Genomic DNA, 57,671 nt, shown 5'->3' with positions numbered 1-57,671 from the left:
CCGGTCAGCCGGTCAGCTTGGCGCGGACCGCGCCCGCGGTGGCCGCCGGACGGGCGGTGGCCCGCACCGACCGCCGCACCAGCCGGGCCTCGCGCCGGACCTCCCGCGCCGCGTGCCGCCCGCGCCACGCCAGGGACGGGTGGCCGGCGGTGTCCGCGGACGCGATCAGCAGTCCGCCCAGCATCGAGGCGTTCTTCAGGAAGTGGATGCGCTGCTGGGCGCGCTCGTCGGCGTCCTCGATCTCCCAGAACCGGTGGGCCGCGAGGGTCGTGGGCACCAGGGTGGCTGCCAGGGCGAGCGCGGCCACCCGCGGGACGCGGCCGGTGGCGAGCAGCAGGCCCGCCGCGACCTGCGCCGCCCCGTTGAGCCGCACGACGTCCTCGGTGCGGTCGGGAAGCGCCGCCACGCGTTCGGTGACGGGCCGTACGACGGACTCGGCGACCGGCGCGAGCTGCCCGGGCGCTCGCAGGGAGTGCAGGCCGCCCGAGACGAACATCGAGGCCAGCAAGGGGCGACCCAGCAGACGCAGCAGACTCATGGTCCTCTCCAGACAACGGTTGACCGGACACGGGACAGCGGCCACCGGGTTCCCCGCCGGAGGGCGGCTCATGCGGAGGGCGCCACGCCCCGGCCGGTGACCGGGCCGGACCCGCCCGCCGCGTCCTGACAACGCCGGGGTGCCGTGGTCAGGACCCGGTGGGTGCCGTCGCCGGGACTCGGCGAGAGCCGCCCCCAGGAGCTCGGCGGGTGTCGTCAGGACATGGCGTGCGCCGGGCGGGTCTCCCGGCCGCCGGGGTGGCGGTGGCGCCAGGTCCAGAAGACCGCGCACGACACCAGCGCCCACCCGGCCAGCACGAGGAACGGGAACGCGTGCTGGTGCCCGGCGAAGTACACCGCCGTGTGCTGGGCGTTCACCGAGGCGCCGGGCGGCAGCCAGCGGCCGATCAGGCCCAGGGGCGAGGGGAGCAGCGGCCACGACACCGCACCGCCCGACGAGGGATTGCCCAGCAGGACCATCAGCCCCCAGGTCGGCAGCATCGCCCAGCGGCCCACCAGCGTGTTGAACATGGTGAAGACCATCCCGCTGGTGAACAGCGTGAACGCCAGGATCAGCCACGACTCGACGAACGGCAGGTCCAGCGCGCCCAGCAGCCAGTCCACGGTCGCGGCGATGGCGAACCCGCCCAGCAGCGCGTACAGGGCGGTGAAGGCGATGCGCTCGAACGGGGTGAGGGCCCGCGCGTGCACGCTCAGCTGGATCGCGCCGACGAAGCCGATGATCACGGCGGCGAGCGAGATGTAGAAGATCGCCAGCCCTCGCGGGTCGCCCTCCTGGAGGGGGTTGATGTCCCGGACGGTGACGGAGATCCCGGTCTGCCGGCCCACGGCGGGGGCCGTCTCGGCCAGCACCTCGGCCACCGAGGCCCCGGACGCCGCGGAGAGGTCGAGCGTCACCCGGTCGTCCTCCCGCACGTCGAGGATCGCGAAGACCCGCTGCTCCTCCACCGCCGTCCTGGCCTCGGCCGCCGTGGCGTAGACATGCACCTTCACCGCCGCGTTCAGCGACTCCTCCAGCCCGTCGAGGAACCGCCGGCCCACGGCGGCCTGCCCGTAGTCGCGGGTGACCGCGGTGGGGATGGAGCGCGGCGTCGGATCGGCCATGGAGTAGGTGTAGGAGCCGGCGAACAGGGCCGCGGCAGCCGTCAGGATCAGCACGAGCACCGCCGCGGGCAGCAGCGGCGACTCCTTGAGCCGGGCCCGGCGCTGCGCGGGCGTCGGTGACGTACCGTGACCGGGATGTGGCGTATCGGACATACCGGTCACGTTAGCCGTGCGGCTCCCGCGGGTCACTCGGTCGCGGCCCGACCGCTCCTCATCGCCTCGACCAGGCGCACCAGCGCCTTGAGGACCCACTCCCGGTCCTCCCCGAGGCTCGCCAGCAGGGCGACCTCGGCGGCGAGCTGGCGGGGGAAGAGGTCGTCGACGGCTCGGGCGCCGGCCTCCGTGATGGTGACCAGGGCGGCGCGGCGGTCGGCCGGGTGCGGGGTGCGGGTGACGAAGCCGCGGCGCTCCAGCTTGGCGAGGGTCTTGCTGACGCCCGCGCGGGACAGGCCCAGGTCGGCGGCGAGGCGGCGGGCGATCAGCGGGTCGGTGGCGTGGCGGAGCGGGACGAGCATGTCGACCTCGGGCGCCGTGAGGGGGGCGCCCTCGTAGAGGGGCTCGACGGCTCGGTCGAGCAGACCGGTGGCGCGTTTGAGGAGCGCCACCATTTCCATCGGGGAGGTGTCCAGGTCCGGGTTGCCCCGGGCCCACTGTGTGCGGACTTCGGCGGGGGAGGGAGGCATGCGGCTCGGCCTTCCAGAAATTGTTAACAGGTGAACTATCGGATACCTTTATGGGCATGGTATCGCCGTCCTCGACCCGACATCCCGCCTCGCACCGTTCCGCGGAGGCCCACCCGACCGCCCCCGCCCCGCTGCCCCGGCGGGCCGCCGTCGCCCTGGTCGCCGTGCTGGGCGCCCTCACCGCGGTCGCCCCGCTCGCGACCGACATGTACGTCCCCGGCTTCCCCGCCATGGGGGAGGCACTCGGTACGAGCTCGTCGGCGGTGCAGCTGACGATGACCGCCTTCCTGGCCGGCCTGGTCGTCGGCCAGTTGCTGATCGGCCCGCTGAGCGACGGGCTGGGGCGGCGCCGGCTGCTGCTGTCCGGAGCCGCCGGGTTCGTCCTCTTCTCCGTCGTCTGCGCCGTCGCGCCGGACGTCACCGTGCTCACCGGTGCCCGCTTCCTCCAGGGTGTGGCCGGAGCGGCCGGGATGGTACTGGCCCGGGCCGTGCTCACCGACCGTTTCCACGGGGCCGAACTCCCGCGCTACTTCGCCGTCCTCTCCCAGGTCATGGGCGTCGCCCCGGTCGCCGCACCGGTCCTCGGCGGGGTGGTCCTCGGCCTCTCCACCTGGCGCGCCGTGTTCGCCGTGCTGGCCGTGCTGGGCGCCCTGCTGCTGTTCGCCGTGGTGCGCGCCGTCCCCGAGTCCCTGCCGCCGGAGCGGCGCCACGGCGGCGGCTTCACGAGCACCTTCCGCGCCATGGGCGCGCTGCTCGGCCGCCGCGCCTTCATGGGCTACGTCCTCGTCATCGCCTTCGTGTCGGCGGCGCTGTTCGCCTACATCAGCGGCTCCAGCTTCGTCTTCGAGAGCCTCCACGGGGTCTCCGCGACGACGTACTCCCTGATCTTCGCCACCAACGCGGTGGGCATGCTGCTCAGCGGTGCCGTCTTCTCCCGCCTGGCGGGAAGGCTGCGGCTCAACACCCTCCTCTCGGCCGGTGTCGGTGTCTGCCTGCTGGGCGCGCTGGCCCAGGTCCTGCTGGTCGTGACCGTCGGAGAGACCCTCGCCGGCACGTGGACCACCCTGTTCGTGACCGCCGTCGGCATCGGCCTGGTCTTCCCGGCCGGCATGAGCATCGGCCAGGCGGTGGGCCGGTCGGCCCCGGGGGCGGCTTCCGCGCTCCTGGGCGGGCTCCAGTTCCTCTTCGGAGCGCTGGCCTCCCCCCTGGTCGGTCTGTTCGGGGAGCACAGCTCCCTCCCGATGGCTCTGGTCATGCTGGTCGCCGTGGCCGCCGCCGCGGCCGCCCTGGCCGGTCTCGCCCGGCCCTGGGAGGGGCACGGCGAACCGGACGACTCGGCGATCCGGGCCGCCGGCGGCCCCGGCCGGAACGCGGGCTGACCGACGCGCGCGGATCCCGGCGCGAGGGCGGCGGGCAGAGGCCTCCGTCCGGCCGCACGGCAGGGGAGCGGTACTCGTCGGCAGGCCCGTCGGCGAGTGCCGCTCCCCTTCGGTCATCCACTCGCCAGAGCCGGAGCCGGGTCGTGCGCCTGTGGGCGCCTGCGGGCGCCTGTACGTACTGGTCGGGGACGGGCATCCGTTCCTCCGGCGAAGCCGACCGGGACGGACGGCACGGACGGGGGTCGGCGAGGGGACGAACGGTGTGGACGAGGAGCCCGAGAGGGAGCCGGAGAGGGAGGAGCCGGCTCCGGAGCCGACCAGCCGCTGCGGATGTCGGGATGCCGCTGCGGGTGCCGCGTGTGGCTGTGGATGCTTCGGCGCGGCCGAGGCGCCGTGAAGCCTCAGCGGCTCCGGATGGCGGTGGTGGCGAAGAACCCGGTGGCGGCGGCGGTGATGAGGGCGCAGACGGAGAACAGAAGCGTGCGTCGCATGGAGAAACCTTTCCTGACGATGACGGATGGGTCCTGCACAACGTCGGCCGGGCCGAAGTCGGTGCGCCGGCGGGCCGACGCCACCCGGACGGACGCGACCGTGCGGGTACGGGCACGAGTGCACGTGTGTTCGTCGGGCGACCGTACGCCGTTGATCGCGTACGGGTGAATACGGGCCGATCGCCACGACCCGGCGACGCGCTCCCGGCACGCTGCTGACCGGCGGCGGGGGAACGCGCGAGGCGGACGGAGGGCGCCGTGACGGTCATGAGGAGCACGTGTGACTGACGGACGGGCCGGCGGCACTCCGGCCGGCCCGGCGGTCCCCGGTCCCCGCCCCGGCGCGGACGGCGAGGTCGGGGACGGCGAGGTCGGGAACGACGAGGGACGCGGCGGGCGGGCGAAGCCCCCACGGCACGTCGCCTGCGTGATGGACGGCAACGGCCGCTGGGCGGCACAGCGATCGCTGCCCCGGACGTCGGGCCACCGCGCGGCGGAGACGACGGTGATCGACGTCATCGAGGCGGCGCGCACGGCCGGCGTGGAGTGGCTGACCCTGTACGCCTTCTCCACCGAGAACTGGCGCCGCCCCGGCCACGAGGTCGACTATCTGATGCGGCTGGTGCGCCGCGTGGTGCGCAAACACGCGCCGCTGCTCCACGCGCGGGGAATCCGCTGCCGCTTCCTGGGCGTCGCCGACCCCCGTATCCCGGCGCCGCTGGCCCGGGACTTCGCGGACCTGGCGACCCTGACCGGCGGGAACCGGGGGATGACCCTGACCGTCGCGTTCGATCACGGCGGACGCAGTGACATCGTCGAGGCGGCACGTGCGCTCATCCGGCGCGGCGTGCCGGCCGACGACGTGACCGAGGACAGCTTCGCCGCCCATCTCCCCCTCCCCGACACACCGGACGTCGACCTCGTCATCCGGACCTCCGGTGAACAGCGCATCTCCAACTTCATGCTGTGGCACGTCGCCTATGCCGAATGGATCTTCCCGGAGGTCCTCTGGCCCGACTTCCGGGCGCCGGACTTCCTGGAGTGCCTGCGGACCTACCAGCGGCGCCGGCGCCGTTTCGGCGGCGTGGCGCCGCATGTGAACCAGGAACCCCGACCGTGAACGGAGAGGCCATGACCGACCGCACGACGACCGGCGACCCCCACGACGGCGCCACCCCCCGCAGCGAGTCCCACAGCAGCGAGTCCCCCAGCAGTGAGTCCCGCGGCAGTGAGTCCCACGACGAGGGCTCCCGCGGCGCCGGCTTACCGCTGTTCGGCCCGGGTTCGCAGTTCCACGAGTTCTTCGACGACCCGCGCTGGGCGCTGGCGGTGGTCCGGGCGACGGTGCTGGAGGCCGCCCACCCGCAGGTCGGCGCGGCCCTGATGGACAGTTCGACGTTCGTCACGCATCCGTGGCGGCGGCTGCGCAACACACTGCTCAGCCTCCAGCGCATGTTCGGCGCCGAGGAGGACGTCCGGCAGCGGGAGGCGGCCCGGCTCAACCGGCTGCACGCCCGGCTGAACGGCGTCGACGAGCGGAACCGGCCCTACGACGCCCTGGACCCCGGGGCCCGCGCCTGGGTGGTGGCCACGCTCTTCGAAAGCACCGTCACCATGTGCCGGTTGAGCGGCCAGCCCCTCGAACAGGCCACCATGGAACGGCTCTACACCGAGTTCCGGGCGTTCCACGCGGCCCTCGGCGACGAGTCCGGCCAACTGCCCGCCACCCTGCGCGAGTTCTGGCCGTACTACGACCGTGTCGTCGAGGAGGAGCTGGAGAACACGGAGGCCCTGCGCATCATCCTCTACCGGCTCTTCGACCACCTCCCGGCGCCGCCCCTGCTGGGCAAGCTGCCCACGCTCTGGGCGGCCGGCCGCGCGCTCGCCGGCCCCGTCGTCGGCGCCATCACCGTGGCGTCCCTCCCGGAGTCCTTCCGCCGCCGGGCGGGGCTGCCCGAGATCCCCGGCGCCCAGACCCTGACCCAGGGCGCCTACCTGACGGTCGGCCTGGCGCGCTTCCTCCCCGACGGCTGGCTCCACGCCCGAGCCGTGTCCGACCTGCTCTCGCTCTCACCCGACAGCGACGATCCCCGGGCCAGGACCCTGGCGGCACTGGGCGAGCGGATGAAACGGGCCGGCGCCCTGCTCAGGCTGATCACGCCCCTCGCCGATCCCGCCGATCCCGCCGATCCCGCCGATCCGGCCGAGGACGGCGGACCCGCGCGGCGCACCGCCGAGGAGTTCTTCGACGAGGTGCTCGACCAGACCGGGGACGGCTACCTGGACTGGCCCGACCTGGCGGCCATGGCCCGCGAGATCTCCGGCCGCCTCGACCTGGACGAACCGGAGGAGACCAGGCTCTACGACGCGTACGCCGACTGGTGGCGGGAGCTCCAGGCGGCCCTCGACGGCGACGGCGACGGCCGCGTCGGCCGGCACGAGTACGCGGCCGCCGTTCCGTCCCTCGCCGGTCCCGCCCTGATCAGGGTCGCCGAGGTCCTCTTCGACGTGACGGACGCGGACGGCGACCGGTCCATCGACGCCGACGAGTACCGCGCCCTGTTCCGTTCCGCGTTCCGGCGCGAGATGGCCGACGCCGACGGCACGTACTCGCGGGGCGCGTTCGTCCAGGACTTCCTCTCCTTCATGTCCGGCCGCCGGCGCTCGACCGACTACGACCCGCTGCTGGCCGAGGCCTGAACCCCGGTGCGGCCGGCCGGGTGCCCGGCCGCACCGGACAGGACGCCGCCCTCCCGCGCGACGACGCGGAGGGCGGCTCCACAGTCGGCCCGGTGACCGGTCCGGCGCCCTCCGTTCCGTCGTGACGGCTTCCGGCGGACCGTAACTCCCTCTGCGTACGGCGCATTTCACTCCCGACCGGCCGACGAGTGTGACCGCTCCCATTGCGGTGACCGGCCGGGTACGGCGACCCTCTCCTCGCACGATTTTCCGAATAACTGTTATCCAGGGCTCTCTTCGGGATCTCCCCCTGTGACGGACAGCACCGTTCGGCGTCGACGACAGGGAAGCTGCAATGAGTACACGGCACGAGGTGGGGACGGCGGCACTGGTGACCGCTGCCCGAGCGGGCGACACACAGGCCCAGGACGCCCTGGTCGGGATCCATCTGCCGCTGGTCTACAACGTCGTGGGCCGGGCCCTGAACGGGTCGGTGGACGTGGACGACGTGGTGCAGGACACCATGCTGCGGGCCCTCGGCTCACTGCACGACCTCCGCGACCCGGCCAGCTTCCGGTCCTGGCTGGTGGCCATCACCATGAACCAGGTCCGGCTGTACTGGCGGGACCGGCAGTCCGCCCCGGGCCCCGTCGAGCAGGCCTTCGACGTCGCCGATCCGGGCGCGGACTTCGTGGACCTGACCATGGTGCAGCTCCAGTTGTCGGGCCAGCGCCAGGAGACCGCGAGGGCGACGCGCTGGCTGGAGCCCGACGACCGGGGGCTGCTGTCCCTGTGGTGGCTGGAGTGCGCGGGCGAGCTGAGCCGGGCGGAGGTCGCCGCGGCCCTGGGGCTGTCCCCGCAGCACACGGCGGTCCGCGTGCAGCGGATGAAGGCCCAGTTGGAGGCGGCACGCGTGGTCGTGCGGGCAGTCGACGCGCAGCCGCCGTGCGAGGAACTGCGCGGTGTGCTCGCCGACTGGGACGGAGTTCCCTCCTCGCTGTGGCGCAAGCGAACGGCCCGGCACGCTCGGGGCTGTGTCCGCTGCTCCGGCCTGTGGAGCGGCTTGATGCCCGTGGAGGGGTTGCTGGCCGGCCTGGCGCTGGTGGCGGTCTCGCCCGCGCTGCTGGCGAGGTTCGGCTCCGGCTCGGGCTCCGGCTCCGTCGCGCTCGCCGCGACGGGCTCGGCGTCCCGGCTCGGTGACGACGGGTCCGGCGCCGACGACGAGGCCGGTGCCGACGGTGCGGACGACGCCGACGAGGCGGTGCGGCTGGGCGGTCACCGCGCCCCGGGCCGGCAGGGTCCGTCCCGGGGTGCGGCCCGCCGTCGGCGGCGCACCAGACGGCGGGTGATCGGCGCGGCCGTCGTGGCGGTATGTGTGGCCGGCGGCGGTCTGTACCACGTCGTCACCCGGCCGGAATCCGGGTCCGGGGGAACGACCGCGGCCCAGGTCACCGACGATTCCCGGGTCACGGGAGGCCCGGCCCCCGACGCCGCCCTGGAGAGTTCCCCGTCCGCTTCCCCGTCCGCGTCGTCGTCCCCGTCCCCGACGTCGTCGCCGTCGGCATCGGCGTCGCGGAGCGCGAGTGCCTCCCCGAGCCCTCGCCCGTCCACCCGTACGACGGCTGCGAAGGAAGCGGCGACTACGCAGGCGCCGGCGTCGAGCGCACCGGAGGCGGAGACGGCCGCCTCCGGCACCGCGGCCCAGGTGATCGCCCTGGTCAACAAGGAACGGGCGGACGCCGGTTGCGATCCCGTCAGCGAGAACTCCAAGCTGCGCGCGGCCGCTCAGGGCCACTCCGACGACATGGCCGCCCGCGACTTCTTCGACCACACCAACCCCGACGGGGACGGTCCCGGCGAGCGGATCACGGCCGCGGGCTACCGATGGTCCACGTACGGGGAGAACATAGCCATGGGCCAGCAGACCGCCGAAGCGGTGATGACCTCCTGGATGAACAGCGAGGGCCACCGCGCGAACATCCTCAACTGCGCCTTCGAGGAGATAGGCGTGGGCATCCACGAGGACGGCGGCGGCCCGTGGTGGACCCAGGCCTTCGGCACCCGGCTCTGACGGCGAGCGGGCTGCCGCGCGCCCGGCCGGGAAGACTTCGGTCAACCATGTTGACTCCGGTGCCTGGTGACTGCACATTACTTATCGGTAGAACCATGCGGTAACCGAACATCGAGCACTTCAGGCACTTCAGGCACTTCTGGTACCTCACATGTGACACGTGCGACATGTGCGACACGCCCCTTCCCGTACTCCTCTCACGGCCGCGCACGCGTGGGATCCCGCGCATGCGCGGCCGTCGGCACCCTCCTCCGCTCCGAGCCGCCGAACCTCGTGACCAGTACGCCCGCAGGCGTCCCCATGGCCGGCCGTGTGCCAGCCCGCCCGGCGTCCGCACTCCCGAGAATCGAGAGCACATGCCGAAGCATGCTCCCCGTCATGTCATGATCGCGTCAGCAGTCGCCGCCGGTGCGCTGGCCCTCGCCCTCACCGGCGCCCAGGCGCACGCCGTCACGCCCCTGGACTACGTCGCCCTTGGCGACAGCTACAGCGCCGGTTCGGGTGTCCTCCCCATCGACACCTCCAACCTGCTCTGTCTGCGCTCCACGGCGAACTACCCCCACGTGATCGCCTCCCGAACGGGCGCCCACCTCAAGGACGTGACCTGCGGCGCCGCCGAGACCAAGCACTTCACCCAGGCCCAGTACCCGGGCGTCGCCCCCCAGGTGAACGCCCTCGACGCGGGCACCGACCTGGTGACGCTGACGATCGGGGGCAACGACAACGGCACCTTCATCAACGCCGTGACGGCCTGCGCCACCGCGGGCGTCCTCAGCGGAGGCAAGGGCAGCCCCTGCAAGGACGCCAACGGCACGGCCTTCGACGACCAGATCGACACGAACACCTATCCCGCGCTCAAGGCCGCCCTCGGCAGCGTGCGCGCCAAGGCGCCGAACGCGCGCGTCGCGGTCCTGGGCTACCCGTGGATCATGCCGGCCACCGCCGACCCCTCGTGCTTCGCCAAGCTGCCGGTCGCCTCCGGCGACGTGCCCTATCTGCGCGCGCTCCAGGCCCACCTCAACGCGGTCGTCCAGCGGGCCGCCGAGGAGGCGGGCGCCGTCTACGTGGACTTCGCCCGGTCCTCCGACGGCCACGACGCCTGCGCGGCGGCCGGCACCCGGTGGATCGAACCCCTGCTCTTCGGCACCAGCGTCGTTCCCGTCCACCCCAACGCCCTCGGGGAGAAGCGCATGGCCGAGGAGGCGATGGCCGTCCTCGGCCTCGGCTGACCGGCGGCCACCCGGCGGTCCGGCCCCGTCGTACGTCCCGGGCGCCCCGCGACGGAGCCCGGGAGGGCGCCCGGGACGGAGCCCGCGACGGAGCCCGCGACGGCCGGTCCGCCCGGCGCGCCGAGGTCAGTACACGACCTCCGGCTTCTCGTAAGGCGTCCACCAGCTGGTCAGCCCCCACACGCCCAGGGCGAGCACCGCGACGGCGGCCACGGCCGCCGCCCACGGGCGCTCGCACCACCGCAGGGTCAGCAGCCAGGTGACGAGCGGCAGCAGGGCCCCGCCCAGGGCGATCAGGGGGAGGTCGACGTAGAGGACGCTCAGGTCACGGTGCATGTCCTCGAACCCGCCCTCGATGTTGACCCGCGCCTTCGGCGCCCAGGCCAGCACCGAGACCGCGGCGCCCAGCGCCCCCAGCAGGACGGCGGCACATCCCTTGCTCTCTTCCCTCATGATCGTGTCTGACGCGCCGCCCCCCACCACGGTTCCCGACCGCCCCCTGTTCCTCGGCGGCCGATCAGTCCTCGCCCAGATACGCCTTGCGCACGCTGTCGTCGTGCAGCAGGTCCGCACCGGTGCCCGACAGGACGATCCGGCCGGTCTCCATGACATGCCCCTGATCGGCCAGGGCGAGGGCGGCCCGGGCGTTCTGCTCGACGAGGAGGATCGTCGTCCCGGCCGCCTTCAGCTCCGCGACCGTGGCCATGATCTTCTTCATCATCAGCGGGGACAGGCCCATCGACGGCTCGTCGAGCATCAGCAGCCGTGGCCGGCACATCAGTGCCCGCCCCATGGCGAGCATCTGCTGCTCACCGCCGGAGAGCGTGCCCGCCGGCTGGTCCCGGCGCTCGCGCAGCCGCTCGAAGAGGGTGTGGACCCGTTCCAGGTCGTCCGCGACGGCGGGGTCGTTCTTGCGCAGGTAGGCGCCGAGCAGCAGGTTCTCCTCCACCGTCAGCCGGGGGAAGATGTGCCGCCCCTCGGGGGAGTGCGCCAGCCCGAGCGCCACGACGCGGTGCGCGGGCATGCCGGTCAGGTCCCGGCCGGCGAACCGCACCCGCCCCGCCGAGGGCGTCAGCAGCCCGCTGAGGGTGTGCAACGTGGTGGTCTTCCCGGCGCCGTTGACGCCGATCAGCGTCACCACCTGGCCCTCCTCCACGGTGAAGGAGACGCCCTTGACGGCCTCCACCTTCCCGTAGGCGACCCGCAGGTCCTCCACTTCCAGCAGGGCGCTCATACGGTCCTCTCCCGGTCGGTGCCGACGGGGTCGGCGTCGTCGTCGGGCGCGCCGAGATAGGCCTCCACGACGCGTGCGTCGGCCTGTACGTCCGCGGGGGCGCCCTCGATGAGCTTGGCGCCCTGCACCAGGACCGCCACCCGGTCGCACAGGTTCATGATGAAGCGCATGTCGTGCTCGATGACCAGGACCGCGATGCCCAGGTCCCGGACGGCGTGCACCAGCGCCTCGGTCTCCCGGGTCTCCCGGGGGTTCATGCCCGCGGTGGGCTCGTCCAGCAGCAGCAGTTTCGGTTCGCTCGCCAGCGCCCGGGCGATCTCCAGACGCCGCTGGGCGCCGTAGGGCAGGTTACGGGCGAGCAGCGGGGCCTCGTCGGGCAGGCCGACGAACTCCAGCAGCTCCCGGGCGCGTTCGCGGGACTCCCGCTCCTCGCGCCGGTAGCGCGGGCCCCGGCCCAGGGCGGCCAGGAAGCCGGCCCGGGTGCGGGTGTGGCGGCCGACGATCACGTTCTCCAGCGCCGACATGTTCGCGAACAGCCGGATGTTCTGGAAGGTGCGGGCCACCCCGGCCCGGGTCACCCCGGCCGGCCTCGGCGGCAGGACGGCGCCGTCGAGCCGTACCTCGCCCTCGGTGGGGACGTACAGGCCGGTCAGGCAGTTGAAGAAGGTGGTCTTGCCGGCGCCGTTGGGGCCGATCAGGCCGACGATCTCGTGCGGCCCGACGGTCAGTCCCACGCCGTCGACGGCGGTCAGGCCGCCGAACCGCATGGTGACCCCGCGGGCGTCCAGGACGGGTACGGGTGTGGCGGTCATACGGCGTTCGCCTCCGCTGCGGCCGACCGCGCCTCGGCGCGCGCCGCCTGTTCGTGGTGGAACTCCAGTTGGTGCCTGCGGTCGGGGACCAGCCCCTCGGGCCGGAACCGCATCATGAGGACCAGCGCCAGGCCGAACAGCATCATCTGGTACTTGCTGAAGAACTCGAACTTCGCCGGGATCAGATAGAGCAGGGCCGCGCCGACCAGCGGACCGGAGACCGTGCCCATGCCGCCGAGGACCACCGCGGCCAGCAGGAAGGCCGAGTTGGGCGGGGCGGTGTCGGCGAACTTGTAGTTGTCCGGTACGGCGTTGGTCTGAAGGTGTGCCATCACCGTGCCGGCCAGTCCGGCCAGCGAGGCGCCGAGACCGAAGGCGAGCAGCTTGTACCGGAAGCCCTCGATGCCCATCGCGGTGGCGGCCTTCTCGTCCTCGCGCAGCGCGATCCAGGCCCGCCCGATCCGGGAGTCGCCCATCCGCGCGTAGACGAACACCACCAGCGCGACCACCGCCAGCAGCAGCACGTAGTAGTTGGCGAACCGGCCGAACGGGACGCCGAGGACGGTGTGCGGCTCCCCCAGGTCGAAGCCGAACAGCCGCAGGTTCGGCACCGAGTTGATGCCGTTGGGGCCGTTGGTGACCAGCGGTCCGGACGTGCCGTCGAGGTTGTTGACGGTGATGCGGAAGATCTCGCCGAAGCCGAGGGTGACGATGGCGAGGTAGTCGCCGTGCAGCCGCAGCGTCGGCGCGCCGATGACCAGGCCCGCCACCAGCGAGACGGCCATGCCGAGCAGCGCCGTCGCCCAGAACGGCCACGGCCCGACGTCGAGCGTGGAGAACGTCGACCCGGAGACCAGGGCGGCGGTGTAGGCGCCGGTGCCGAGGAATGCCACGTACCCCAGGTCGAGCAGCCCCACCAGACCGACGACGATGTTCAGACCGAGCGCCACGGTCGCGAAGACGAGGATGTTGTCGGCGATCGCCGTGTACTGGTCGCCGGTCTGGGTGAAGGGGAAGACCAGCGCGGCGGCGAACGCGGCCACCGCGACGGCGGTGCGGTGGCGGGCGTTCATCGCCGTGATCCGGCGGGTCAGCCCGGCCGCGGCCAGGGCGCGGGCGCCGAACCCGGCGGCCGGCAGGAACGCCAGGAAGTCCTGCGCCGACTCGGTCGTGATGCCGTACGCCAGCACGGACATCGCGGCCAGGAACACCACGGTGATGACGGCGACCTCGAGCGGGCGGGCCAGCGGGCGGTCCGGACGCGCCTCCGGGGCGGTGTCGTCGGGCAGGGCGTGCGCGCCGGCCGCGAGGAGCAGCACAGCGACGCCGGCCAGCCAGCCGCCCGGTTCCAGGTTGACCGCTCCGCCGAGGGTGACGGCGATGGCGATCACGGTGACCCAGGTCGCGGTGAGCGCGGCCAGGGCGGCGGCGCGCAGCGCCCGCACCGCGCCGGCCGGCGCGACCAGCCGGGCGCCGGGCGCCCGCAGGGCGGCGGCCGCGAACACCGCGGCGGCCACCCCGCACACCAGGGTGACGACCTGGCTGCCGCCGGGATACCCGGTGAGCGTCAGGTTGCCGGGGTAGGCGGAGGTCCAGGTCCAGGGCAGGAACGGGGACACGACCGTCAGGACCGCGCCGAGCACGGTCAGCACCCGGGCGACGGAGACGGGGACGGGGATGCGGAAGGGGACAGGGGCAGGGACAGGGACAGGGACAGGGACAGGGACAGGGACAGGGACAGTGGGTGTCTGCTTCATCGTCGTCGGCTCCTCACGCCCGGTCCGCCACGCGTTCGCCGAGCAGGCCCTGTGGTCGCACCAGCAGCACCAGGATCAGGATCACGAAGGCCCACACGTCCTTCCACACCGAGCCGCCGAACATGTCCAGCGCGGGCAGGTGCGGCAGCGCGCCGGAGGCCAGCGACTCGGCGACGCCGAGCACCACACCGCCGAGCATCGCGCCCTGGATGTTGCCGATGCCGCCCAGCACCGCGGCGGTGAAGCCCTTCAGACCGGCGATGAAGCCCATGTTGTAGGAGACCGTGCCGAGCCTGAGGCCCTGGGTCAGACAGGCCACGGCGGCCAGGGCGGCCCCCACCGCGAACGCGATCACGATGATCCGGTCGGTGTCGATGCCCATCAGCCGCGCCGTCTTCGGGTCCTGCGCGGTCGCCTGCATCGCCCGCCCGGTGCGGGTCCGCCGGACGAACCAGGTCAGCCCGACCATCGCCGCCGCGGCCACCACGACCGTGAGGATCGCCGCGTACGACACGCTGACCGAGCCGATGTGCAGCGGTTCGCCGGGCAGCTGGGGGAAGGGCACGGGGGCGCTGACACCCATCGACCTGCCGGGCAGGGTGAAGAAGTTGAACACGATCTGCTGGAGGAGGAGCGACAGGCCGATCGCGGTGATCAGCGGGGCGAGGCGGGGCGCGGTGCGCAGCGGCCGGTAGGCGAGCCGTTCGGCGGCCACCGCGGCGGAGACGGAGACGAGCACGGCGGCGAGCAGCATCACCGGCAGCGCCGCCCACAGCGGGATCTCGCGCAGCGCCGGTACCCACACGTAGACGAAGAGGGCGCCGAAACCGCCGAGCATGAAGATCTCGCCGTGCGCGAAGTTGATGATCTGGAGGATGCCGTAGACCATCGTGTAGCCCACGGCGATCAGGCCGTACATGGTGCCGAGGACGATGCCGTCGGTCAGCAGCTGGAGGAGGTCGGTGAGGGTCACCTCGGGTCCTTCGGTGGTGCGGACGGGGAGGGCGGACCGGTTCCGCTCCGGTCGGTCGGGCGGGCGCCGCGGGGCGCGGCCGGACGGGCGCGGAACCGGTCCTCGGGGCAGGTCAGTCCTCGACGGTGACGACGTCGATGCCGTTGACCCACTTGCCGTCCTGGACGCCGTTGACGCTGATGACCTGGTTGACGCTGTCGCCGTACTCGTCGAAGCCGACCTTGCCGGTGGCGCCGTCGAAGGTGACGTCCTGGAGGGCGTCGACGACCTTCGGCCGCAGCTCCGTGACCTTGCCCGCCGTGCCGCCGTTCCCCTCCACCGCGGCCTTCACGGCCTGGATGAGCGCGGTGGTGGCGTCGTACACGTAGGCACCGAAGACGCCGTAGGGCTGCTCGTAACCGGCCGCCTCGTACGCGGAGATGAAGTCCTTCGCCGAGTCCAGCTTGTCGATCGGGGCCCCGTCGGAGTGCGCGTAGGTGCCGTTCGCGGCCGCGGCGCCGGCGATCGACACCAGCTCGTCGTCCTTCACCGCGTCGCCGCCGCCCAGCGGCCCGTCGAACCCGGCCGCGACGAGCTGCTTCTTCAACGAGCCGGCCTGCGGGTACTCGCCCCCGTAGAACACGCCCTGCGCGCCGGAGGACTTGACGCTGTTGACGACCGCCGCGTAGTCGGACTCGTCGGGGTTGAGCGACTGGTGGACGACGACCTTGCCGCCGAGCTTCTCGTACGCGTCGGTGAAGCTGTCCACGATGCCGACGCCGTAGGTCTTCTTGTCGTCGACCGTCGCCAGCTTCTTGACCTTCAGGTCGTCGAAGAAGTATTCCGCCATCACCGGGGCGGCGACCGCGTCGGTGCTGATGGTGCGGAAGTAGTTGTCGTACTCGCGCCGGGGGGCCGTCTTGTAGTCGGCGCCCTGGGTGAGCGCCGCGGCCGTGTTGGCGCCGGAGATCTGCGCCATCCCCGCGTCGCGCAGGGTGGACACCATGGCCGCGGAGACGGAGGAGTTGTAGGCGCCCACCACGCCGATCACACTGTCGTCGGCGACGAACGCCGCCGCGTTCTGCTGGCCGATGTTCGGCGTCGCCTGGTCGTCCTTGGCGACCAGCTCGAACGTGACACCGGGCACGGTCTCGTCCTTGTTGGCCTTCTTCACGGCCAGTTCCGCCGAGTTCTTCATGCCCAGGCCGACGGCCGCGAGGTCCTTCGACAGCGGTGCGTCGAAGCCGATGGTGACGGTCGTGGTGCCGTCGCCGGACGCGCCGTCCCCGGTCCCCTCGTCACGGGAGCCGCAGGCGGCGAGCAGGAGCGCCGCGGCCAGGACGGACGCGGTGACGGCGACCGGACGACGGCGCCCGGCCCTTCGGGTGGTGCTGGTGGTGTGGGACGTACGGACGTGATGCACAGGTTCCTCCCCGGACGGATCCGCATGCCGCAGCCGAGACGGGCCGCCGTACGGCGGGGCGGGCTGGGCTTCGCGCAGTGGCTGAAACCTAGATCCGCGGCAGCGCCCCGCCGCTTGTCCTGGCGGCAGATTTCCGGGGCCGCCGATTGTCCGGCAGGACAACGGGCGGTAGCGCCCGTGTCATGTGACAAGTCGGTTGCGGCTGAGTGGAATTGACTGATCGTCAGGGGCGGGTCGGGGGGCGGAGCGCGGCGCGCAGCTCCAGCATGGTGATCAGCCGCTGCTCCGGGTCGTCGAGGTCGATGCCGGTCAGGGCCACGGCGCGGCGGATGCGGTAGCGCAGGGTGTTGGGGTGGACGTGCATCCGTTGCGCCACCGACCGCACGTCACCGAAGGCGTCCAGATAGCCCAGCAGCGAGGCGCACAGCTCCGAGCCGTGCTTGCGGTCGTGCGCCAGCAGCGGCTCCAGCGCGGGGTCCCGGATGTCCGGGTGCGCCCGCAGCAGTTCCAGGACCCGGCTCAGCACGACCGACGCGCGGGCGTCCTGGTACGTCGCCACCTCGCGGCCCGGGTCGTGCGCGACGACGTCCAGGATGCGGTCCGCCTCGGCGCGGGCGGCCGGGGCGTCGGCCAGCCGCCGCGGCGCGGACACCGCCGCCTGCACCGGGGTGCCCAGATGCCGGCGCAGCGTCGTGACGAGGTCCGTCGTCCAGCCCGCGGGAGTGGCCCGGCCGGCCGGGGCGAGAGCGTCCGCCGGGTGCGGCGCCGCGTCCGGCACCAGCACGTACAGGCGGCCGTCCAGCCGGGTCGCCACCGCCGTGCGCCGGTGCGCGGCCGCGTGCAGCGCGATCGTGTCCACCGCACGGGTCCGGCGCAGTTCCGCCTCGGGGCCGCCGTCACCGGCGGGCTCGTTCAGCTCGACCGCGATGACCGTGGCGCAGGTGCGGGCGGCGATGCCCAGGTGCCCGGCGAGCGACGTGGCCGGCAGCCGGCCCGCCAGCAGCCCCGCCGCCAGTTCCTGGCGCACCCCGCCGTCGGAGCCCGCGCCGCCCGGCTGCCGGATCAGCATCAGCGCGGCCAGCCGGGCCGCGCCGCGCAGCGCCTGCAACGCCCCCTCGGTGAGCGGTGCGCCGGCCTCCTGCACCCAGATCGTGCCCAGCAGACGCCCGCCCGCCGTGATGCCGGCCGCGAGCCGCCGCCGTGTCCCCAGATCGGGTCGGGCCCCCACCTCCACGACCTCCTCCGTGCGCAGCCGCTGGTAGACCCCCGCCTCGTGGAGCACCTCCAGGTACGACGGCGGGCAGGATTGGCCGAGGATGGACAGCCGCCGCACCTCGTCGACCTGGCCGTCGGAGCGGGAGTAGGCCAGGACCCGGTGCGCCGGATCCTCCACCGAGACCGCGCCGCCGGTCAGCGCCGCCAGGGTCTGCACCAGCGAGAACAGGTCCCCGTGCGCCGACGCCCGCCCCAGGCCCGGCGCCTGCCGCACGCTGTCCACGACGGTCCGCGCCACCGAGTCGACGCGCTCCCACCGCACGTCGTCCCGCACCCCCAGGAGCGCGGTCCCCGACTCGGCGGCCGCCTGCCGCAGCGCCTCCACCGCGTCCGCGTCCGTCCCGGCCCGTACGGCGACGGCGGTGGCCCCCGACCGGGCCGCCGCGATCAGCGGCCGCAGCGCCGCCCGGCCACGCGCCCCGATGAGCAGCACCAGACAGTCACGGTGCTCCGGCTCCGGCTCGCCGTCCGGTTCGGCGATGACCACCCCGGCCACCACCCGGTCCAGGCCGTGCGGCGCGGCGAGCAGATCGGCCAGGGGCCCGGACAGGGCGGGCAGCACCTGGCCCAGCAGAACGGCGGAGCCGGCGGGGGAGACCGACGGGGAGGGGCGCGGGGGCCGGGGGCCGGCGGACATCGAAGGCGTTCTCCGAACTGAACGGGACAGGGTGTGTCCCGGAACCTAGGCCGCGCACGGTACGGCGGCCCTTGTCGGCTCGGACGAAACGGGAGGGGAGCGGGTTGTGCGCGCGGCCAAGGCGCCGTTGCGCCACGGCACCGACCGCCCTCGTGGGCGGCGGGGGCGGTTTCCGGCCGCCCACGAGGGCGGTCGCTTCACGGCCGTTCACAGGTGTACTGCCGGGGGGCGTCCGGGCGGTGTCGTGTCCTGCCGGGGGCGTCCGGCCGGTGTCGTGTCCTGTCGGTGGGCGTCCGGTCCCGGCTGTGCTGCCCGGTTCCGGCCGTGCTGCCCGTGTCCGGCCGTGCTGTCGGCCCCGGCCGTGTCGCCTGTGCCCGCCTGTGCCCGGCCGTGTCGCCTGTGCCCGCCTGTGCCCGCCCGTGCCGCCCGGCCCTGGTCGTGCCCGCCTGTGCTCGGCTGGCCGTGCCCGCCCGTGCCGTCCGGCCCCGGCCGCGCCGCCCGCGCCTGCCCCTGCGCCGCCCGCGCCCGCCCCTGCCGTCCGGCCCCGTACGGCCGGACGGCAGGGGCGCGCACAGCCCTTCTGCCAGATCCCGCACGGCCACGGCCGTCCCGGATCTGTCCTCGGTGCCGGGCGCCGTCCCGCCGGGCCGCGTCCTCGTCAGGCCTGTTCGGACCGGTGGGCGAGGGCCACCGCGACCACCGCCGCCAGGCCGAAGACGGCGCACAGCGCCCAGACCGCGGTGTAGCCGCCCTCGCTCGGCGTGGCCCCGCCGAGGGGCGTCGCCGAGGCCAGCAGGGAGGCGATGGCACCGCCCGCGACCGCGCCGCCGACGGTCTTGGCGTTGTTGTACAGCGCGGAGGCGACGCCCGTGCGGTCCACAGGCGTGGCCTCGACGATGACCGTGGGCATGGCGCCGAGCGCCGCGCCGGTGCCCGTACCGCACAGCAGCAGGGCGGCCACGACCTGCCAGAGCGCGTCGTGCAGGACCGCCAGGACCACGAACCCGGCGGTCATCAGGGAGAACGCGGCGATCAGGGTGGGGCGGTAGCCGAGGCGCCGGGCGATCAGGGCGGTGCAGCTGGAGGTGGCGAGAGCGGCGAGCGTGGCGGGCAGGCCGACCAGGGAGATGGCCAGGGCGTGCAGACCGAAGCCGTAGCCGTCGGTGCCGGCGTCGGCGGCGAGGAAGGTGGCGTTCGGGGACTGGCTGCCGAAGTACAGGACACCGAAGAAGAACGAGGTCAGGTAGAAGGGCGCCACGGCGCGTCCGCGCAGGGCACGCAGGTCCACCAGCGGGTCCTCGGTGCGCAGTTCGACCCGCACCCAGACACCGGCCAGGACCGCGCAGGCCAGCAGCGGCAGCAGGACCTGGGCCGAGAGCCAGCCGCCGTGCTCGGCGCGCGACACTCCCGCGAGCAGGGTGACCAGCGCGGCGCCGAGCAGGCACGCGCCGGGCCAGTCGGGGCCGCCGGCCGTGCGCGGCACGCTCTCGGGGATGCGCCAGAACGCCACGGGCACGCACGCCAGCGCGAGGAGCGCGGGCACGAGCAGCACCAGCCGGAGGTCGGCCACCGCCTGGCTGATCGCGCCCATCGCGACGGCGCCGACCAGGCTGCCGAGGGTGAGGGCGCCGACCAGACGGGCGATGGCGGCCCGGGCCTGCTCGACCGGGAGCCGGTTCCTGACGAGCGCGATCTCCAGCGGGAGCAGCGCGACGAGCGCACCCTGGAGGACGCGGGCGAGCAGCAGGGTGGTGAAGTCCGGGGCCAGGGCGAGCAGCAGGGTGCCGGCCGCGACCGAGACGAGGGCGACGCGCAGCATCCGGCGGTGGCCGTGGAGGTCGCCGAGCCGGCCGAAGACCGGCACGAGGACCGCTCCGGAGAGCAGCTGCACGGAGATCACCCAGTTGACGGCGGAGTCGCCGACGCCGTGGTGGTCGCCGAGGTCGGGCAGCAGGGGGGCGATGCCGGTCTGGAGGAACCCGCTCATGAGCTCGAACAGGACGAGCAGCCCCACGACCGTCCGGGCGGAGGCCGCGGGCCCGGCGGGAGGGGCCGCCGCCGGTCCGCCCGGTGCGGCGGCGGTGTCGGTCACGCGCCCTCCCCGGCGGTGGTCGGGGCCGCGGCGGTGCCCGTGGCCGGCGGAGTGGACGGGAGCGCGGTGGCACCGGGGCCGGTGGCGTCGGGGCCGGTGGGGCCGGCGGCCGTCCCCGGCGCTTGCAGGGCCAGGCGCCGGGCGGCGAGGGTGGCCAGCAGCAGCGCCTGGTCGGGCAGGACGCCGTCGTCGTACACGGCCTGCGGCGAGTGGTTGACGGGCGCGGTGGCCGGGTCGCGGTCGGGCGGGCAGGCGCCGACGGCGAGGAAGGCGCCGGGGACCTGGTGCAGCACGAAGGAGAAGTCCTCCGACCCGGAGACGGGCCGGGGGGCTTCGAAGACACGGGTCGGCCCGAACAGGTCGAGCGCCGTCCCGAGCGCGAACGCCGCCTCGGCGGGAGGGTTGACCGTGGCCGGGTACTGGCGGCCGTAGTCGACGCGCACGTCGACGTCGTGGGCGGCGGCCACACCCCGCAGCGTGCGCTCCACCAGGGCCTGGACCTGGTCCCGGGCGGCCTCCGAGAAGGTCCGGACGGTGGCGCTGAACTCGGCGGTGCCGGGCACCACGTTGCGGGCGGTGCCCGCGTGGAAGACACCCACGGTGATCACCGCCGGGTCGTGCACGTCGATCTCGCGGGCGAGCCGGGTCTGGAGCGCGGTGACCATGTCGCAGGCGGCGACGACCGGGTCACGGGTCAGGTGCGGCATGGAGCCGTGGCCGCCGCGGCCGGTGACGGTGACGTCGAAGGTGTCGCTGGCGGCCAGCAGGGTGCCGGGGCGCGTGGCGACGATGCCCTTGGGGACCTGGGTGGAGAACACGTGCAGGCCGTAGGCCGCGACGACGCGGGAGCCGGCCGCGTCCAGGACCCCCTCCTCGATCATGATCCGGGCCCCGCCGTCGCCCTCCTCGCCGGGCTGGAACATGAAGACGACGTCGCCCGCCAGCTCCTCGCGGCGCGCGGCCAGCAGGCGGGCGGCACCCACGAGCCCGGCGGTGTGCAGGTCGTGACCGCAGGCGTGCATGACCCCGGGGTTCTCGGAGGCGTACGGCAGTCCGGTGTCCTCGGTGACCGGCAGCGCGTCCATGTCGGCGCGCAGCAGCACGGCGGGACCGGGCCGCCCGCCGCGCAGGACGGCGGTGACGGAGCTCAGCCCCCGGCCGGTCGTGATCTCCAGGGGCAGGCCGTCCAGGGCTTCGAGGACCCTGCCCTGCGTACGGGGAAGGTCCAGGCCGAGTTCGGGATCACGGTGCAGACGGCGGCGCAGGTCGGTCAGCTCGTCGGCGAGGGCGGTGGCGTCAGCGTGCTGGAACATGGCGTGTATCGTGCGCTCACCGTCCGCACGCTTGGCCGGCAACGCAGTGATGAGGCAATTCACCGAGATCATTCGCAGGAATCGGTCATGGCCGGCTCATGGGCCGCTCCGGCCCGGCGGGGGAAGGGGGGACGGGGTGCTCGACGAGATCGACTACCTGCTGATCACCGCCCTCCAGCACGAGCCCCGGGCCGACTGGCGGCGGATCGGCGCCCTGCTGGACGTGGACGCCACGACGGCGGCGCGGCGCTGGGCCCGCCTCACCGGCGCGGGACTGGCCTGGCTCGGCTGCCATCCGTCCCCGGCCGCCACGGGAGAGCTGATCGTGGCGTTCATCGAGGTGGACTGCGAGCCCGGCCGGCTGCACACGGTCTGCGAGCAACTGGTGGACGACGCCGCCCTGTTCAACATCGAACACGCCACGGGCTCCCGCGACCTCCTGCTGACGGCGGTGTTCCGCAGCCAGACCCAACTGGCCCGCTACGTCGGCTTCCGCCTGGGAGCGCTGCCGGGCATCGCCGCGACCCGCACCCAGATCGCGACCGCCCTGCACACCGAGGGCAGCCGATGGCGCCTGGACCGGCTGAAGGAGAGCGGCAGACCGGACGGCCCGCGGGCCCGCCCCGCCGCCCCCGCCGCGACCCTCGGCCCGGCCGACCTCGATCTCGTCCTGCTGCTCGGGGAGGACTGCCGGCAGAGCGTCAGCCGCCTCGCCGAACGGAGCGGCCTGAGCGCCGCCACCGTACGCCGGCGCCTGGCGAGGCTGGAGGCGGCGAACGCCATCGCCTACCGCTGCGAGGCGGCGCGCTCGGTCTCGGGCTGGCCGGTGAGCGCCACCGTGTGGGGCGCCGTCCCGGCGGCCGAGACGGCGCGTGTCACGGCGCAGCTCTCCGGCATGCGGGAGACACGGCTGTGCGCCACGCTGACCGGCCCGCACAATCTGCTGTTCACGGTGTGGCTGCGGTCGGTGGGCGACATCCAGCCGTTCGAGGCGGCGCTCGTCCAGCGCTTCCCCGACCTCACCATCACCGACCGGGCGGTCACCCTGTGGCGGCTCAAGCACGCCGGGCACATCCTCGACCCGGAGGGGCGGCGGCTGCGGACCGTCCCGTTCACCGGGATGTGGAACGACGGCGACACGAGCGCCGCCGAGACGGCGCTGCTGGACCGGCTGCGCGGGGCGGGCGGCACACCGGTCTGACCCGGTCTGACACCCGGGGGCCGCCCGGCACAGCCCGGCACCGCCCGGCGCGAGCCGCACCCCGGCGCGCCGCGGCCGCCACGCCACGTGGACCGGGAGGGCGCAGCGGGAGGGCGGACGGGGAGGAGCGGACCGGTCAGGAATCGAGAAGCAGCCCGTGCCGAGCCCCACCTAGCATGACCGCGGACGGAACCGGGCGAGCCGGGGCGAGGCCGCGACGACGGCCCCGCCCGACAGAGGAGAAGACCACGATGAGCAAGGCCACGACGGCGAACCAGCAGTCGCCCGTGCCGCACGCCGCCGACAGCCACGAACTGATCCGCGTCCACGGGGCGCGCGAGAACAACCTCAAGGGCGTCGACATCGAGATCCCCAAACGCCGGCTGACGGTGTTCACCGGTGTCTCCGGCTCGGGCAAGAGCTCGCTGGTGTTCGACACGATCGCCGCCGAGTCCCAGCGGCTGATCAACGAGACCTACAGCGCCTTCGTCCAGGGCTTCATGCCCACGCCGGCGCGGCCCGAGGTCGACGTCCTCGAAGGGCTGACGACCGCGATCATCGTCGACCAGCAGCGGCTGGGCGCCGACCCCCGCTCCACGGTCGGCACGGTCACCGACGCCAACGCGATGCTGCGCATCCTCTTCAGCCGGCTCGGCACGCCGCACATCGGCCCGCCCGGCGCGTACTCCTTCAACGTCGCCTCGGTCTCCGCGAGCGGCGGGTACACGGTCGACCGCGGATCCGAGAGGACCCGGACCGAGAAGGTGACCTTCAGCCGCACGGGTGGCATGTGCACGCACTGCGAAGGCCGGGGAACGGTCACCGACCTCGACCTCACCCAGCTCTTCGACGACTCCAAGTCGCTCTCCGAGGACCCCTTCACCATCCCCACCTACACCGGGGACGGCTGGGTGGTGCGGGTCATCACCGAGTCGGGCTTCTTCGACCCGCGCAAGCCGATCCGCGAGTACACCAAGAGGGAGCGGCACGACTTCCTCTACCGCGAGCCGACCAAGGTGAAGATCAACGGCGTCAACCTCACCTACGAGGGGCTGGTCCCCAAGCTCCAGAAGTCGATGCTCTCCAAGGACCGGGAGGCGATGCAGCCGCACATCCGGGCGTTCGTGGACCGGGCGGTGACCTTCGCCGACTGTCCCGAGTGCGACGGCACCCGGCTGAGCGAACTCGCCCGCTCGTCGCGAATCGGAGAGCTCAACATCGCCGACGCCTGCGCCCTCCAGATCAGCGACCTGGCCGACTGGGTCCGCGGCCTGTCGGATCCGTCGGTGGCGCCGCTGCTCACGGCGCTCCAGCACACCCTCGACTCGTTCACGGAGATCGGCCTCGGCTACCTCTCGCTGGACCGTCCGTCGGGCACGCTGTCGGGCGGCGAGGCGCAGCGGGTGAAGATGATCCGCCACCTCGGGTCCTCGCTCACCGACGTCACCTACGTCTTCGACGAGCCCACCATCGGCCTGCACCCGCACGACATCCAGCGGATGAACGACCTGCTGCTGCGCCTGCGGGACAAGGGCAACACGGTGCTCGTCGTGGAGCACAAGCCGGAGGCGATCACGATCGCCGACCACGTGGTGGACCTCGGGCCCGGGGCCGGAACGGCGGGCGGCACCGTCTGCTTCGAGGGCACCGTCGAGGGACTGCGGGCTAGCGGCACGGTCACCGGCCGCCACCTCGACGACCGGGCCGCGCTCAAGAAGACGGTGCGCGAGCCCACCGGCGCGCTGGAGATCCGCGGCGCGTCGACGCACAACCTGCGCGACGTCGACGTCGACATCCCGCTCGGCGTGCTGTGCGTGGTCACGGGCGTGGCCGGCTCGGGCAAGAGCTCGCTCGTCCGCGGCTCCGTCCCGGCCTCGGCGGGCGTGGTCTCGGTGGACCAGGCCCCGATCCGCGGCTCGCGCCGCTCCAACCCGGCGACGTACACCGGGCTCCTCGACCCGATCCGCAAGGCGTTCGCCAAGGCCAACGGCGTGAAGCCGGCGCTGTTCAGCGCCAACTCCGAGGGCGCCTGCCCGAACTGCAACGGCGCCGGCGTCATCTACACCGACCTGGCGATGATGGCCGGCGTCGCCACCACCTGCGAGGAGTGCGACGGGAGGCGGTTCCAGGCCTCGGTGCTGGAGTACCGCCTCGGCGGCCGCGACATCAGCGAGGTGCTGGCGATGCCGGTGACGGAGGCGGAGGAGTTCTTCGCCACCGGCGAGGCGCGCACCCCGGCCGCGCACCGCGTCCTCGAACGGCTCGCCGACGTCGGGCTCGGCTACCTCACCCTCGGCCAGCCGCTCACCACGCTGTCCGGCGGCGAGCGGCAGCGGCTCAAGCTGGCCACGCACATGGGTGAGAAGGGCGGCGTCTACGTCCTCGACGAGCCGACCACCGGCCTCCACCTCGCCGACGTCGAGCAGTTGCTCGGCCTGCTGGACCGGCTGGTCGACTCGGGCAAGTCGGTTGTCGTCATCGAACACCACCAGGCGGTCATGGCACACGCGGACTGGATCATCGACCTCGGTCCCGGCGCCGGCCACGACGGCGGCCGGATCGTCTTCGAGGGCACCCCCGCCGACCTCGTCGCCGCCCGCTCCACCCTCACCGGCGAGCACCTCGCGGCCTACGTGGGCGCCTGACCGGGGCGCCCGCGACGGCAGCCGGCACCCGCCCGCGACGGCTGGGGGAGGGCAGGGTGTCCGCGGCCCCGCCGCCCCACCGTCCTGTGTGGCAGGATCGCGTGGGTGACCAGCAGACCCGCCGCGGCGCAGCACCTGCGCACCCTCGCGCTGCTGCGCCGCGTCCGCGACCGCATCGACCGGGAGTACGCGCAGCCGCTGGACGTCGAGGCACTGGCCCGCGCCGTGAACATGTCAGCGGGCCATCTCAGCCGCGAGTTCCGCCTCGCCTACGGGGAATCGCCGTACTCCTACCTGATGACGCGCCGGATCGAACGGGCGATGGCGTTGCTGCGGCGGGGCGAACTCAGCGTCACCGAGGTGTGCTTCGCGGTCGGCTGCGCGTCGCTGGGCACCTTCAGCACGCGCTTCAGCGAACTGGTCGGCATGTCCCCCAGCGCCTACCGGCGCCTGGCGGCGAGCGGGACCGAGGGCATCCCGTCGTGCGTGGCGAAACAGGTGACCAGACCGGTCAGGAACCGGCAGGCGCGGTCGTCGGACACCACCTGACGCGACCGCTCCGGAACGCGGCACCGTGCCGGGTCCCGGTGGATCGGGACCCGGCACGGTGGCGGCCGCTGTGGAGCGGCTGCCCGGGCTGCCGGCGCGACGTGAAGGCGGCCCGGGACGATCGGGTGGGACACCGACGGCCCCAGGTGCGGGACACCGACGGCCGTCGGCTCAGCCGTTCAGCGCGTCGATGAGGGCCTTGGTGACGTCCTCGGTGGAGGCGGTGCCGCCGACGTCCCGGGTGAGGACGCCCGCGGCCGTGGTGGCCTCGATGGCCCGGTGCAGACGGGCCGCCTGCTCGGGAAGTCCGAAGTGCTCCAGCATCAGCGCGGCACTGCCCACCGCGCCGATCGGATTGGCCAGGCCCTGCCCGGCGATGTCCGGGGCGGAACCGTGGACGGGCTCGAACATGCTGGGGAAGCGGCGCTCGGGGTTGAGGTTGGCGCTGGCGGCCAGACCGAGGCTGCCGGCCAGCGCGCTGCCGAGGTCGGAGAGGATGTCCGCGTTGAGGTTGGAGGCCACGACGACGGAGAGGTCCTCGGGGCGGAGGACGAACTTGGCGGACATGGCGTCCACGAGCACGCTCTCGGTCTCGACGTCGGCGTAGTCGGCGGCGACGCGCCGGAACACGTCGTCCCACAGGACCATGCCGTACTGCTGGGCGTTGCTCTTGGTGACGGAGGACACCTTGCGGTGGGCGCGGGTGCGGGCCAGATCGAAGGCGAAGCGCATGATCCGCTCGCAGCCCACCTCGGTGAACAGGGCCGACTGGACGGCGACTTCGCCGCCCCGGCCGCGGCCGGAGAGGTTGCGTCCGCCGAGACCGGCGTATTCGCCCTCGCTGTTCTCCCGGACGACGACCCAGTCCAGCTCGGTGTCGTCGGCCTTGCGCAGCGGGCTGGTGATGCCGGGCAGGAAGTGCACGGGGCGGACGTTGGCCCACTGGTCGAAGTTCTGGCAGATCTTCAGCCGCAGGCCCCACAGGCTGATGTGGTCGGGGACCGTGGGCCAGCCGACGGCGCCGAAGTAGATGGCGTCGAAGTCCTTCAGCCGCTCCAGGCCGTCGTCGTCGATCATCTTGCCGGTGCGCTCGTAGAAGTCGCAGCCCCAGGGGAACTCCTGCCAGTCGAAGGCGAAGGCGCCGCGCGAGTCGGCGGCCAGCGCGTCCAGCACGGCCCGGCCCGCGGCGACGACCTCGGCGCCGACGCCGTCGGCGGGGATGGCGGCGATGCGGAAGGTACGGGTGGTCTCGGTCACGGGAGCCTCCGGCTGGTGGGGGAACGCCCTGCTCGAGTGAGCCTAGGCGGTGTGGGGTCGAGGTGACACCGAGTCAACACGCGCGCCGCGGAGGCGTCCAAGACGTGCTTCCGATGCGACCTATAGGAACGACCGATCGGTACGACGACAGGAGACACGACAGGAGACACGACAGGAGACACGGCGGGAGCGCGGCCGGGCGCCACGGCACGCGCGGCGGCGGGCGCGACGCCGGTGGCGCCTCACGCCGGTGAGGCCCCGGTGCGGCGCAGGGCCAGGGCGCGGGTCAGCTCCAGGAAGGCCTGGGCGCCGGGGGTGAGGTGGGACGGCAGGCTGATCATCGCGACGTGCAGGTGCGCGGTGGGTTCCAGGGAGGCGACCACCAGACCGCAACGGCGCGCCAGACGCGTCCAGGAGGCGGGCAGGACCGCGATGCCCACGCCGGTGAGCACCAGCGGGAGGATGGAGGTGCGGTGGTCGACGACGGCGACGATCTCCGTGTCCGCGCTGCGGGCGGTGACGTCGTCGACGATGGTCCGCATCAGGCTCCCGGGACGGGAGGCGATCAGTTTCCGCCCGGAGAGTTCCTCCGGACGCAGGACGGCACCGTCCTCGAAGGGGCCGCCCGCGGCGGCCACGACGACGAACGGCTGCTCCTCCACGGGCAGGACGTCGATCCCCGGTGCGCTCACGGGGCTGGCCGCGCCGAGCAGCCCGAGTTCGCAGGCGCCGCTGCGGACCAGGCCGACGGTCTCCTCGGGTGTGAACGCGGCCCGGGTGACGACGGTGACGGACGGGTGCGACGCCGCGAAGCGGTGGATCAGCGAGGTCAGGGGTTCGATGCCCGGTGACGGCATCGCGGCCACCTCCACCGTGCCGCCCCCCAGGCCGGCCAGGGAGGCGGCCTTCTCCCGTACGGCGTCCAGGTCGCGCAGGACCCGCCGGCTCGGTTCGAGGAGTTCGGCGCCGGCCTTGCTGAGGACCACGCCGCGGCCCATGCGGTGGAAGAGGGCCACTCCCAGGTCCGCTTCCAGATTGGCCATGGCCTGCGACAGCGACGGCTGCGCCACGTGGAGCGCGGCCGCCGCCTTGCTGAAGCCGCCGTGCTCCACGATGGCGAGGAAGTACTGCAGTTGCCGGGCGTCCACACCGCCTCCTTGGCTGCTCCGATCAGGGCAGCCTATCGAGGGGGCGGCAGCGTCAGGTGGACGTGGCCGGCCCCCTGAGCCGTCGTCGGGACATCGGAAGGTCGTGCCGGTGCCGTCAGGCCGGCCGGGACGCCGTCGCGGACGACGCCACGGACGACACCGGCTGTCCCGGGTCGGCGAGAGCGTCCTCCCGCCGGGCTTCGGCCGGGTCCTCGGTCAGCCGGCCGGCCAGGACCTGCCGGGCCCGCTCCAGGTCCAGCGCGTTCTCCCAGCGGGCCACGAAGAGGGTGGCGACCGCGTTGCCGCAGAAGTTGACCAGGGCCCGGCACTCGGACATGAACTTGTCGATGCCGAAGACCAGCATGATGCCCGCGGCGGGCACGTGGCCGACGGTCGACAGGGTCGCGGTCAGCGCGATGAATCCGCCCCCGGCCACGCCGGCCGCGCCCTTCGACGTCAGCAGCATCACCGCGAGCAGTCCGAGCTGCTGGCCCGCGGAGAGCGAGGTGTCCGTGGCCTGGGCGATGTACAGCGTGGCCAGGGACAGGTAGATCGCCGCCCCGTCCAGGTTGAAGCTGTAGCCGGTCGGCACGACGAGACCCACCGTGGGCCGGTCGACCCCCATGAACCGCAGCTTGCGCATCAGACCGGGCAGCGCGGGCTCGGCCGTCGACGTGCCCAGCACCAGCAGGAGCTCCTCTTTGAAGAAGCGCAGCAACTGGAAGATGTTCAGCTTCACGTAGGCCGCCAGCACCGCGCCCAGCACCACCACGACGAACAGGATCGAGGTGGCGTAGAAGAGCAGGATCAGCGAGCCGAGGCTGGTGAGCGTGGAGAGGCCGAACTTGCCGATCGCGAAGGCCATCGCGCCGAAGGCGCCCAGCGGTGCCGCCTTCATCACGAACGACAGGACCTTGAAGACCACGTCGGTCAGACGGTGGACCGACGCGACGATCGGCTCGCCGGCCGGGCCGACCACCTTCAGCGCGATACCGAAGAGCACGGCCAGGAAGATCACCTGGAGGATGTCCCCGTCGACGAACGCCCCGAAGAAGCTGTCCGGGACCAGGTGGGTCAGGAACTCCCACCAGTGCTGGTGCTCACCCTTCTCGATGTACTGACCGGCGTCTCCCGAGGTGTCGAGCTCACCGACGTCCGCGTGCACGCCCTCGCCGAGCGGGAAGAGGTTGATCGCCACCAGGCCGGCGGCCAGTGCCACGATCGTGCCCGCCTGGAAGTAGACGAGCGCCTTGACCCCGGTGCGGCCCACCTTCCTCAGGTCCGCCACACCGGCGATGCCGCCGATGACGGTCAGGAAGACGATCGGACCGATGAGCATCTTCATCGCCGTGACGAAGGTCGTGCCGATCGGCTCCATCGACGTGCCCAGATCCGGCCACCGCCACCCGAGCACCACACCGATCACGATCGCCACCAGCACCTGCACGTACAACTGCCGGTACCAGGGCTTGGCCTTCCTCACGGCGCCGCCTGCGGCTACGTCCGGGGTGTGCGTCATTGCAACCTCCATCCGGGCACGGCCGGGCCCCACCGGCACGCGACACGGCGGCTGCGGCACCGACGGCCGCGACGGCGAGGTCCGTTGCGGCACCGGGCCCGACCGGCACCGCCCCAACTGACGGCTCAGTGAAGCCGCTCACACGCCGACAGGTCCACGACCAAAAATCGATGCCCCGCATAGGCGGTGCCTATAGGCGGAGCGGCGGTTCCGGAGTCGTGGGCGTCAGCTCAGGCGGGACGGCACCGGCACGGAGTGCAACGCGAACAAGGGGCCCGGCTGCTGCCGGACCCCTTCACATCCTGTGGCGGGACAGGACCCGGCCCCGGGCTCTCGAGGGGAGAGCCCGGGGCCCGGGATCCGTGTCAGCCGCGGACGATGTTCTCGGCCTGGGGGCCCTTCTGGCCCTGGGTCACGTCGAAGGTGACCGTCTCCCCCTCGACCAGCTCCCGGTAGCCGTTGCCGGAGATGTTGGAGTAGTGCGCGAAGACGTCCGGCCCGCCGCCGTCCTGGGCGATGAATCCGAAGCCCTTCTCGGCGTTGAACCACTTCACGGTGCCGCTGGCCATGCTGTTGTGTCCTTCGTTCTCGCCGGTCACCCGGCTGGAGTGGAATGTGGGAGCCTTCCACGAGCATGGGCGGCGTCCCAGAACCCTTCCTACCCCACGGGTCACCGAATTATCCGATCTTTCTGCACGAGGTCTTCTTCGTGTTGCGCGAGACGTACGCCGGCCGGTGCACGGCCGACGCCGGGACCCTCGTGCGGCGCCCGCCACGAGAGGCCGGTCGCCCCCGCCGCCTCCACCGGAGGAACCACCTCCACGGGCCCGTCCTCGGTGGCCGGAGCCGCCGCCGACGCGCCCGCGTATACCCTCACCGCTCCGCCAACTGCCCTACGTGGGACCGCAGTTCATGTACACCCGACGCGACGATTCCTATGCAGTACACAGGTTGTTGCCAGCCTCCCTTTAATCATCGACGAAATTGTCGACGATGTGAATCACACCACCCACGGACACAAGCCGCGCACCCCGGGAACCCACCGCTCACGCCGGTGGTTCATGAACAAGGCCCTGCTCGCCGGCGGCGTCTCCGCCGTCGCGGTCATGGGCGGCTACGCCGCCACCACGGCCGGCGCCGAGACGACGTCGACGACCGACGCGACCGCGAGCGCGTCGCCGTCGGGCCCGCCGGCCGGCGGCGGCTTCGGCCAGACGATCGCCTACGACGACTTCGTCGGCGTCACCACGGACGGCACCGTCGTCGACGACCTGTACGCGATCCACTCCACCGGCGTCTCCACCACCCCGGTGATCCGCGCCGCGCAATCCTTCGTCGACTCGCTCACCGACGACCAGAAGTCGGCCACGCTCTTCGACGTCGACGCCGACCAGTGGCTGGACTGGACCAACGTCGACTCCAACGACCGTGAGGGCGTCGCCCTGCGCGACCTCACCGAGAAGCAGTACGCGCTCGCCCTGAAGCTGCTCAAGGCCTCGCTGTCGGCTCGCGGCCTGAAGCAGGCCAACAGCATCCGCAAGCTCAACCACTTCCTCGGCGAGTACTCGGGCGACACCTCCAAGGCGCTCAACGAGGACGCCTACTGGTTCACCGTCATGGGCACCCCGTCGGCGAAGGACGCCTGGGGCTTCCAGTTCGAGGGCCACCACCTCGTCATCAACTACTTCGTTCTGGGCGACCAGGTCGTGATGACCCCGACCTTCATGGGCTCCGAGCCGACGAAGATCACGTACGACGGTGTGAACTACCACCTCTTCCGGGAGGAGACCGCCGCCGGCCTCAAGCTGCTGCGCTCGCTGGACAGCACTCAGCTCGCCACCGCGCTCTCCACCGCCGCGAAGACCGGCGCCGACCTGATCGCCGGAGCCGGCCAGGACAACGCCGTCATCCCGTACGCGGGTCTCAAGGGCTCCGAGCTGAACCGCAGGCAGCAGCAGCTGCTGCTCGACCTGGTCGAGGTGTACGTCGGCTACCAGGACGAGGGCCACGCGCGGGTGCGGCTGCGGGAGATCGAGAAGCACCTCGACGACACGTACTTCTACTGGATCGGCGAGTACGAGGACGACTCGGCGTTCTACTACCGCGTCCACAGCCCGGTCGTGCTGATCGAGTACGACGCCGAGTCCCCGCTCGCGTACCACGAGGACGAGGACGGCAGTTCGGCCTCGGCCACGCCGTCCGCCTCCGCCTCCCCCTCCACCTCGGCGAGCCCGGGCGGCGCCCCCGGCGGCGGCGGTCCCGGCGGAACCCCCACCCAGCAGCACATCCACACCATCATCCGCACCCCCAACGGCAACGACTACGGCGTGGACCTGCTCAAGCTCCACCTGGCGACCGACCACTGACGGTCGCTCCGCCGCCCGCGTCACCTCGGGCGCCCCGGCTCCGGCCGGGGCGCCCGTCGGCGTCCGGCCGGGCGCCCCGCACCCGCCCCCTCACACGCCGAGGTTCTCCTGGCGCAGGAGCCGCGGTGCGGAGACGTGGCCGTCGCGGAGAACCGAGGCTTCCACGAGCACGGCGACATCGGCCCCCAGAGAACGGCCGGCGCCGCTCTCCGCGAGCCAACGGGCGGCGGCCACGGTGCCGTAGGTCGACCAGCCCCCGACCAGTACGACCCGCTTGGCCGGGTTGAGGGGGTTCGGTGCCCTGACCACGTAGCCACTGACCCGGGTCACCTCACCGTCCGTGACATCGCCGGTGTAGGCGGTGTCCCCCCAGGTGATGGCGTCCCCGCGCAGGCGGAAGGGCAGCGCCTCCGCCATGGCCCGCAGGAGACGGTGAGCCGTCTCGTTGTTCTTCGGCCCGCCCAGGACGAGCAGATCGCCCTCCGTCTCGTGCCCCGGAAGATGCGCCGACAGGCGGACCTTCTCCAGGTCGACGTCCCGGTAGGCGTGGGTCAGCGAGGGGATCAGCACGGACAGGGCGCGTATCTGCCCCAGGCCGGCCACCGGCCGCTGATAACGGCCGGTGTCGATGTGGGAGGTGTCCAGGACGATGGAGAGTCCGGCTCCGTCCGCGTAGCGCCATGTACGACGTGCGGGCAGCCGGCGGACCGCCAACCAGCGCACCAGGCCCATGACCGCGGTGAGCGCGGCGGCCACCACCGCGCCGAAGATCTGCGAGCCCACGGCTTCCGCGAGAGCGTCCACGGAGCGTCCCCCTTCGCTCGGCCTTCACTCGGCTGGGCCTTGACGGCGCGGGTGCCCCGAGCCGTCACCATTGGATCACGGCACCGGCCCGCGCCGCGGCCCGCGGGTGTGGGGCCGGTCAGCAGGCGGCCGAGTGGCTGCCCAGGCGGACCGGGGCGTCGGTGCGGGACGTGATGTCCTCGACGGTGACGCCCGGAGCCGTCTCGACCAGGGCGAGGCCGTCGTCGGTGACGTCCAGGACACCCAGGTCGGTGATGACGCGGTGCACGCACCGCTCGCCCGTGAGCGGCAGGGTGCAGTCCTTCAGGATCTTCGGGCTGCCGTCCTTCGCGGTGTGCTCCATCAGGACGATGACCCGGCGGGCGCCGTGCACGAGGTCCATGGCACCGCCCATGCCCTTGACCATCTTCCCCGGGATCATCCAGTTGGCCAGGTCGCCGGCGGCCGACACCTGCATGGCGCCGAGGACCGCGGTGTCGATGTGGCCGCCGCGGATCATGCCGAAGGAGAGCGCCGAGTCGAAGAAGGAGGCGCCCGGCAGGACCGTCACGGTCTCCTTGCCGGCGTTGATCAGGTCCGGGTCGACCTGGTCCTCGGTGGGGTAGGGGCCGGTGCCCAGGATGCCGTTCTCGGAGTGCAGCACCACGTGGACCCCGGGCGGGAGGTGGCCGGGGATCAGGGTAGGCAGGCCGATGCCCAGGTTGACGTAGGAGCCGTCGGTGAGCTCGGCGGCGGCGCGGGCCGCCATCTGGTCGCGTGTCCAGGCCATCAGGAACGCACCGTCCCTCGGGTCGAAGATGCGGAAACAGTGAGGCGCTCGATCCGCTTGTCGGCGGCCTCCTCGGCGCTGAGCCGGACGACCCTCTGCACATAGATGCCGGGCAGGTGCACCTCGTCGGGGCGCAGCTCGCCCGGTTCGACGAGCTCCTCGACCTCGGCGACGGTGACGCGGCCGGCCATCGCGGCGAGGGGGTTGAAGTTGGCCGCCGCGAGGCGGAAGCACAGGTTGCCGTGGCGGTCGCCGCGCCAGGCCCGTACGAGGGCGAAGTCGGTGGTGATGCCCTCCTCCAGCACATGCGGGCGGCCCGCGAAGTCACGGGTCTCCTTGGGCGGGGAGGCCACGGCGACGGAGCCGTCGGGGGCGTAGCGCCAGGGCAGGCCGCCCTGGGCGACCTGGGTGCCGACGCCCGCCGGGGTGTAGAAGGCGGGGATGCCGGCGCCGCCGGCCCGCAGGCGTTCGGCGAGCGTGCCCTGGGGGGTGAGCTCGACCTCCAGTTCGCCGGAGAGGTACTGGCGGGCGAACTCCTTGTTCTCGCCCACGTAGGAGCCGGTGACGCGGGCGATGCGGCCGGCGGCGAGCAGGACGCCGAGGCCGCGGCCGTCCACGCCGCAGTTGTTGGAGACGACCCGCAGACCGGTCGCCCCCTGGGTGTGCAGGGCACGGATCAGTGCCTCGGGTACGCCGCTGAGGCCGAAGCCCCCGACGGCCAGTGACGCGCCGTCGGGGATGTCGGCGACGGCCTCGGCGGCGCTGCCGCGGACCTTGTTCACAGGGGGAGTCCTTTCAGGTGGTGGCGCCGGGCAGCACGGCGGACCAGCCGCCGTCCACGACGAGGTTGGCGCCCGTGATGTACGCGGCCTCGTCGGAGGCCAGGAACACGGCCGCGTTGACGACGTCGTCGGCCGCGCCGAGCCGCCCCAGCGGGATGTGCCGGGCGATGGAGCGCATCGGGTGGTCGTCGGCGAGGAGGTTGCCGCGGGAGCCGTCGGTGTCGATCATTCCGGGGCTCACGCAGTTGACCCGGATGCCGTGCGGGGCACCCTCCGCGGCGAGCTGGCGGGTCAGCGCGATCACCGCGCCCTTGGAGGCGGTGTGCGCGGTGCGCGCGTTGGTGAGCGAGCCGGTCAGCCCGGCCGTCGAGCCGACGGTGAGGACACAGCCGCGGGCGGCGACGAGGTGCGGCCAGGCCGCGCGCACGGTCAGCCACACCGAGTCCAGCTCGGCGCGCATCGTGAACACGAAGTCGTCGTACGGCTGGCTGTCGATCGCCCCGAAGCGGACGGCGCCGGCGTTGGCGTAGACGATGTCGACGCCGCCGAACGCGTCGACGGCCTCCGCCACCCAGGAGCGGACGGAGTCCTCGTCGGTGACGTCCAGCGGGCCGGGGGTGAGGGCGGTGCCGCCCTCGCGGGCGATGAGCCGCTGGGTCTCGACGGCCTCCTCGTGCAGCAGGTCGCCGCCGACGACGAGCGCGCCCTCGGCCGCGAAGCGCAGCGCCGCCGCCCGGCCCTGGCCGCGCGCGGTGCCGGAGACCAGCGCGACCTTCCCTTCGAGCCGCTTCATCCGGTCACCTCCGCGCGCAGGGCGTCGGAGACGGACTTGATGCCGCCGTGCGCGGTGAGCCCGCCGTCCACGGGGATCTCGGCGCCGGTGACGAAGGACGCCTCGTCGGAGAGGAGGAAGACGACCAGGCCGGTGACCTCGTCGACGGTGCCGGTGCGGCCCAGCGGGGTCTCGCGGACGTTGGCCTCGCGGAAGGCCGGGGCGGCGGAAGCGGTCATGTCGGTCTCGATGTAGCCGGGGTGGACGGTGTTGACGCGGATGCCGCGCGGGCCGAGCTCCAGGGCGGCGGTCCGGGACAGGCCGCGCAGCGCCCACTTGCTGGTCGTGTAGGCCACCGGGTAGTGGGCGGTGAGGGCCGCCGAGGAGCCCACGTTCACCACGGAGGCGCCGGCGGGCATGAGGGGCGCGAGGTGCTGGATGCCCAGCAGGGGGCCGGTGACGTTGACCGCGTGGACGCGCGCCATGTCCTCGGGGCGTACGTCGCCGAGGCGGGCGCGCCAGGTGACGCCCGCGTTGTTCACCAGGCCGTGCACCTCCCCGTACGCCTCGCGCAGGTCGGCGGCGAGGCCGGCCCAGTCCCGCTCGCTGGTGACGTCGAGCCGGCGGCAGCCGTCCCCGGGGTCGACGTCGGTGGCGATGACACGGGCGCCCTCCCGGGTGAGCGCCTCGGCCTCGGCGGCGCCCTGGCCGCGGGCCGCGCCGGTGACCACCACGACCTTGCCCAGGAGCCGCTTGGGGTGCGGGGCGGTCACGGCCGCTCCCGCGAGCGGCGCCGGCCGGCCGGCAGCGGCACGGGCTCGACACCGGGGACGACGGTGTTGGTGAGCGTGCCGACGCCCTCGACGGTGAGGGTGACGGTGTCGCCGGGCTTCAGTGGCGGCGGGGACTGCTCGCCGCGCAGGCCCCACAGCTCGGCGAGGCAGCCGCCGTTGCCGCAGGTGCCGGAGCCGAGCACGTCACCCGGCACGACGCGGGTGCCGCGCGAGGCGTAGGCGACCATCTCCTCGAAGGTCCAGCTCATGTTGGACAGCAGGTCCTCGCCGACCACCTCGCCGTTGATCTCGGCGGTCAGCGCCAGGCGCAGGAAGCCGTCGTCGTCCCGGTGCGGTTCCAGCTCGTCGGCCGTGACCAGGCAGGGGCCGAGGGTGGTGGCGGTGTCCTTGCCCTTGCAGGGGCCGAGGCCGACCTTCATCTCGGCGGACTGGAGGTCGCGGGCGGACCAGTCGTTGAAGACGGTGTAGCCGACGATGTGGTCCCGGGCCGCCGCGGGGGTCAGGTCGCGGCCCTCGCGGCCGATGACGACGCCCACCTCCAGCTCGAAGTCGAGCACCGACGAGCCGGGCGGCACCGGGATGTCGTCGAGGTGGCCGTAGACGGCGTGCGGGTTGGTGAAGTAGAAGGTCGGTGCCGCGTACCACTGGTCGGGCACGCCTGCCGCGCCGTCGACGGAGCGGCGTACCCCTTCGACGTGTTCCTCGAAGGTGACGAAGTCCCGGACCGAGGCGGGCTGGAGGGGCGGCAGCAGCCGTACCTGGGAGACGTGCGGGCCCGCGGGCACGTCGAGGGCGGCCGCGCCGGCGGCGAGCAGTCCGGGCAGCCCGTCGGTCTCCGCGAGCAGCGCGGTGAGGGACTGCACGCCGGGCAGCGGGAGGAGCGTGCCGTCCTCCTCGACGACGGCCACGCGGCGGCGCTGCCGGTGCTCGTAGGCGGCGAAACGCATGGTGCGGCTCCTGGGAGGGATGGGAGGGGTGACGGAAGGCTTGCGGACCGGGGGCGCGGCGGGCAGTCAGGGCATGACAGGACGTGCCGCGCCCCCGGGGTCGGCGGGGTGGATCAGACCGGCGGGGCGACGAACACGCCGCGGTCGGGGTCGTTGAACGACTCCTTGGCGACGAGCTCGTTCATCGGGTTCGCCGTGCCCCACTGGTCGGTGACCTCGGGCTGGGAGAAGTCGTAGACGTGGGGGTGCCAGGTGTCCTCGTCGAGGGTCTCCAGCTCGGTGGTGTACTCGACGGTGTTGCCGTGCGGGTCGAGGAAGTACGTGAAGGTGTTGTCCCCGGCCATGTGCCGGCCGGGGCCCCAGATCTTCTGGAACCCGGCGCGGATGACCCGGCCGGAGCCGCGCATGTACTCGTCGATGCCGCGCATCTCGAACGAGATGTGGTGCAGCGAGGTGTGCGGGCCCTTGGCCAGCGCCATCGAGTGGTGCTGGTTGCTGATCCGCATGAAGTGCATGACCTCGCCCATGTGGGGCGAGCTGAGGGTGTCCGAGAGGGCGAAGCCGAGGTGGCGCTCGTACCACTCGCGGGTCCGGTTCAGGTCGGGGGAGTTGAGGACGACGTGCGACAGCTTGACCGGGATCGACTCCTTCTCCTCGATCTTGCGGTGCTGCCGCACCTCCACGTCGGCGGAGACCTCGATGGTGCGTCCGTCGACGTCGAAGAAGCGGAAGCCGTAGCCGCCGCCGGGGGTGTCGACCGTGCCCGGCTGCGAGATCAGCTGCACGCCTCCGGCCAACAGCCGCTCGGCGAGCGTGTCGACGTCGGCGGCGGACGCGGCGCCGTAGGAGACGAGGTCGAGGCGCTTCTCGTCGGCCTTGCGCAGCCGGACGACGTACTGCTCGGGGGAGCCCTCGGCGGCCAGGAAGGAGACGCCGGAGTCCTCGGCGACCTTGGTCAGGCCCCAGACGCCGGCGTAGAAGTCCAGCTGTTTGTCGTAGTCGGGCACGGCGAGGTCGACGTGCCGCAGGTGGGTGAGCAGGCGCATGGTGTCAGTCCTTCCGGAGGAGGGCGGCCGCGTTGCCGCCCCGTACGGCCTCGACGTCGGCGTCGGACAGCCGCGCGGCGCGCAGGGCGCCGACCGGGTCCTCGCTGCCCATGTCGAAGGGGAAGTCGGAGCCGAGGAGTACCCGGTCGGCCCCGGCGGCGCGGACCAGCTCCCGCAGCACGTGCGGGTCGTGGACCAGGGAGTCGAAGTACAGGCGCTTCAGGTAGCTGCTCGGCAGGTGGGCGCAGCCCGCGCCCGCGTCGGAGCGGGCCGACCAGGCGTGGTCGGAGCGGCCGATGTGGGTGGGCAGGTAGCCGCCGCCGTGCGCGGCGATCAGCTTCAGCCCCGGGTGCCGGTCCAGGACGCCCGAGAAGATCAGGTGGGACAGCGCGACGGCGTTCTCGGTGGGCTGGCCGACGATGTTGGACAGGTACCACCGGTCCAGGCGCTCGTCGAGCGTGCAGCCGAACGGGTGCAGGAACAGGATCGCCCCGGTCTCCTCCGCCCGCGTCCACAACGGCTCGTAGGCGGGGTCGGACAGCTCCCGGCCCGGGGCGTGGCTGGAGATCTCCACACCCAGCAGCCCCTGCTCCAGGGCGTGGTCCAGGGCCGCGACCGCGAGGTGGGGGTGCTGGAGCGGCACGAGTCCGAGCCCGCGCAGCCGGTCGGGGGCGGCGGCGCAGTGCGCGGCCGTGGCCTCGTTCGCCAGCCGGTACACCTTCTCGGCCGTGTCCTCGTCCGCCCAGTAGTGGTAGTGCGACGGGGAGGGGCTGACCAGCTGCACCTCCACGCCCTGCGCGTCCATCGACGCCAGGCGCACGGCGACGTCGGTCAGCTTCGGGATGCGCGCGCCCACCATGGGGCCGTTGACGGCGAGGGCGGCGGGGCCGTTGCGGCGGGCGTCCAGGGCCTTGGCCTCGGCGTGGCCGGGCAGGCCCGCCACGAGCGCCTCGATCCGGGGCAGGAGGACGTGGGCGTGCACGTCCACGGTCGGCGTCGTCACGGCAGCTCCCGGAGCATCGTCATGGTGCGGGCCATCAGGCCCGGGACATCGGCGTCGCGCGCCCCGTCCAGCTGCCACTGCCCGATCTGCACGGACGCCTCGACGACCGGCCGGACGCGGCTGATCCGCCGCTCGTAGAACGCCTGGAGCAGCGCGTCGTCCCAGGTGTCGGCGCCGGTCAGCAGCTGCGCCAGCACCCACGCGTCCTCCAGGGACAGCGCGGCGCCCTGGGCGAGGGTGGGCGGGCAGCAGTGGGCGGCGTCACCGATCAGCACGACGCGGCCGCGGTGCCAGGAGCCCTCGACCAGCATCCGGTCGAACCAGGTGTAGTTGACCTGCGCGGGATCGGTGATGTGCGCGGTGATCTCCGGCCAGCAACCGCCGTACGCGGAGGCCAGGCGGCGCATCTCGTCGGCGTACGTGTCCGCCGGAATGGCCGCCCGGTCGCGGTTGGCCTCGACGACGTACGCGTAGATCGTGGAGTCGCTGGTGGGGCAGTAGCCGGCGATGTACGCGGGGCCGCCGTAGGCGAGGTCGGTGCGGGTCACCCCGGCCGGTCGGGGGGCGGCGATGCGCCAGATGGCCATCCCGGTCGGCTCGGGCCGGTCCGGGACGCCGATGGCGGCGCGGGTGGCGGAGCCGAGGCCGTCGGCCGCGATCACCAGGTCGTACCGGCCCTCGGTGCCGTCGGTGAAGCGCACGGTCACGCCGTCGGCGTCCTGGTCCAGGGACTCGGCGCGGGTGCCCAGCCGCACGCGGGCGCCGCTGTCCCGGACGGCGTCGATGAGGATGCGCTGGAGCTGCGGGCGCTGCATGCCGACGGTGGCGGGCAGGTCGTCGCCGCCGGTGCGCAGGTCGTCCTGGACGTGCAGGACGGTCCCGTCGGGGGCGGTGATGCCGACGGAGCCGAAGCCGAAGCCGGACGCCTCGACCTGCTTCCACACGCCCAGTTCGCGCAGGACCCGCAGGGCGTTGCCCTGGAGGGTGATGCCGGAGCCCGCGGTGGCGTTCCAGTCGTCCTTCGCCTCGACGAGGTCCACCGTCAGGCCGGCCCGGCGCAGCAGGACCGTCACGGCGTTGCCGGCCGCGCCACCGCCGATCACCAGGACCGTACGGGCATTGCTCATGGGGAACTCCCTTGTTCCTCGGGTTACTTGACGGCGATCGGGTTGACCGGGGAGCCGACGGCGCCGGTGATGGGCAGGGGCGCCGCGGTCAGCCAGAAGTCGTAGCGGCCGTCGGCCGCGCAGTCCTCGGCCAGCGCCTCCAGGTCCCACATCTCGCCGATGAGCAGACCGGTGTTGGGGATGACGACCTGGTGCAGCGGCTGGAAGGCGTGCTCGAACTCGTTGGGCCGCACCTCGAAGCCCCAGGTGTCGGTGGCGATCGCGGCGATCTCGGTGCCGTGCAGCCAGCCGGCCGTGGTGAAGGACAGGCCGGGCGCGGGTCCGCCCGCGTAGTCGCCCCAGCCGTCGCGGCGGACGCGGGCGAGCTGCCCGGTGCGCACCAGCACGATGTCGCCCCGGCCGACGGTCACCCCGTGGGCCTCGGCGGTCGCCGTCAGGTGCTCCTCGGTGATCGCGAAGCCGTCGGGCAGCTCACCGTCCTCGCCGATCACGCGGCCCACGTCGAGCAGCACACCGCGCCCGGCGACGTGCGGGGCCATGTGCTCGATGCCGGTGACCAGGTCGCCGTCGGAGGTGACGACCTTCTCGGCCGGACGCCCGTTCCACGCCTTGCCGTGGTCGAAGATGTGCCCGAGCCCGTCCCACTGGGTGGAGCACTGCAACGGCATCGCGATCACGTCGTCGGCGCCGCCGATGCCGTGCGGGAAGCCCTGGTTGCCGAGGGCGGCGTCGGTGCCCGTGTCCAGCATGGTGTGCACCGGGTTGGTGCGCCGGCGCCAGCCCTTCTGCGGGCCGTCCATGTCGAACCGCTGGGAGAGGGAGAAGCTCACCCCGCGCCGGATCAGGGCCGCGCCCTCGCGCCGCTTGGCCTCGTCGAGGAAGTTGAGCGTGCCGAGCACGTCGTCCTCGCCCCAGCGGCCCCAGTTGGAGTACGCCTTCGCGGCGCCCGCGATCGCGCCCTCCGGGTCGTGGCGGTCCAGGGTCACGGCGTCTCCTCCGCCACACAGCGGGTGCGCTGGACGCCGAGCCCGGTGATCGAGCTCTCCATGACGTCGCCGTCGCGCAGCAGCCGGCCCCAGTGCATGCCGTTGCCGGCCGGGGAGCCGGTCAGCACCAGGTCGCCGGGGAGCAGACGGGCGGTCTGGGAGGCGTACGCCACCATGCGCGCCACGTCGAAGATCATGTCCTTGGTGGACTCGTCCTGCATGGTCTCGCCGTTCAGCTTCAGCACCAGCCGCAGGTCGTTCGGTTCGGCGATCGACTCGGTCGGCACGATCCACGGGCCGAGCGGGGTGAAGCCGGGGGCGTTCTTGCTGCGCAGCCAGTCGGTGCCGATCGGCGGCATGTCCCGGCGGAAGACGGTGGCACGGTCGGTCAGGTCGTTGGCGATCGTGTACCCGGCGACGTACTCCAGCGCCTCCTCCACGGACACCCGGTGGGCGGGCCGGCCGATCACGGCCGCCAGCTCCAGCTCCCAGTCCGGCTTCTCGGCCCAGGCCGGCAGTACGACGTCGTCGCCCGGACCCGTGATCGCGCTCGGCAGGCCGATGAACACGTACGGCAGGTCCTCCGCCGCCCGGCGGTCCATGATCTCCGCGGCCTCGGCGCGCCGCTCGCCCTCGGGCCGGTCGTCGCCGGGGGCGCGGTGGGCCACGTGCAGGTCGATGACGTGCTGCCGGTAGTTGGCGCCCGACTGGAACACCTGGCGCGGCTCGACCGGCGCGTGCACCCGCAGCCCGGCGAGCGGCGTGCGGGGGAGCGAGGTGTCGGCCGCCAGCTCGCGCAGCCGCGGCAGGGCCGTCTCCCAGTCGTCCAGCAGATCCCGGACGGTCAGCGATTCCCCGCCGAAGGGCGTGCGGAGATCGAGCGCCTGGCCGTCCGGGGTGACGAGGGCGGGGAAGGCGGGCCCGTCCGGGGCCGAGAGAGTGCCGAGGGCGAACGGGCCGGCGAAGAGCGCGGACGCGGCTTCAGGTTTCACGAACATGTCCTCCTGATTGCGGTGTGACTAATCTGGACCCCGCACCCGCAATCGGGGAAATAGATTGTGTGGATGGTCGGCATCCACCGTGTTTATTCCTCCCCGGTCGGAGCCGTACCGCAAGGGGAGTCCCGTGAACCTGGCCCGCCTGGACCTCAACCTCGTCGTCGCCCTGCGCGCCCTCCTGGAGGAGCGCAACGTCACCCGCGCCGGACAGCGCGTCGGCCTCAGCCAGCCCGCCATGAGCGCCGCCCTCGCCCGCCTCCGCCGCCACTTCGACGACGACCTGCTCGCCCGCGTCGGCGGCCACTACGAACTCACCGCCCTCGGCCAGGTCCTCCTGGACCGCACCTCCACCGCCTACGACGTGCTGGAACGCCTCTTCGCCAGCCAGGCCGACTTCGACCCGGCCACCGAGCGGCGCGAGTTCAAGCTGCTCGCGTCGGACTACGCCGTCGCCGTCTTCGGCACCGAACTCGCCCGCGTCGTGCACGAGGAGGCCCCGGGCATCCGGCTCCGCTTCACCCACACCCCGCCGACCGTCGTCGACGACACCGCCACCCTGCTCAGTGCCACCGACGGCCTGCTGATGCCGCACGGGGTCGTCAGCGACTTCCCGGCCACCGACCTCTACGAGGACCGCTGGGTCTTCCTCGTCGCGGACGACCATCCCAGCGTCGACGACCGGCTCACCCGGCAGGACCTGGCGCGGCTGCCGTGGGTCACCTACCAGCGCACCTACGACTCCCCCGCCGTACGCCAGCTCGGCATGCTCGGCATCGAGCCGCGCGTGGAGGTCTCCGTCAGCAGCTTCCAGCTGCTGCCCCTGCTGGTCGCCGGCACCCGGCGGATCGCCCTGGTGCAGGCGCGCCTGGCCCGGCTGCTGGCACCGGTCGCCGCCGTGCGCGTCGTGGAGCCGCCGTACGAGGCGGTCCCGCTGCGGGAGGCCCTGTGGTGGCATCCGGTCCACACGCACGACGCCGCCCACATCTGGCTGCGCGAGACGGCCGCACGGGTCGGCGCACGGCTGCCTCGGGAGGGGGACGGCTGACGGGGACGGCTGCGCCGGGCGGCTGAGCGTGGCGGCTGAGCCGCACGGCTGAGCGGGGGGCTGGGGGATACGGCTGATCGGGGTCGCTGAGGGGGACGGGTGAGCGGGGCGGGCGGCGTGTCGTGGGGCGGGCAGCGCATCGCCCGATCGCGGCGGTACGGCCGTCAGGCGGGCCGGGGCGCGGGGCCCGCGCCCGCCGGGGGAGCGGACCCCATCCACCCGCTGGATCGACGGCATCGGCAACTCGGATCACGCGAGGGCTGGGCAGGCCGCCTCCGCGCCCGCATAGTCGTGGCACGTCACCGCGCCCGTACGCCGAGGTCCGAAGGGCCGTCGCTCCCTCCGCCCCCGGTCCCCGCGCCGCGCCACTCTCCCGCACCGCGCCCTGGAGTGCTGCCATGCCCGCATCCGCCGCCCCGCCCGCCCACGACCAGGGTGACTCCCCGGCCGCACGCAGCCGGCTGCCCGCCGTGCTGCTGATGGCAGGCAGCTGCCTGCCGATCCTCGGCGCGGTCCTGATCGCCCCCGTCCTGCCCCGTCTCCAGGACCACTTCGCCCACGTCCCCGGCGGCGCGGCCCTCGTCCCGCTCGTCCTCACCGTCCCGGCACTCGCCCTGGCCGTGCTCGCGCCGTTCGCCGGCGTCCTCGTCGACCGGCTCGGCCGCAAGCGCCTGCTCGTCGCGGCCACCGTCCTGTACGCCCTGTTCGGCACCGCGCCGCTGTGGATCGACTCGCTGTACGGCATCGTGCTCAGCCGCGTCCTGGTGGGCGTCGTCGAAGCAGCCGTCATGACCTGCTGCACCACACTGATCGGCGACTACTGGACCGGACGCGAGCGCGACCGGCTCCTCGCCCTCCAGACCATGTGCGCGTCGGTGTCCGCCACGGTCTTCCTCGTGCTCGGCGGGGCCCTGGGGTCCGCCGGCTGGCGCACGCCGTTCTGGCTGTACGCGGTTGGCCTGCTGCTCGCTCCGGCCATGGCCCGGACGCTGCCGGCCCCCGCGCCCGCCGCCGCACCGCGTCCGGCGGCCGGCCCCCGGCCCTTCCCCGTCCGGCGCATGGCGGGCATCTGCCTGCTGACCGTCTTCGGCGGGGTCGTCTTCTACGCCGTGCCCGTCGAGATGTCCTTCCTCCTCGACGACCTGGGCGTGGCCTCCACCGGCGTCATCGGGGCCGTGACGGCGCTCGCCAGTGCCGCCACCGTCCTCGGCTCGGTGCTCTTCACCCGGCTCGCCGACCGGGCCGGCCGCCGCCTGCCCGCCCTCTTCCTGCTGTGCGCCGCCGGTTTCCTGCTGATGGGCACGGCCGGCCACCCCGCCCTGCTGGTCGCCGGCGCCGTCGTCAACTGCGTCGGCACGGGGCTGCTCCTGCCGTCGCTGCTGACGCTGGCGATGTCCCGGCTGGACTTCGCCGACCGGGGACGCGGGACCGGGCTGTGGACGGCGGCGTTCTTCCTCGGCGAGTTCATCTGCCCGCTGGCCCTTCTCGCGGGCGAGGGCGCCGTGGGCGATCTGGCCTCCTCCGTCGGCCTGCTCGGCCTGCTCACCCTGCTGGTCTCCGCCGCGCTGCTGCCCGCCACCCGCCGGGCGGCCGTGGTGCCGCCCGGGCGGGTTCCCGAGGGGCTCTGACCCGGCGGTCCGCCGCGCCCACCCGCGCCGGAGATCATTTGTGACGCGGGCCATACCGCAGACGCCTAGCGAACACTAGGTATTGAGAGACATCATCGACACCCGCCGTCGTCGCGCGCCAGGGTGCGGCGCCCCGGTCGAGAAGCCGAGGGACTCCCGTGAAACTCCCCGTCCAGCCGGTCGTCCCCGGCTTCCATCCGGACCCCAGCGTCTGCCGCGTGGGGGACGACTACTACCTGGCCTGCTCCAGCTTCGAGTACGCCCCGGGCGTACCGGTCCTCCACTCGACCGATCTGCGGACGTGGCGCCGTATCGGCCATGTGCTGGACCGCCCCGCGCAGTTGCCGCTGGAGGGGGTGGACTCCTCGGCCGGCGTCCTGGCGCCGACCCTGCGCCACCACGCGGGCCGCTTCTGGATGGTGACCACCCTGCTGTCCGGTGGCCCGCGGACCTTCCTGGTGACCGCCGACGACCCGGCCGGCCCCTGGTCGGACCCGGTGTGGATCCCCGAGGCCCGGGGCATCGACCCCGACCTCGCCTGGGACGACGACGGGACCTGCCTGCTCACCTGGACCGGCTTCGGCGAAGGGATCGTGCAGGCCGCGCTCGATCCGCGGACCGGTGACCTGCTGGGCGAGCCCCGCCGGCTGTGGCAGGGGACGGGCGGGAAGTTCCCCGAGGGCCCTCACCTCCACCGCGTCGGCGCGTACTGGTACCTGCTGCTCGCCGAGGGAGGCACCGAACGCGGACACGCCGTCACCATCGCCCGCGCGCCCTCACCGGCCGGGCCCTTCGAGGCGTGTCCGCACAACCCCCTCCTCACCGCGCGGGGGACCGGCGCTCCCGTCCAGAGCACCGGTCACGCCGATCTCGTCGAACGGCCCGACGGCACCTGGGCGATGGTCTACCTCGGCACGCGGCCGCGGGGCAGCAGCCCCGAGTGGCACGTCCTGGGACGGGAGACCTTCGCGGCGGAGGTGAGCTGGAGCGACGGCTGGCCCGCCGTGGCGGGGCCGATCGAGCCGGACGCGCCCGCGGAGGCCGTCGAGGACCTGCCGGACGGGACGCTGCCGCCGGCGTGGGTGGCGCCCGGAGTCTTCCCGGCCGCGCTGCTCAGCTGGAGCGACCGGGGCTGGCGGCTCACCGCGGCGGACGGTCCCGCCTTCGTGGGCCGCCGCCAGGAGCACCTGCACATGCGGGCGCGGGCCGTGGTCGCCCTGCCCGGGGAACGACCGGATCAGGCCACGGGGGCCGGGGGACTGGAGCTGCGCATCGACCCCCGGCACGCCGTCCGCATCGAGGTACGGGGCTCGCGCGTGCGCGCGCTCGCCCTGATCGGCGGGGCGAGCGTCTTCCTGGGCGAGACCGCCGCCATGCCGGAGACGGTGCTGGAGCTGCGCGCCGAGCCGCACAGCGCCCCCACTCCCTTCGGGGTCGCCATGGGACCCGACGAGATCGTGGCCGGAGTGTCCGGACCCGACGGTTTCCGCGAACTCGGCCGCCTCGACGGCCGGTACCTGTCGACCGAGGTCGCCGCGGGCATGACGGGCCGGATGATCGGGCTGGTGTGCTCGGAGGGCGACATGCTGTTCCGGTCGTTCACCTACAGCGGCGCGGACGACCCGAAGGCGCTGTTCGAGGACTGACGCCGGGCGGCTCACGCCGGACCGAACGGGGCTGTGTGCAGGGCGACATGACGCTCCGTCATGCTGGCGGAGGCGGGGCGCGGTTTCGGATCGCACCCCGGTCTCCTGGCAGACGTGAGGACGGGCGAGCGCGTGGACGTCACCGAACGAGAACTGACCGACCCGTGGCAGGGCGTACTCCTCGCCCCCGCGCGCGGCGCCGACGCCGGTGTCCTGGTCCTCGCGGGATCCAGCGGGCGCGTCGAACGCGAGCGGGCGCGCCTCCTCGCCCGGCGGGGAGTCGCCGCGCTGGCGATCCGCTGGTTCGGCGGTCCGGGGCAGCCCCCGGGGATCTGCGAGGTCCCCCTGGAGACCTTCACCGCCGCCGTCGACCTCCTCCGACGTGCCGGAGCGCGACGCATCGGGATCCTCGGCGCCTCCAAGGGGGCCGAGGCGGCTCTGCTCACGGCGGTGCACGACCCGCGCGTGGACGTGGTCGTCGCCGTGTCGCCCACCTCCCGGGTGTGGTGCAACATCGGTCCCGGCCGCGACGGGGCGCAGCGCCCGTACCGCTCGTCCTGGACGTGGCGGGGGCGGCCGCTGCCCTTCGTCCCGCTGGACGACTCCTGGCACCCCGGCGAGCCGGACGGCGTCCCCGTCGCGATCCGCGGCTGGTACGAACGCAGCGAAGGGACGTTCGCCTCCCTGCTTCCGGCGGCCGAGATCCCCGTGGAGGCGGCCCGGGCGGAGCTGGTGCTGGTCGCGGGCGGCGACGACGCGATGTGGCCGTCGCTGCCCTTCGCCGAACACCTGGCGCGACGCCGGCGCGCGGCCGGGACCGCCGTGCGTCTGGTGGCCCGTGACGACGCCGGTCATCGCCCGCGTTTCCCCGGCGAGGGCCCGGCACCGGCGTCCCCGCGCTTCCGGTACGGAGGCACGCGCGAAGCCGACGCACTCCTCGGCGAGGCGGCCTGGCCCCACGTCCTCGACGCGCTGGGCGGCGGGCGCTGGTCCGTCCCTTCCGGCCACCCGCGGCCCCGCCCGTGAGCCGGCCTCGCCAGTGAGCCGGCCTCGCCGCCCGCGGACCAGCAGCCCGTGAGACGGCCTTGCCGCCCGCGGGTGCGCTGTCGACGGTCGTGGACACCTTCATGCGGGCCCTGCCCCACACCCTGCGGCATACGACGGCGCCCGTGGGGACCCGGCTCCGCGTGAGCGTCGACGGGCCGGCCGGAGGCAGCTGGACCGTCACCGCCACTCCGGAAGGCTGGTCCCTGGCCGAGCCTGCGGCCGGTCCGCCGGCCGCGTCCGTGCTGCTGGACACGGAGACCGCCTGGCGGCTGTGCACACGCGGCATCGATCCCGCCGCCGCCCTGGCACGAGGCCGGGTCGAGGGAGAGCGCCGGCTCGCCGAAGCCGCGTGCCGGATCGTGTCGATCGTCCGCTGAGCACCCTGGGGCCCGCGGACGGGAGGCCCGCTGACGCGCACGCCCTCCTCCACGGCGACGGTGCGTGGAGGAGGGCGGGGGAGAGGGCCGGGTCCGTTCTCGACGGGTGGGCGGCCCCGGCCCGGCGCTGTCAGGTGGCCGGGGCCGGGGCCGGGGCCCGTCCGGCTCAGGCGGGCTGGGGCGCCTCCGCCTCGGCCCGGCCGTCCTCGTCCTCGGCCGTCTCCTTCAGGGGCGGAATGAACAGGGAGAGCAGCAGGGCCGCCACGGTGACCAGGGCGCCGAGCCAGAACACCCAGGAGTACCCGGTGTCGTGGTAGAAGGCCGTGCCGTCGACGACGGTGCTGTCGGCGGCGAGGGCGGCGTACGCGCCGGCGGTGACGATGGCGCCGAACAGGCTGATGAGCATGTTGAGCATGCCGCTGCCCAGACCCTGCTCGTCCCGCGAGACCACGCCGACCACGAGCGCGGGCGCACCCGCGACGACCACGCCGGCGCCGAGGTTGGCGACGCAGGAGGTGAGGATGAGTTCGAGTTCGTCGCCGTGGAAGAAGCCGACGAGCGTGTAGCCGACGGCCATCACGACCAGGCCGGCGCACCACACCTTGCGGGTGTCGAAGAAGCGCAGGTAGCGGCTGACGAGCAGGCCGGTGCCGAACATCACCAGGTTCCAGCTCACGCTGACGACGGCGTTGTGCTGGGCCGTCCAGCCCAGGCCGGCGGAGACACCGGGGATGTGCGGGTAGAGGGCGAGCAGGATGGCGAGGCCGGGCATCGTGAAGGCGACCGTCTGGGCGAGGCCGCCCGCGGTGAGCGCCAGGGCCACCGGGCGGCGGCGCAGGACCCGCAGGTCCAGGATGGGGTGGGCGCTGGACCGCTCGACGAACAGGAAGACGACCAGGGCCACGACGCCCGCGCCGAGCCAGCCCAGGGTCCGCGCGTCCGACCAGCCCCAGCTCTGCCCCTGACCGGTGGCGTAGACCACCGCGGTGAGGCCGCCGCCGAGGACCACGCCGCCCAGCCAGTCGAAGCCCGAGTCGAAGGCGTGCCGCGGCGTCTCCGGGACCAGCAGCGCGACCAGCGCGAAGGCGACCGCGGTGGCGGCGGCGAGGAACCACAGCGCGCCGCGGTACCCCCAGGTGTCGACCAGCCAGCCCGCCAGGAACGGCGAGACGAGGGCCACCAGGCCGACGCTGCTCCCCATGATGCCGCTGGCCGACTTGACCAGCCGGGGCGGGAAGACGTCCCGCACCGCGGCGAACGACAGGGCGCCGAAGGGGCCGTAGAACCCGGCGACGGCCCGGCCCGCCAGCACCAGCCAGAAGCTCCCGGCCAGTGCGGCGAGGGCTTCGCCGAGAGCGCCCAGCGCCGTCATGGCGAGCATGACGCGCCGCTTGCCGTACAGGTCGCCCAGCTTGATCACGAAGGGCGTGAGCAGCGTGGACACCAGGGTCAGCGTCAGTCCGAACCACGCCACCTGGGTGGTGTGGAAGGTCTGGGCGACCCCCGCCATGGCGTTGGCGCCGAGGATCCCGCCCGCGGCCAGCAACTGGGTCGGCCAGGCGAGTGCGATGAGCAGCAGGACGAGGCGGGGGGTCCACCGCCCGTCCGCCCGGGCGCCGGGCGCGAGGTCGAGTTGCGGGCTTGATGACGTCGGCGTCATGCCAGCCCTCCTTTCACGGAGGTGCCGAAGGGAGTGGGAGGCGCGGTGGGGGGTGACGCGGAACAGTGGCCTGCTGTTTACACGGCTCTTACGGAGAGGTGACAGCGTGGCAATACGTCGTTCGCGTGAGGTCGATGATGACCCGAACACCTAGTGCTCGCTAGGTATCCGGCTTATGACCCACGTCACATGGCGAAGTGGCAGGTGGTCGGGCGCCGATCGCCGACGTGCCCGCCGCCGGTACCGTTCTCCCATGGCGACACCCAGGGGGCCGCGCGGCGGCTACACGACGGGCCGGGCGCGGCGCACGCAGATCCTGGAAGCGGCGTTGCTGCGCTTCGGGCAGGACGGCTACCGCAAGACCTCCCTCGCGCGCGTCGCCCGGGACGCCGAGATCACCGACGCCGGGCTGCTGCACCACTTCCGCGACAAGCAGCAGCTCCTCCTCGCGGTCGTCGAGTACTGGCACGAGCGGGCGGACGTGCGGTGGGAGCGGGTCTCGGACTCCGTCCGCGACGCCTTCCGCTGTCACCTGGAGGACACCGCCGAGACGCTCGCCATGCCCGGCATGGTCGAACTGGCCGTCGTGATCGGCGCCGAGTCCACCGCGCCCGACCATCCGGCCCACGAGCACTTCACGGGCTGGCAGGAGAAGGGGGTCAGGGAGCTCGCCGACCGGCTGCGGGCCGGCAGCCGCAGCGGTGAACTGCGGGCCGACCTGGACCACGAAGGCATCGCCCGCGAGTGTGCGGCCCTGGACGCGGGCCTCCAGCAGCAGTGGCTGGCCGGCGGGCGTTCCTTCGACCTCATCGCCATCATGCGCGACCACCTCGACCGCCTCATGCGCTCCATCTCCTCCGACGGGCAGGGGCTGTAGGCGAGGGCTTCGGGCGCCGTGATCCGTCATGGGAGCGGGCGCGCCGAAGTGCTTGGCATGAACATGACCTACGAAGCGACCGGAGTGACGCACCTCACACCTGCGAACGCCTAGTTTTCACTAGGTATTGGCCGCATGATCGAGGCTGCTCATCCAGGCGCCGAGAAAGGCCGTCATGCACCACCACTGGACCGCCCGGGTCGTCAGCCCCCGCCCGACCGGCACCCCCTCCGCCACGGCGGCCCGCCCGGCCGCCCTGCTGCGCGGGGAGTTCACCGCCCGCGCGGCCGTACGGTCGGCACGGCTCCTGGTCACGGCTCTCGGCGTGTACGAGATGCAGATCAACGGAACCGTCGTCGGCGACCACGTCCTCGCCCCGGGCTGGACGAGCTACCGCCACCGCCACCGCTACCAGTCCTTCGACGTCACCGCCCTGCTCCGCGACGGCCGCAACGCCTGGGGCGCCCACCTGGCCGACGGCTGGTACCGGGGCCTGCTCGGCTTCAACGGCGGCACCCGGGACATCTACGGCGACCGCACCGGCCTCCTGGCCGAACTGCGCATCGAGTACGCCGACGGCACCAGCGAGACCGTCACCACCGGAGAGGACTGGAGCTGGGCCCCCGGCCCCGTCCTCGCCGCCGGACTGTACGAGGGCGAGGAGCACGACGCCCGCCACGAGCGGACGGGATTCGCCGAACCCGGCTTCGACGACCCGGCCTGGGAGCCCGTCGAGATCCTCGACTTCGACACCTCCGTGCTCTTCCCGGCCGACAGCCCGCCGGTGCGCCGCACCGAGTACGTCACCCCCGTCGCCGTCACCACCTCGCCGACCGGCCGCACGATCCTCGACTTCGGCCAGAACCTCGTCGGCCGGCTCCGCGTCCGCGTCCGCGGCGAGGCCGGCCGCACGATCACCCTCCGGCACGCCGAGGTGCTCCAGGACGGCGACCTGTGCGTCCGTCCGCTGCGGCACGCCACCGCCACCGACCGCTACACCCTGAGCGGCGCCCCGGACGGCGAGGAGTGGGAGCCCCGCTTCACCTTCCACGGCTTCCGCTACGCCGACGTCGAGGGCTGGCCCGGCGACCTCGACCCCGCCGACGTCACCGCCGTCGTCCTCCACAGCGACCTGCGCCGCACGGGCAGGTTCTCCTGCTCCGACGACTCCCTGAACCGGCTGCACGAGAACGTCGTGTGGGGGATGCGCGGCAACTTCGTCGACGTCCCCACCGACTGCCCGCAGCGCGACGAGCGGCTCGGCTGGACCGGCGACGTCCAGGTCTTCGCCCCCACCGCGTCCTTCCTCTACGACGTCCGCGACTTCCTGCGCTCCTGGCTGCGCGACCTGGCCGCCGACCAGGGCGTCGACGAACGGCGCGTCCCCCCGGTGTTCAGCCCCGACATCCCGGTGATCACCCCCGTGCCGATCCCGCCCGGCAACCCGCCGATGGCCGGCTGGTGCGACGCGGCCGTCATCGTCCCCTGGGTGCTGTACGAGCGCTACGCCGACACCGAGGTGCTGCGCACCCAGTACCCCTCCATGCGGGCCTGGGTCGACGCCGTCGACCGCATCGCCGGCCCCGGCCACGTCTGGGGCGAGGGCTTCCAGTTCGGCGACTGGCTGGACCCGACCGCGCCCGCCGACGACCCCGGCCGGGCCATGACGTCGTCCGCCCTGGTCGCCACGGCGTACTTCGCCCACTCCGCGCGGCTGCTGGCCCGCACCGCCGAGGTGCTGGACGACAAGGACACCTCCGCGCACTACCACGCCCTGGCCGACGCGGTCCGCGACGCCTTCCGCGACCGCTTCCACACCGGCGGCGGACGCCTGACGGAGGAGACGCAGACCGCCTACGCCCTCGCGCTCTGCTTCCGCCTCCTGGAGGACGACACCGAGCGCGCCGAGGCCGGACGCCGCCTCGCCGCCCTGGTGGCCGGCCGCGACCACCGCGTCGGCACCGGCTTCCTCGGCACACCCCTGGTGTGCGACGCGCTGACCGACACCGGACACGTCGACACCGCCTACCGGCTGCTGACGCAGCGGGAGTGCCCGTCGTGGCTGTACCAGGTCGACATGGGCGCCACCACCGTCTGGGAACGCTGGGACAGCATGCTCCCCGACGGCGACGTCAACCCCGGCGAGATGACCTCCTTCAACCACTACGCGCTCGGCGCGGTCGCCGACTGGATGCACCGCACCGTCGCCGGCCTGGCCCCCGCCGGGCCCGGCTACCGCCGCATCCTGGTGCGGCCCCGCCCCGGCGGCGGCCTCACCTGGGCCCGCGCCGAGCACGACACGCCGTACGGGCGGGCCGAGACCAGCTGGCGCGTCGAGGGAGGACGGCTGCTGGTGGACGTACTCGTCCCGCCGGCCGTCACCGCCCTGGTCGACCTGCCCGGCGCGGAACCCGTCGAGGCCGGGCCCGGCCGGCACGCCTTCCACTGCCCCCTGCCGGCCGAGCCGCAGCGAGCGGCCCGCCCCACCCCCTCGACGCACACCTCCCGGGAGCAGCGGTGACCCTCCCGTACCAGGACCCCCGGCACGACGTCGCGCGGCGCGTGGCCGACCTGCTGCCCCGGATGACCGTCGAGGAGAAGGCCGGACTCCTCTTCCACCACGTCATCGGCATCGGCGAGCGCGACGCGCCCGCCGGACTGACCGCCGAGCAGATGATGTCCGACCACCTGATGTCGCACTTCAACCTGCTCGGCGCGGGCAGCCCGCGCGCGATGGTCCAGCTCCACAACGACCTCCAGCGGGCCGCCGCCGACACCCGGCTCGGCATCCCGGTCACCCTGTCCACCGACCCCCGGCACGCCTTCACGGACAACCCCGGCACGGCCATGCTCGCCGGTCCGTTCTCCCAGTGGCCGGAGTCCCTCGGCCTCGCCGCCGTCGGCGACCCGGACCTGGTGCGCGAGTTCGCGGACACCGTCCGCCGCGAGTACGTGGCCGTCGGACTGCGCGTCGCCCTGCACCCGCAGATCGACCTCGCCACCGAACCGCGGTGGGCCCGGATCCCCGGCACCTTCGGCGAGGACGCCGACCTGACCTCGCGCCTGGTCGCCGCGTACATCGAGGGGCTGCGCGGCCCCGGCGACGGCCTCGGCCCCGACAGCGTCGCCGCGATGGTGAAGCACTTCCCCGGCGGCGGCCCGCAGAAGGACGGCGAGGACCCCCACTTCGCCTACGGCCGCGAACAGGTCTACCCCGGCGGCTTCTTCGACTACCACCTCAAGCCCTTCGAGGCCGCCCTCGCGGCCGGCGCCACCCAGGTCATGCCCTACTACGGCATGCCCGTCGGGACGGAGCACGAGGAGGTCGGCTTCGGCTTCAACCACGGGATCATCACCGGGCTGCTGCGCGAGAAGCTCGGCTTCGACGGCATCGTGTGCACCGACTGGGGCCTGATCACCGACCAGTTGGTCATGGGCGAGCCGCATCCCGCCCGCGCCTGGGGCGTGGAGCACCTCTCCCCGGCCGACCGGCTGCTGAAGGCCCTGCACGCGGGCGCCGACCAGATCGGCGGCGAGTCCTGCACCGGCCTGCTCGTGGACCTCGTGCGCACCGGCCGCCTGGAGGAGTCGCGGCTCGACGCCTCCGTGGCGCGGATCCTCGCCGAGAAGTTCCGCCTCGGCCTGTTCGACGACCGGCGCCACGTCGACGCGGACACCGCCGAGGAGGTCGTCGGCCGCGCCGACTTCCGGGCCGCCGGCGAGGTCGCGCAGCGCCGCTCGGTCACCCTGCTGAAGAACGGCCCGCTGCCCCTGTCGGGCCGGCCCCGGCTGTACGTGGAAGGCGTGGACGCGGCGGCCGCCGCCGACTACGCCGACGTCGTCACCGACCCCGCGGCCGCCGACCTCGCGGTGCTGCGCCTGAGCACACCGTACGAGCCGCGTCCCGGGCTGTTCGAGTCCTTCTTCCACGCCGGGCGCCTCGACTTCCCGGCCGACCGGCTCAAGGAGATCCTCGCCCTGCTGGACACCGTGCCCACCGTCGTCGCGGTGCACCTGGAGCGCCCGGCCGTCGTCCCGGAGATCGCCGACCGCTGCGCGGCCCTGCTCGGCGTCTACGGCACCGGCGACCGCGCCCTGCTCGACGTCCTGTTCGGGCGGACCGCGCCGGAGGGCCGGCTGCCGTTCACCCTGCCCCGCTCGATGGCCGAGGTCGAGGCCGGACGCCCGGACGCACCCCGGGACAGCGCCGACCCGCTCTACCCCTTCGGACACGGCCTGGACTACGCGGCCGACGCCTGACCGGCCCTACGCCGCCGTCTGCCGTCCGCCGTCCGCCGTCCGCCGTCCGCCGTCTGCCGTCCGCCGTCTGCCGTCCGCCGTCCGCCGTCTGCCGCACGCCGCGCCCGCGCCCCGTGCTCATGGCCCGGGCCCAGGCCGCGCACAGGCGTCTCCCAGCGGGTCCCGCCATGATCGGCACATGTCTGCTGTCTGCGGGGCCCGCGAGGACGCGGTCCGTGTCCTCATCGTCGACGACGAGCCCGAACTCACCGAGTTGCTCTCCTGGGCGGTCACCGAAGCGGGCTGGCGGCCCTTCCGCGCGGAGGACGGACACAGCGCGCTCACCCTCGCGCGCGGCTGCGCCCCGCACGCCGTCGTCCTCGACTGGATGCTGCCCGACCTCGACGGCGTGCAGGTGCTGCGGCGCCTGCGGTACGAGAACGCGCGGCTGCCCGTCCTCATGCTCACCGCCCGCGACGCCCTGGAACACCGTATCGACGCGCTGTCCGCGGGCGCCGACGACTACGTGACCAAACCCTTCTCCCTGGAGGAGGTCATGCTGCGGCTGCGCGGACTGCTGCGCCGCTCCGGCGTGGAGGAGACGGCGGCGGACGAACCGGTGCGGGTGCTCGGCGACCTCGTGCTCGCCGAGAAGACCCGCCAGGTGCAGCGCGGCGGGACCCCCGTCGCGCTGACCGCCAAGGAGTTCGACCTGCTCCGCTTCCTGATGAGCCACCCGCGCCAGGTCCTCAGCAAGGCGCAGATCCTCGACCACGTCTGGAACAGCTCCTTCGACAAGGAGGGCAACCTCGTCGAGGTCTACGTCTACGGTCTGCGCGGGAAGATCGACAAGGGGCGGGCCCCGATGATCCACACCGTGCGCGGCGCCGGCTACGTCATCCGGGCGGCGGGGGACGGCGCGTGAGGCTGCGCCCGACGCGTGGCCTGCCCGTCGCCGCCGGCCTGCGCGGGCTGTCCCTGCGCACCCGCCTGGTCCTCTTCACCACCTCCACCCTGGTGGTCGTGTGCACCGCCATGGCGGTGGCCACGGCACTGGTCCAGCGCCACCAGCTCGTCGGGGACATGGACGCGCGCGTGCACGAGGCGGTGGCGCGCATGCAGGGCTGGGTCCAGCACGGCGGGGGAGACCCCTCCGACCTGGGCTTCCTCAACGAGCGCGGCCACCGCACCGGCACCGTCGCGGCCCGGGTCGCCGACGGCGAGGTCGCCGCCGCCGAGGTGGTGACCCCGGACGGCCGCCGCACGGCCCTGACCGCCGCGCAGCGCGACGCCCTGGCCGGGCTGCCCGCCGACGGCTCGCCGCACACCCGCACGATCCCCGGCCTCGGCGCCTACCGGCTGATCGCCGTCGACGACGACACGGCCTCCCTGGTGGCCGGACTCCCCATGGACGGCGTCCAGGACACGCTGAACTCCCTCGTCGTCACCGAGGCGGTGATCGCCTCCGCCGGACTGGCCGGCGCGGCCTGCGTCTGCGCGGTGGGCATACGCCGCCAGCTGCGCCCGCTCGGCCGGGTCGCCGCCACCGCCGTCGAGGTCGCCCGCGCCCCGCTCAGCCGCGGCGAGATCACCCAGCTCACCCGTGTCGCCGCCGCGGACACCGACAGCCGTACCGAGGCCGGCCGCGTGGGCGCCGCGCTCAACCACCTCATCGACCGCGTCGAGTCCTCCCTGTCCGAGCGCCAGCGCAGCGAGGACCGCATGCGCCGCTTCCTCGCCGACGCCAGCCACGAACTGCGCACCCCCCTCGCCTCCATCGCCGGGTACGCCGAGCTGATGGGCCGCGGCGCCGCGCAGGTCGAACCGCACGTGGTGTGGCGCCGGATCTCCGCCCAGTCGACGCGCATGACCGGCCTCGTCGAGGACCTGCTGCTGCTCGCCCGGCTCGACGAGGGACGGCCCCTGGAGAAGGCCGAGGTCAACCTCACGACCCTGGTCGCCGAGGCCGTGTGGGACGCACAGGCCGCCGGCGGCGACCACCTCTGGGAGCTGGCGCTGCGCCTCGACGAGCCGGCCACCGTGACCGGCGACGCGGCCAGGCTCCACCAGGTCGTGGCCAACCTGCTGGCCAACGCCCGCGCGCACACCCCGCCCGGCACGACCGTCACCGTCGCCGTCGAGGCGACGGACACGCACTGCGCGATCCGGGTGCGCGACGACGGCCCCGGCATCCCGCCCGCCCTCCTGCCGTCCGTGTTCGAACGCTTCACCCGCGCGGACGCCTCCCGCTCCCGCGTCACCGGCCAGGGAGGCGGAAGCGGGCTGGGCCTGGCCATCGCCGCGGCGATCGCGCAGGCGCACGGAGGGCGCATCGACGTCGAGAGCGAGCCGGGGCGGACGGAGTTCGCCGTCACGCTGCCCCGCACGACCGCGCCGCCCCGCGTCCCGCCGGCCTCCCCGGCACCCGCGACGCCGGCCACGGCACCTTGAGCGTGCGGGCGGTTCGCTGAGTCGGCGGACGGCACACTGAGCCGGTGGGCGGCGCGTTGAGCCTGCGGGCGGCCCATTGATTCGGCGGGCGGCGCGTTGAGTCGGCGGACGGCCGGCTGAGCCGACGGGAGGCGCCCGCGGCCGCGTACGGTTGCCCGTGGACCCGCGACGGCCCTCGCGCCGTGCACGGTCGCCGTGGGCCCGCGAGGATCCTCGCGCCGCGCGCACGGTTGCTCCTGGGGCCCCGACGGTCCCCGCGCCGTGCACGGTCGCCTCCGAATCCCCGACGGCCCTCGCGC

At 73.5% G+C, this 57,671-nt stretch carries 46 protein-coding genes and 1 pseudogene; 19 read left to right on the top strand and 28 right to left on the bottom strand.

All coding sequences use genetic code 11. From position 1 onward, the window contains the following. Positions 1–4: 4 nt before the first annotated feature. The 3 genes from ACFYWQ_RS23355 to ACFYWQ_RS23345 all read right to left on the bottom strand — a co-directional run bounded on the left by ACFYWQ_RS23355 (position 5) and on the right by ACFYWQ_RS23345 (position 2,345). A complete protein-coding gene (locus ACFYWQ_RS23355) occupies positions 5–538 on the bottom strand; it encodes a DoxX family protein (RefSeq protein WP_389518797.1) in 534 nt (177 codons plus the stop codon). 215 nt (positions 539–753) lie between these two features. Beyond that, a complete protein-coding gene (locus tag ACFYWQ_RS23350) occupies positions 754–1,815 on the bottom strand; it encodes an ABC transporter permease (protein ID WP_389518796.1) in 1,062 nt (353 codons plus the stop codon). Positions 1,816–1,847: 32 nt separating this feature from the next. Next, positions 1,848–2,345, bottom strand: coding sequence for a MarR family winged helix-turn-helix transcriptional regulator (locus ACFYWQ_RS23345; protein WP_389518795.1), 498 nt, complete (start codon positions 2,343–2,345; stop codon positions 1,848–1,850). A 56-nt stretch (positions 2,346–2,401) separates the two neighbouring features. On the opposite strand from ACFYWQ_RS23345, the gene ACFYWQ_RS23340 reads away from it, so the two are divergent. From ACFYWQ_RS23340 to ACFYWQ_RS23320, 5 genes are all read left to right on the top strand, one after another. Then, complete coding sequence (locus tag ACFYWQ_RS23340; protein ID WP_389518794.1) at positions 2,402–3,724, top strand: multidrug effflux MFS transporter; 1,323 nt, start codon at positions 2,402–2,404, stop codon at positions 3,722–3,724. Between the two features lie 771 nt (positions 3,725–4,495). Continuing rightward, complete coding sequence (gene uppS / locus ACFYWQ_RS23335) at positions 4,496–5,335, top strand: polyprenyl diphosphate synthase (protein WP_389518793.1); 840 nt, start codon at positions 4,496–4,498, stop codon at positions 5,333–5,335. A gap of 11 nt (positions 5,336–5,346) precedes the next feature. Then, entirely contained in the window at positions 5,347–6,915 is a 1,569-nt protein-coding gene (locus ACFYWQ_RS23330) for an oxygenase MpaB family protein (RefSeq protein ID WP_389518792.1), read from the top strand. Between the two features lie 334 nt (positions 6,916–7,249). After that, positions 7,250–8,965, top strand: a complete 1,716-nt coding sequence (locus tag ACFYWQ_RS23325; RefSeq protein ID WP_389518791.1) for a sigma-70 family RNA polymerase sigma factor — start codon at positions 7,250–7,252, stop codon at positions 8,963–8,965. A gap of 356 nt (positions 8,966–9,321) precedes the next feature. Further along, positions 9,322–10,194, top strand: coding sequence for an SGNH/GDSL hydrolase family protein (locus tag ACFYWQ_RS23320; protein ID WP_389518790.1), 873 nt, complete (start codon positions 9,322–9,324; stop codon positions 10,192–10,194). A gap of 126 nt (positions 10,195–10,320) precedes the next feature. Here ACFYWQ_RS23320 and ACFYWQ_RS23315 read toward each other — a convergent pair whose 3' ends face one another. From ACFYWQ_RS23315 to ACFYWQ_RS23275, 9 genes are all read right to left on the bottom strand, one after another. Next, positions 10,321–10,647 carry a hypothetical protein gene (locus tag ACFYWQ_RS23315; protein WP_389518789.1) on the bottom strand — a complete coding sequence of 109 codons (327 nt, stop codon included), beginning with the start codon at positions 10,645–10,647 and terminating at the stop codon, positions 10,321–10,323. Between the two features lie 64 nt (positions 10,648–10,711). Beyond that, positions 10,712–11,428 carry an ABC transporter ATP-binding protein gene (locus ACFYWQ_RS23310; RefSeq protein ID WP_389518788.1) on the bottom strand — a complete coding sequence of 239 codons (717 nt, stop codon included), beginning with the start codon at positions 11,426–11,428 and terminating at the stop codon, positions 10,712–10,714. Beyond that, a complete protein-coding gene (locus ACFYWQ_RS23305; RefSeq protein WP_389518787.1) occupies positions 11,425–12,240 on the bottom strand; it encodes an ABC transporter ATP-binding protein in 816 nt (271 codons plus the stop codon). The genes ACFYWQ_RS23310 and ACFYWQ_RS23305 overlap by 4 nt, the downstream gene beginning before the upstream one ends. Further along, positions 12,237–13,997, bottom strand: coding sequence for a branched-chain amino acid ABC transporter permease (locus ACFYWQ_RS23300; protein WP_389518786.1), 1,761 nt, complete (start codon positions 13,995–13,997; stop codon positions 12,237–12,239). The genes ACFYWQ_RS23305 and ACFYWQ_RS23300 overlap by 4 nt, the downstream gene beginning before the upstream one ends. Positions 13,998–14,010: 13 nt before the next feature. Continuing rightward, a complete protein-coding gene (locus tag ACFYWQ_RS23295; RefSeq protein WP_389518834.1) occupies positions 14,011–14,916 on the bottom strand; it encodes a branched-chain amino acid ABC transporter permease in 906 nt (301 codons plus the stop codon). 166 nt (positions 14,917–15,082) lie between these two features. After that, positions 15,083–16,372 carry a branched-chain amino acid ABC transporter substrate-binding protein gene (locus ACFYWQ_RS23290; RefSeq protein WP_389518785.1) on the bottom strand — a complete coding sequence of 430 codons (1,290 nt, stop codon included), beginning with the start codon at positions 16,370–16,372 and terminating at the stop codon, positions 15,083–15,085. Between the two features lie 223 nt (positions 16,373–16,595). After that, positions 16,596–18,284, bottom strand: a complete 1,689-nt coding sequence (locus ACFYWQ_RS23285; RefSeq protein WP_389518784.1) for a PucR family transcriptional regulator — start codon at positions 18,282–18,284, stop codon at positions 16,596–16,598. A gap of 658 nt (positions 18,285–18,942) precedes the next feature. Continuing rightward, on the bottom strand, positions 18,943–20,376 hold the full coding sequence (locus tag ACFYWQ_RS23280; protein ID WP_389518783.1) for an MFS transporter: 1,434 nt from the start codon (positions 20,374–20,376) through the stop codon (positions 18,943–18,945). Beyond that, positions 20,373–21,689, bottom strand: coding sequence for a M20 family metallopeptidase (locus tag ACFYWQ_RS23275; RefSeq protein WP_389518782.1), 1,317 nt, complete (start codon positions 21,687–21,689; stop codon positions 20,373–20,375). Before ACFYWQ_RS23275 ends, ACFYWQ_RS23280 begins: the two co-directional genes overlap by 4 nt. A gap of 136 nt (positions 21,690–21,825) precedes the next feature. Here ACFYWQ_RS23275 and ACFYWQ_RS23270 point away from each other — a divergent pair, with 136 nt between their 5' ends. From ACFYWQ_RS23270 to ACFYWQ_RS23260, 3 genes are all read left to right on the top strand, one after another. Then, the gene (locus tag ACFYWQ_RS23270; protein WP_389518781.1) at positions 21,826–22,890 is read left to right on the top strand and encodes an Lrp/AsnC family transcriptional regulator; all 1,065 of its coding nucleotides are present in this window, start codon (positions 21,826–21,828) and stop codon (positions 22,888–22,890) included. A gap of 251 nt (positions 22,891–23,141) precedes the next feature. Next, positions 23,142–25,535, top strand: a complete 2,394-nt coding sequence (locus ACFYWQ_RS23265) for an ATP-binding cassette domain-containing protein (protein WP_389518780.1) — start codon at positions 23,142–23,144, stop codon at positions 25,533–25,535. Positions 25,536–25,640: 105 nt separating this feature from the next. Continuing rightward, entirely contained in the window at positions 25,641–26,084 is a 444-nt protein-coding gene (locus ACFYWQ_RS23260; RefSeq protein WP_389518779.1) for a helix-turn-helix transcriptional regulator, read from the top strand. Between the two features lie 171 nt (positions 26,085–26,255). Here ACFYWQ_RS23260 and ACFYWQ_RS23255 read toward each other — a convergent pair whose 3' ends face one another. From ACFYWQ_RS23255 to ACFYWQ_RS23240, 4 genes are all read right to left on the bottom strand, one after another. Then, positions 26,256–27,341, bottom strand: coding sequence for a tartrate dehydrogenase (locus ACFYWQ_RS23255; RefSeq protein WP_389518778.1), 1,086 nt, complete (start codon positions 27,339–27,341; stop codon positions 26,256–26,258). A gap of 242 nt (positions 27,342–27,583) precedes the next feature. Continuing rightward, a complete protein-coding gene (locus tag ACFYWQ_RS23250; protein ID WP_389518777.1) occupies positions 27,584–28,489 on the bottom strand; it encodes a LysR family transcriptional regulator in 906 nt (301 codons plus the stop codon). 115 nt (positions 28,490–28,604) lie between these two features. Further along, on the bottom strand, positions 28,605–30,008 hold the full coding sequence (gene dctA / locus ACFYWQ_RS23245; protein ID WP_389518776.1) for a C4-dicarboxylate transporter DctA: 1,404 nt from the start codon (positions 30,006–30,008) through the stop codon (positions 28,605–28,607). Between the two features lie 365 nt (positions 30,009–30,373). Next, on the bottom strand, positions 30,374–30,577 hold the full coding sequence (locus ACFYWQ_RS23240) for a cold-shock protein (RefSeq protein ID WP_385077134.1): 204 nt from the start codon (positions 30,575–30,577) through the stop codon (positions 30,374–30,376). Between the two features lie 492 nt (positions 30,578–31,069). Between ACFYWQ_RS23240 and ACFYWQ_RS23235 the strand changes: the two genes are divergently transcribed. Then, the gene (locus ACFYWQ_RS23235) at positions 31,070–32,374 is read left to right on the top strand and encodes a DUF3500 domain-containing protein (protein ID WP_389518775.1); all 1,305 of its coding nucleotides are present in this window, start codon (positions 31,070–31,072) and stop codon (positions 32,372–32,374) included. A 90-nt stretch (positions 32,375–32,464) separates the two neighbouring features. Here the strand turns inward: ACFYWQ_RS23235 and ACFYWQ_RS23230 are convergent, their stop codons facing one another. From ACFYWQ_RS23230 to ACFYWQ_RS23180, 11 genes are all read right to left on the bottom strand, one after another. Further along, entirely contained in the window at positions 32,465–33,178 is a 714-nt protein-coding gene (locus ACFYWQ_RS23230; protein WP_389518774.1) for a hypothetical protein, read from the bottom strand. Positions 33,179–33,296: 118 nt separating this feature from the next. Next, positions 33,297–33,947 carry a CoA transferase subunit B gene (locus ACFYWQ_RS23225; protein ID WP_389518773.1) on the bottom strand — a complete coding sequence of 217 codons (651 nt, stop codon included), beginning with the start codon at positions 33,945–33,947 and terminating at the stop codon, positions 33,297–33,299. Next, complete coding sequence (locus ACFYWQ_RS23220) at positions 33,947–34,729, bottom strand: CoA transferase subunit A (RefSeq protein ID WP_389518772.1); 783 nt, start codon at positions 34,727–34,729, stop codon at positions 33,947–33,949. The genes ACFYWQ_RS23225 and ACFYWQ_RS23220 overlap by 1 nt, the downstream gene beginning before the upstream one ends. Positions 34,730–34,742: 13 nt before the next feature. Continuing rightward, positions 34,743–35,522 carry an SDR family NAD(P)-dependent oxidoreductase gene (locus tag ACFYWQ_RS23215; RefSeq protein ID WP_389518771.1) on the bottom strand — a complete coding sequence of 260 codons (780 nt, stop codon included), beginning with the start codon at positions 35,520–35,522 and terminating at the stop codon, positions 34,743–34,745. Next, on the bottom strand, positions 35,519–36,274 hold the full coding sequence (locus tag ACFYWQ_RS23210; RefSeq protein WP_389518770.1) for an SDR family NAD(P)-dependent oxidoreductase: 756 nt from the start codon (positions 36,272–36,274) through the stop codon (positions 35,519–35,521). Before ACFYWQ_RS23210 ends, ACFYWQ_RS23215 begins: the two co-directional genes overlap by 4 nt. Further along, entirely contained in the window at positions 36,271–37,242 is a 972-nt protein-coding gene (locus tag ACFYWQ_RS23205) for a fumarylacetoacetate hydrolase family protein (protein WP_389518769.1), read from the bottom strand. The genes ACFYWQ_RS23210 and ACFYWQ_RS23205 overlap by 4 nt, the downstream gene beginning before the upstream one ends. A 113-nt stretch (positions 37,243–37,355) precedes the next feature. Continuing rightward, complete coding sequence (locus tag ACFYWQ_RS23200; protein ID WP_389518768.1) at positions 37,356–38,288, bottom strand: VOC family protein; 933 nt, start codon at positions 38,286–38,288, stop codon at positions 37,356–37,358. Positions 38,289–38,292: 4 nt separating this feature from the next. After that, a complete protein-coding gene (locus ACFYWQ_RS23195) occupies positions 38,293–39,291 on the bottom strand; it encodes an amidohydrolase family protein (protein ID WP_389518767.1) in 999 nt (332 codons plus the stop codon). Continuing rightward, on the bottom strand, positions 39,288–40,418 hold the full coding sequence (locus ACFYWQ_RS23190; protein WP_389518766.1) for an FAD-dependent oxidoreductase: 1,131 nt from the start codon (positions 40,416–40,418) through the stop codon (positions 39,288–39,290). Before ACFYWQ_RS23190 ends, ACFYWQ_RS23195 begins: the two co-directional genes overlap by 4 nt. 23 nt (positions 40,419–40,441) lie before the next feature. Beyond that, positions 40,442–41,404, bottom strand: a complete 963-nt coding sequence (locus tag ACFYWQ_RS23185) for a cyclase family protein (protein ID WP_389518765.1) — start codon at positions 41,402–41,404, stop codon at positions 40,442–40,444. Then, the gene (locus ACFYWQ_RS23180) at positions 41,401–42,402 is read right to left on the bottom strand and encodes a fumarylacetoacetate hydrolase family protein (RefSeq protein WP_389518764.1); all 1,002 of its coding nucleotides are present in this window, start codon (positions 42,400–42,402) and stop codon (positions 41,401–41,403) included. The genes ACFYWQ_RS23185 and ACFYWQ_RS23180 overlap by 4 nt, the downstream gene beginning before the upstream one ends. A 127-nt stretch (positions 42,403–42,529) precedes the next feature. On the opposite strand from ACFYWQ_RS23180, the gene ACFYWQ_RS23175 reads away from it, so the two are divergent. The 5 genes and pseudogenes from ACFYWQ_RS23175 to ACFYWQ_RS23155 form a co-directional block, all read left to right on the top strand. Then, positions 42,530–43,447, top strand: coding sequence for a LysR family transcriptional regulator (locus ACFYWQ_RS23175; protein ID WP_389518763.1), 918 nt, complete (start codon positions 42,530–42,532; stop codon positions 43,445–43,447). A gap of 398 nt (positions 43,448–43,845) precedes the next feature. After that, complete coding sequence (locus ACFYWQ_RS23170; protein ID WP_389518762.1) at positions 43,846–45,075, top strand: MFS transporter; 1,230 nt, start codon at positions 43,846–43,848, stop codon at positions 45,073–45,075. Between the two features lie 158 nt (positions 45,076–45,233). Next, the gene (locus ACFYWQ_RS23165) at positions 45,234–46,721 is read left to right on the top strand and encodes a family 43 glycosylhydrolase (protein WP_389518761.1); all 1,488 of its coding nucleotides are present in this window, start codon (positions 45,234–45,236) and stop codon (positions 46,719–46,721) included. 132 nt (positions 46,722–46,853) lie between these two features. Continuing rightward, positions 46,854–47,747, top strand: a complete 894-nt coding sequence (locus ACFYWQ_RS23160) for an acyl-CoA thioester hydrolase/BAAT C-terminal domain-containing protein (RefSeq protein ID WP_389518760.1) — start codon at positions 46,854–46,856, stop codon at positions 47,745–47,747. A gap of 77 nt (positions 47,748–47,824) precedes the next feature. Continuing rightward, positions 47,825–48,145: pseudogene (locus ACFYWQ_RS23155) on the top strand (hypothetical protein); the annotation flags it as partial. 166 nt (positions 48,146–48,311) lie between these two features. On the opposite strand, the gene ACFYWQ_RS23150 reads toward ACFYWQ_RS23155, so the two are convergent. Beyond that, positions 48,312–49,805 carry an MFS transporter gene (locus ACFYWQ_RS23150; RefSeq protein WP_389518759.1) on the bottom strand — a complete coding sequence of 498 codons (1,494 nt, stop codon included), beginning with the start codon at positions 49,803–49,805 and terminating at the stop codon, positions 48,312–48,314. Between the two features lie 253 nt (positions 49,806–50,058). On the opposite strand from ACFYWQ_RS23150, the gene ACFYWQ_RS23145 reads away from it, so the two are divergent. The 5 genes from ACFYWQ_RS23145 (at position 50,059) to ACFYWQ_RS23125 (ending at position 57,372) form a co-directional block, all read left to right on the top strand. Next, positions 50,059–50,682 (top strand): TetR/AcrR family transcriptional regulator, encoded by a 624-nt coding sequence (locus ACFYWQ_RS23145; RefSeq protein WP_389518758.1) that lies wholly within the window; start codon positions 50,059–50,061, stop codon positions 50,680–50,682. 175 nt (positions 50,683–50,857) lie between these two features. Further along, on the top strand, positions 50,858–53,203 hold the full coding sequence (locus tag ACFYWQ_RS23140) for a family 78 glycoside hydrolase catalytic domain (protein ID WP_389518757.1): 2,346 nt from the start codon (positions 50,858–50,860) through the stop codon (positions 53,201–53,203). Beyond that, entirely contained in the window at positions 53,200–54,942 is a 1,743-nt protein-coding gene (locus tag ACFYWQ_RS23135; RefSeq protein WP_389518756.1) for a glycoside hydrolase family 3 protein, read from the top strand. The genes ACFYWQ_RS23140 and ACFYWQ_RS23135 overlap by 4 nt, the downstream gene beginning before the upstream one ends. 178 nt (positions 54,943–55,120) lie before the next feature. Further along, on the top strand, positions 55,121–55,846 hold the full coding sequence (locus ACFYWQ_RS23130; protein WP_389518755.1) for a response regulator transcription factor: 726 nt from the start codon (positions 55,121–55,123) through the stop codon (positions 55,844–55,846). Between the two features lie 2 nt (positions 55,847–55,848). Further along, the gene (locus ACFYWQ_RS23125; RefSeq protein ID WP_389518833.1) at positions 55,849–57,372 is read left to right on the top strand and encodes a sensor histidine kinase; all 1,524 of its coding nucleotides are present in this window, start codon (positions 55,849–55,851) and stop codon (positions 57,370–57,372) included. The last annotated feature ends 299 nt before the right edge of the window (positions 57,373–57,671 follow it).

The organism is Streptomyces sp. NPDC003247, assembly GCF_042888135.1.
Lineage (GTDB): Bacteria > Actinomycetota > Actinomycetes > Streptomycetales > Streptomycetaceae > Streptomyces.
The sequence above is the reverse complement of the archived record's forward strand: the minus strand, read 5'-3'. Positions and strand labels throughout refer to the sequence as shown.

Bases quoted from the DNA above. Each gene is read 5' to 3' on its own strand.
- ACFYWQ_RS23355 (WP_389518797.1), bottom strand. From the start codon at position 538: ATGAGTCTGCTGCGTCTGCTGGGTCGCCCCTTGCTGGCCTCGATGTTC.
- ACFYWQ_RS23350 (WP_389518796.1), bottom strand. From the start codon at position 1,815: ATGTCCGATACGCCACATCCCGGTCACGGTACGTCACCGACGCCCGCG.
- ACFYWQ_RS23345 (WP_389518795.1), bottom strand. From the start codon at position 2,345: ATGCCTCCCTCCCCCGCCGAAGTCCGCACACAGTGGGCCCGGGGCAAC.
- ACFYWQ_RS23340 (WP_389518794.1), top strand. From the start codon at position 2,402: ATGGTATCGCCGTCCTCGACCCGACATCCCGCCTCGCACCGTTCCGCG.
- ACFYWQ_RS23330 (WP_389518792.1), top strand. From the start codon at position 5,347: ATGACCGACCGCACGACGACCGGCGACCCCCACGACGGCGCCACCCCC.
- ACFYWQ_RS23325 (WP_389518791.1), top strand. From the start codon at position 7,250: ATGAGTACACGGCACGAGGTGGGGACGGCGGCACTGGTGACCGCTGCC.
- ACFYWQ_RS23320 (WP_389518790.1), top strand. From the start codon at position 9,322: ATGCCGAAGCATGCTCCCCGTCATGTCATGATCGCGTCAGCAGTCGCC.
- ACFYWQ_RS23315 (WP_389518789.1), bottom strand. From the start codon at position 10,647: ATGAGGGAAGAGAGCAAGGGATGTGCCGCCGTCCTGCTGGGGGCGCTG.
- ACFYWQ_RS23310 (WP_389518788.1), bottom strand. From the start codon at position 11,428: ATGAGCGCCCTGCTGGAAGTGGAGGACCTGCGGGTCGCCTACGGGAAG.
- ACFYWQ_RS23305 (WP_389518787.1), bottom strand. From the start codon at position 12,240: ATGACCGCCACACCCGTACCCGTCCTGGACGCCCGCGGGGTCACCATG.
- ACFYWQ_RS23300 (WP_389518786.1), bottom strand. From the start codon at position 13,997: ATGAAGCAGACACCCACTGTCCCTGTCCCTGTCCCTGTCCCTGTCCCT.
- ACFYWQ_RS23295 (WP_389518834.1), bottom strand. From the start codon at position 14,916: ATGTACGGCCTGATCGCCGTGGGCTACACGATGGTCTACGGCATCCTC.
- ACFYWQ_RS23285 (WP_389518784.1), bottom strand. From the start codon at position 18,284: ATGTCCGCCGGCCCCCGGCCCCCGCGCCCCTCCCCGTCGGTCTCCCCC.
- ACFYWQ_RS23275 (WP_389518782.1), bottom strand. From the start codon at position 21,689: ATGTTCCAGCACGCTGACGCCACCGCCCTCGCCGACGAGCTGACCGAC.
- ACFYWQ_RS23265 (WP_389518780.1), top strand. From the start codon at position 23,142: ATGAGCAAGGCCACGACGGCGAACCAGCAGTCGCCCGTGCCGCACGCC.
- dctA (WP_389518776.1), bottom strand. From the start codon at position 30,008: ATGACGCACACCCCGGACGTAGCCGCAGGCGGCGCCGTGAGGAAGGCC.
- ACFYWQ_RS23240 (WP_385077134.1), bottom strand. From the start codon at position 30,577: ATGGCCAGCGGCACCGTGAAGTGGTTCAACGCCGAGAAGGGCTTCGGA.
- ACFYWQ_RS23235 (WP_389518775.1), top strand. From the start codon at position 31,070: ATGAACAAGGCCCTGCTCGCCGGCGGCGTCTCCGCCGTCGCGGTCATG.
- ACFYWQ_RS23225 (WP_389518773.1), bottom strand. From the start codon at position 33,947: ATGGCCTGGACACGCGACCAGATGGCGGCCCGCGCCGCCGCCGAGCTC.
- ACFYWQ_RS23215 (WP_389518771.1), bottom strand. From the start codon at position 35,522: ATGAAGCGGCTCGAAGGGAAGGTCGCGCTGGTCTCCGGCACCGCGCGC.
- ACFYWQ_RS23205 (WP_389518769.1), bottom strand. From the start codon at position 37,242: ATGCGTTTCGCCGCCTACGAGCACCGGCAGCGCCGCCGCGTGGCCGTC.
- ACFYWQ_RS23200 (WP_389518768.1), bottom strand. From the start codon at position 38,288: ATGCGCCTGCTCACCCACCTGCGGCACGTCGACCTCGCCGTGCCCGAC.
- ACFYWQ_RS23190 (WP_389518766.1), bottom strand. From the start codon at position 40,418: ATGAGCAATGCCCGTACGGTCCTGGTGATCGGCGGTGGCGCGGCCGGC.
- ACFYWQ_RS23180 (WP_389518764.1), bottom strand. From the start codon at position 42,402: ATGTTCGTGAAACCTGAAGCCGCGTCCGCGCTCTTCGCCGGCCCGTTC.
- ACFYWQ_RS23170 (WP_389518762.1), top strand. From the start codon at position 43,846: ATGCCCGCATCCGCCGCCCCGCCCGCCCACGACCAGGGTGACTCCCCG.
- ACFYWQ_RS23150 (WP_389518759.1), bottom strand. From the start codon at position 49,805: ATGACGCCGACGTCATCAAGCCCGCAACTCGACCTCGCGCCCGGCGCC.
- ACFYWQ_RS23145 (WP_389518758.1), top strand. From the start codon at position 50,059: ATGGCGACACCCAGGGGGCCGCGCGGCGGCTACACGACGGGCCGGGCG.
- ACFYWQ_RS23140 (WP_389518757.1), top strand. From the start codon at position 50,858: ATGCACCACCACTGGACCGCCCGGGTCGTCAGCCCCCGCCCGACCGGC.
- ACFYWQ_RS23130 (WP_389518755.1), top strand. From the start codon at position 55,121: ATGTCTGCTGTCTGCGGGGCCCGCGAGGACGCGGTCCGTGTCCTCATC.